This window comes from Fischerella major NIES-592 (genome assembly GCF_001904645.1).
Taxonomy (GTDB): Bacteria; Cyanobacteriota; Cyanobacteriia; order Cyanobacteriales; family Nostocaceae; genus Fischerella; species Fischerella thermalis.
The window spans coordinates 57,672-115,342 of sequence record NZ_MRCA01000015.1 but is presented as its reverse complement, the minus strand read 5'-3'; the positions used below and the strand labels follow the sequence as shown (position 1 = coordinate 115,342).

Genomic DNA, 57,671 nt, shown 5'->3' with positions numbered 1-57,671 from the left:
CGAATAGAGTGTCTCAGCATTTATTCTGACTTAGAATAACAAAAAGTTTTACGATGTAGCCGAGCCAAGTAATGTCTAAAACGACTGTTTTCTCCTTCAACTCGTGTCATATAGGTTTTACTAACAATATGGTCTTCGTCGCTAATAAAACAAGGATAAACGAGGTAGCCATCTGTGACGTAAAAATAAGAGTGCCAACAGCTTATAGCCTGCCACAAAAGCTTAAAAGTGTTGGAACTGCGATCTCCTAAAACCCAAGCTATAACTCCGGGAATATGCTTATTTACTGCTGTCCACAACCAAATTTTGTTTTTTTTTACCAATAAAGGTCTCCAACTCATCAATTTGGGTGATTTCTGGTATTTCATCCTTTTGGGGTGTGTCAGGCAAAGTATTACCAACCTCTTTTACCCAATTGATGACAGTCGTGTGATGCACTTTTTTCACTCGTTCTATTGCCCGAAAGCCACAACCGTTGACATACATTTCTAAACATTCGCGCTTGATTTCTTCTGAGTAACCTTTTGGTTCATAAGAATCAATAAACTGACGGCCACATTTCACACAGATGTAATTTTGCTTACCTCTTTGTTTACCATTCTTGCGAATATGGGTTGATGCACACTTTGGACATTCCATAGCGATCGCACTAATTCATATCTCTATTCTGCAACGCCGCAACTAGAATCTCGATCATCGGGCGACGGGTTGAAGGTCTCAACGAGGTATGTCAACGAATTCAGGAGATTGCACCCCAGACTAAAGTCTTAGCGATCGCTGCCGACCTAGCACAAGCAGAAGAGGTTGAGCGCGTTGTAGCAATGACATCTCAAAATTTTCTTTAGAAATGCTCCTAGCGATTCTCTATTTTGTGCAGGTGGGTGGATACAACAAAGGGGGCAATATGCCCCCCTAAAAATCTCTACACAGTTGCTACCTTGAGTTGAGGTTTAGTGAACAGTTGAGCTAAATGATGTGGTTGGCGATCGCGCCAATTACCCTTACCATAGGCATACCCCGCAATTAATGGTAAAGCCACAGTCGCCTCAGAAAAGACCATCTGTTCAGTACCTTTATCTACTTTGCCCCAAGAATGAGCCTCTTTGAGAGTAGAACCAGATAAAGCCCCATCACGCTCATCAGCAACGGTGACTTGAATTGTATACTTGTGCATACTCGTTTCAAATCCCAGCAATTGCGCAGCTACCACTGTATCCTGGGCGAAGTTTTTGGGTACACCACCACCAATCATTACCAATCCAGTGTAGTTGGAAGCTAGTTTACACTGGGTCAACTCCCGAAAGTCTCGCACTGAGTCAATCGTCACACGAGATTCTGGGGAATTCCATTGATGATGCACTAAACCAAATCCAGCCGAACAGTCACTAAAAGCCGGGACAAAAATTGGTACTTGGTGTTGATAAGCGGCTTGTACCACAGATTGACCATAGTTTCCCCGACGTTCTAAATAAGCCCCCATTTCGTGAATAAATTCCCGTGAAGAATAGGGACGTTTTTCTAAACCTTCGGCGATTTCGGCGGTCGTCATATCACATACCCGCAGTTGATCCTCATCAATATAGGTGTCATATATGCGGTCTATGCGTTGCTGTCTTAGCACCTCATCATCAGCAAAGGGTCGCCGACATAATGACGATAACCCAACGCTTCAAAGAAATCTTGGTCAACAATTTTAGCTCCGGTAGATTGTCCTTTTTATTGAAAATTAAAATCATTGGTCTGCATAGCGTCTAAAAGGCAATTCTTGCCAATGTACTAGGCGCTTCGCAGTGGTCATATTTACTCCTGATAGTTTTGAGAGGTTGAAATCAAACTAGAAAATATCCAAAAGATTACCAGTCGAATAAGACACTCAACAGGTATGAGCAGAAGACAAAATCTGGCTTTGTTCTTCGTTTTATAGTTCCCAATTTCAGGGTGCTATTGATATGAAAGCAAAAACCTTACTCTCAAGATTAGTCAGTCAAGTCAAGGACAAGCAATATTATTCAATACTGTGGATTTTTTCTAAATATCTCAACTAGCCAGTAATTATTGACCAGCTATCTGCCCATCTTCCAGACACGCAACTTGTGTAGCACAGATGACTGCCTACTTTTAGTGAAGAAAACCTGTTGCCCACTCTGTCTGAATGTAAAATTTTACTGGCATAACAACCAAATGTATAAACTGGAAAACTTCTAATGTTGATTATATATTTATCCGCACCTAGCAAATAAAAACAAAAGATAATGAACAGACACTCTCTATTTTAGCTTAGAAACTTTTGTCTGTTTCACATATGCCCTTAAGAGCCGAATTATACGTTTGTTTTTCTTTTAATTTGGGTGAATATATCAATAAGAATTAACGAGATAACTTAGTATATCACTGTTTACTATAATAGTAATTATCAAATCTAATTTTGGTGAAATTTTTTAGACAAACACCTGTTTGTTGCCACCAACTCATCTGGCTGTGTACTTTTCTCTTAGCTTGAGATTATTTACTAGATGGATTTTGTTTATTGATATTTTTAGTAAGTTGTAAAATCCAGCCTGGGGTTTCAGTATTTTCCCAACCAGCAGGGCGTTTAGAAGTATACCAGGCCATTGAACCAACAATTGTGGCTAGCAGGAAGCCACCCAGTGTTATTGCTAACAAAGAAATTTGAAGAGATTTTGTATAAGTAGGATTAGTTGCTATTTCGCTCAAAAGTAACATTTAAGAGTTAATCTGCTTGTCATAGATCGGGTCTTGCATCACGTAAGTTAACACGAAAATCTATACCTTTCAATCCCACATAGGGGCATACGAAAAATCTTGTCCTACAATTGTTTTCTTTACTCGTGTGTGTTTTAGGCTTTACACGAATGGCACGCTCGTTAAACGCAAGCCCCTACTCTAACTCGTTTTTGGGTGTGGGGTGTGGGGAATTGAGAAGATGTTGAACTCCTTGACGCAACTAAAATCTAACTTTGTTAAACACTACACCCTATCCCTAACACCAATTCGCAATACCCTACGGGTACTCTGCGAGTTCTCTTGAGAGTACGCGTAGCGTCTCGTTAGAGAAGCAAGCTACGCAACGCTCAATTCTTCCACACGCTACTTGATTGCAGATGAAAGTATATTTATACTAGTAGCAACTACTATAATAAATTTATATATTTAATTACATCGTACAGTGAATTATAAATATTTACGGTCTGGCTGTTGGTAATTTTCCACATCAATTTTCTTGAATTTGATATTACTTCTATTGAAATTGGTAAATTATTTTCACTTTGAAAAACTTGAAATCCTGCACGTTTCAAAGCACGTATCGTCCACACCGCAGCGATACCCTCACCGATAAAATTAATATTGTCTTTTTGGTATGTATGTAAATGAAACTCCCCAGAAAATATATCAAACTCTACACCTTCACTGTTAAAAGTATCAGCAAATGCACCAGATAAAACCAAATCTTCTGGTGCGCCAACGTGTAAAATTCCCTCAGATGTTAATAACCAAATTTGGTCAGCTAAACGTAAAGCCAAATCCAGATCATGAGTAGAAAGAAGAATTGCTTGCTGATTTTCCCTTGCTAACTGACGCAACAATTGCATAATTTCTACCCGTCGTGGTAAATCTAAAAATGCCGTCGGTTCATCCAATAACATCACCATCGGCGACTGCGCCAAAGCACGCGCAATCATAATTTTTTGACGTTCACCATCACTCAGTTCGCTAACTTGACGCGCAGCTAAATGTAACGCACCCACAGATTTGATCGCCCAATGTATAATTGCTTCATCTTCCGGCGTTAATTTTCCCCACCAGTCGGTGTAGGGATGTCGTCCCAAACTCACCAGAGTATAGGCTGATAACATACCCACATCCACCCTTTCCGTCAACACCAAACTCAACCGCTTCGCTAAATTCTGCGGTGCTAACTTGTAGATATCATCCCCCAACAACCGCACCTCACCCGCAATAGGTGGTTGCATTCCGGCGAGCGATCGCAGTAAGGTAGACTTACCCACACCATTCGGCCCCAATAAACACACCAATTCCCCAGCTTCCAGACAAACAGAAATATCCTTCGCCACACACCGTACATTTTTGCGGGATGTTTGATAACCGATAGTCAAATTTTGAGTTGTTAAAATTGGATTACTCATGACGGGAAAGATTTTCGGGAATTACGCCGCAGAATTACCCAAGTGACAACAGGAGTTCCAATCAAAGCCGTAATTGCATTTAAAGGTAAAACCATCTGACTTACCGCCATTTGGGAAAATAAATCAGCCACCAAAGCCAAGATTCCCCCCATAATCATCACCCCAGGGATTAAAATTCGATGATCAGAACTCATAAACAGACTGCGACACAAATGAGGAATAGCCACACCCAAAAATGCGATCGGCCCGCAAAAAGCCGTGATTCCACCCGCTAAAATAGAAGCACTACTAATAATAGAAAACCTAGCTTTCTTCACCGTCAAACCCAAACTCCGTGCATAAGCTTCCCCCAATAACAGCGCATTCAAAGATTTCGATTGCAACACCGCCACCAATAAACTTAAAACTATCACCGGAATCAACACAATTAACTGTTTCCAAGTCACCCCAGCGAAGCTACCAAAAGTCCACATAATATAACTTTGAATGCGTTCTTTTGAGCTAAATTGCAATAAAATACTCACAATAGCACTCGTGGCATAACCAAACAATAAACCCAAAATTAGCAGCGTCATCGTCTCTTGTACTCGACGCGCCACCACTAACATCAAACCCAGAACCGCAGCCGCACCAAGACTAGCAGCTATCACCAACCCAAAATCAGTAATAATTCCCAAATCACTTAATAAAGTTGGTGTAGTCACACTTGCAGTTAACACCACCAAAGCCACACCCAAACTTGCACCAGAACTAATTCCTAACACAAAAGGCCCCGCCAAGGGATTTTTAAACAGAGTTTGCATTTGCAACCCACTCACACCCAAAGCCGCACCCGCTAAAGTTGCAGTCACAGCTTTCGGAAGCCTAAATTTGAGAATAATATTCGCCCAAGTTGCTTTTTCTGGTTCTTGTCCCAGTAAAATATTGATAACTTCTTGAATCGGAATCGAGACAGAACCTAAAGCCAAATCTAGTAAAAATGCAACAATAAACCCGATAATTAACAGCGAAAATACTAAAGTTCTGATAGAAGTAGATTTAAAAATTATTAATAAGCTAGATGGCAGGTATTTAAGTAACATTATTTGCTAAGTTTACGATAGTAAAACAATTGATGATTCGGTAATATTTCTGGATGCAGGATTTTAATTAAATCTGCAAGCACAATATCAGGGTTACTAATTCCCCCCTCCCAGTAATCATTACCACCATTCGCATTTACACGCCCATTGTTATTATAAAGATTGCCTGTTTTCACAGCTTGAAAATCAGCATAGCGGTTATCATCTGCGATTAAATCCTTGACACTTCGCCAACCTTGGCTAAAATTCAACCAATAATCAGCATTAGCAGCACGTTCTAAAACCACTTCAAAAGAAAGCGGTAAACTACCATTAGATTTATCATCACTCCAAAGATAATTTCCTCCAGCATCAGCCAGATATTTAGCAACATAACTATTACCAGCCGGCATAAACCAAGTACCTTTAAAGTTAAAACCAACAAATACACTCGGACGGTATTTCACAGATTGCGCTTTCTTGGCTATTTGTGTATATCTACTCGCAATTTCATTAAATATCTTTTCTGCTTCGGCTTCTTGGTTAAAAAACAAAGCTGTAAATTTTAACCATTCACTTCTCCCTAGTGGTGTGTCTTCCATATACTCAGCATTTATCCCCACCTTTAAACCCGCCTCTGTGAGTTTACTATAACTATCAGTTTGGTAATTTCCTGTACCGAATGTTGTTACTAAGTCGGGATTTAATGATAATAATTTTTCAATATCTACATTGGAATTATTGCCGACTTGGGTAATCTTGCCGGCTTTAATTCTCTCAACTACTTCAGGTGTATTGACTTGATTAATATTACTCACACCAATTAATTTATCAACTACACCTAATTTAGCTAAGTGGGGTAAATGTGTAGTTGATAGAGAGACTATAGAGTTAATGGGAACTGTAATTACCTGTGCTTGCTTAAATCCTTGGGGTGTGGGTGTTCCGCATTGGACTAAAACATATTGAAACTGGGTTTTAGCATTTTGCCAAGGGTTTTTAATGGTGACTACTTTGTAATTATTATGATATTCTACCGCCAAACCTCTGGCGTGGGTGATTTTGATTTTATTGGGAAAGTAATCTTGATTGGGGTTATAGTTGGTGGTACAGGTGTTAGTTGATGTGTGAATTTTGGTGTGATTACAGGCGATGATGAGGGTGGCTATGAGGCATAATTGGCAGAGGAAAATGATTGGTTTTTGGTGAGGGAGTTTTATCATTTTTATCTCACGCAGAGACGCAGAGAGAGAGTTAGGGGGTTTGGGGTGGGTAGAGGTTTTCGGTGATTTTGTTACCTTTAATGAGGTGTTCGTTGACTATATTTTCGGCAACGTTGGGGTTAACGCGAGTGTACCAAGTTCTATCATTGGAATAAAAAACAACTGGGCCGAGTTGACAGACTTCTAAACAGCCAGATGTTCTGACTTCGATATCTAAACCTGCATTTTCTACTGCTGATTTTAAAGCATCAAATGTAGGTTGCCATTTGCGGGAAGGCAGACAGCGTGTAGAGGTACAAACGGAAATATAGGAATGTTTGAGAGGATTTTTGCTAAAGGGTATGGGTTTTCTACCTAATACATAAATATCTCTTAAATCTTGATAAAGAGCTAACTTATCTAGATTTGGTTTACCCTCCGGTAATAAATTTTCTCCATCTACCAAAGGATTAGGTAATAAAATCGTCATCAATTGTTCATTTGCACCATTCCAAAATTGAATCCCCCAACTTCTAGGATTTCCTTCTGAATTAAACCGCCGATAAAAAGCCGCACGGGAAACTAAACGTTGCTTCCTCACCTCCACAGGAGTTTTACACAAAGGCCCGCCAAAATTAGTATCAATACATAAATGTAAATGCCAACCCTCAGCTGCCACCGTCAAATATCCATCATAGAGAATACAAAGCTTTGGTGGCGCGTTAAATTCCAACTCCAAAACACTACCTTGAACAATATGAGCAATCCCAACTTGTTGCCAATTTTGTTCAAACAAAGTATAAACTAATGATGCTAAAACATCACTTCCACAATCAAAATATTCATACTCAATAAACCCCCCCGTAGCTAAATCTTCCTTAACCACCTCATTAACTGGTGTCACCCAACAATTAAACTCACTCACTTTTAACTTAACTCTCCTCTGCGCCTCTGCGCCTCTGCGTGAAAAAAACTCTTATTCTTAAAACCGAGAACTCAACCCAACCTGAAAAACCCTCCCCCCATCAGGAAACCCAGGAAACAACTGATAACGCTGATCAAACAGATTATCCAAACTCCCAGTTAAAACCAAACTATCACTAATTGGCACACGCATCTTCAAATCAAATGTCGTATACCCCGAAAGAAACTCCGTATTAATATTATTAGTGGGATATCCATTTAAAGAATTCATCAATACACCCAAATACCAACCTTGAGGATTTTCATAAGATACACCCAAATTTAATTTATCCGCACCTGCAAATCTTAACTCTTTATCAACCTCCGCCGGATTAGCACTTGCTAAAATACGCGGATCATTCGCCGTATAATTAACAAAAGCATAGACATTCCTCGCCAATTGTAGATTTAAAGAAGCTTCAATCCCTGTAGTTTGTACTAACCCGATATTTTCCCAAGTCCCTGTATTTCCATTGACAGGCGGCGTGAGTCTTTTAAAGGCAATTGTATCAGAAACACGGTTACTAAAAAATGTCAACCTCAACAAACCAATGTTACCTAATTTTTGATCAATACCCACATCAAAACTATCCCCCTTCTCTGGCTTGAGGTCAGGATTACCAATATTAGTAGGATTATTATTAAATAAATTCGCTATAGTCGGCGCACGGAAGTTTCTGATATAGTTGGCTCGGATTGTAGTTGAATCTGATACCGCTAACTTTGCTCCTACAGATGGCGAAGTAAACGAACCATTCACCAAACTACTAAAATCTTGCCGCACTCCTAAATTCATACTAAAATTAGGAGAAAAATTAATTTCATATCTCCCAAAAATTGCCCCTTGTCCTATAGCATCATCATAATTTTCTCTGGTGATATTTGTCCCATAATTAAATGTTGTGTTGCGTACATTGGTATTACGATAATCAAAGCCATAAACTAAAGTCTGATTCTTCGCAATATTCCAATTATGGGTAACTTGAATACCATAGGAATCCTGTTTAGTATCAAAGCGGTTTTGAGAGGTAATTGCACCGCTACGATTATCAAAACGAGTGTTGAGAAAGTCAGCGTAAACCCTTGCTGTTAATAGGGAATCATCACCGCTTCCTAATTTGGAGTTCCAGGTTAAATCGCTGAGAACTTGGTCTGTGTATTTGCGGTTATTGTCAGTCAGAGAGTTAAAAAATCCCTGTCCAAATTGAGGTACAGGAATGGGTACGCCTCCTGGTACTCCCTGTTCTTTACCTAAATATAAGGTGGAGAGGGTTAAGGTGTTACGTTTTCCTAAATTTGCTTCTAATTTGACATTAAAGTTATTAAAGAGTGCGTCATTATTCGTTCTTGTTCCCTCAAAGTTAGCTTCAGGAATACGAAAGCGATAATTATTTTGTGCTTGAGTCCGGTTGTAACCAACTACCCAAGAAATATCACCAGACTTACCACTATTTTGAATGCTTTGTTGGTTGAGTCCATAGGAACCGAAATTAACTTTGGTTTCTGTGGTGATTTGCTCTGTAGGACGACGAGTAACAATATTAATTACCCCACCTATTGCGTCTGAACCATAAAGTGTTGAACCACCTCCTGGTAAGACTTCAACTCTTTCAATATTATTAGTGGTAAATTCTGACAAATCGAAACCACCACCACCTAAATTATTAATTGGTCTGCCATCCAATAAGATTAATACTTGGCCAGTATTAGAACCGCGAATAAATTGACCACTTAAAGCGTTTACTTCTGTCCCAACAGTACCGTCACCTAAAATACCAGGAAGAAATCGCAGTGCTTCTTTGACGGTTCTTGCACCTTGCGCTTCCATTTCTTCACCGGTAATAACATACACCGGACGGGTGGAATCTTTTACTGTTCCCTCGCGGCGAAAAGGGGAAAATACAGGTTCATTGAGGAGTTTATCGATGACTGTTAGTTCAATGTCGGGTTCGGTTTCTGTTGTATTTTGAGATATTACTTCTGCAAATGGTTGTAAGTCTTTGGTTGAACCTTTCTGTTGTGGAAACTCGGATATTTGTAGAACTTCTGTAGCTTTGGTGCTGGAACTTTCCCACAGCATCCCTGCGGTGATAGTCAAACTAGAAACGATAAATTGAGTTCCCCATCTGGCAATAAACTGAGTACGCATTGGTAATTTAAGCCACCTGTATAACTAAAAATTGATTGTCAGCAAGGATTTGAGCTTTTTTGGTAAAAAACTCTCAGCCAGTAGGAAATCTGCGATATTTATAATAATGATTATTATTATCATAAAAATGGTGTAACTTACAAGCTTGTTTCAAAGGTTCGTAGTTAGGCCTTTAGTCCTGACTACGAACTTGATGTACTACTGGTAATTAATTAACAGCAATCCACGGTTAATTTTGCCCACTTATTTAGGGGTGGTATTTTGGCTAAGATGCCTCTTTTTAAAGCTTCTGGACGTTCTGACCAAGGTAGTAAACCATCTGGTTTGGTGTAGTATTGAGTGGCACATTGCAGGATAGCAGATGCACTATCATCAACTGCTAAGTTGCCAAAAAGATAAGTGAGTTTCGCTTCTGCTTGCAAGGCGACAACGCAAGCATGACTGCAAGCACTCATACATTCAACACCTTGAATGGAGAATTTATGTTGCAATTCCCAAGTTTGTGCAAGTGCTTGGAGTTGTTGCAATAGCTGCTGTCCACCACTTTCACCAACTCGCTTGCCATCTTGCCACACACTAGCGCAGGTTGTGCAGACGAATAAAGTGTGTTGTTTGTTGTTCATTGATTTTCAGGCGTTGCTGATTGATAGCATGAATTAGCCTTACGCATTTACCGCTACGCGTTCCCGTACCCCTACACTGTGGGTTCGTGGTAGTTTCTCTTTTAGAGAAGCTAACGCAACGAGGAAGCTTAGACGCATTCGCTGTTAAGCGTTTGGTGCAGGTAGGCGTAAAGTTACTTTTAGCTTGGATAAAGTAAATATGCAAAGCGAAAGATAAAACACAACTGGGAAACACAGTTGGTATCTATAACTTTCTGTGTAGGTATTGATATCTGTAAGGAAATATCTACAATCTCATAGAAATTTGTAGTGTGTGGCGTATATATGACGCTATGAGACAGTGATCCTCTTTGATGGGGAGAGTATTGATTGCTATATTCATCTGTACCTCGCAGATAAGAATTTGTTGTACTTTCGGCGGGCATTCTGACTTTGAGGCATAAGCCCCATTACAGCTGCGGGACAGTGCCGGATTCACACCGGGCTTTCCCCGTTACCTCTGATGGCTGACCCCCATCAGAACCGAGTTGCTATTGAGAAAATAGTACCACAGCAATGATGCTAAATTTCAGCAGCTACTTAAAACGTAAAGTAATCCCCACTGTACCAGAATCAGCATAAGCTAGGGCGATCGCATAACTAAGAATGAAAGCTAATCGCCAGACATACCCAAATACTAAAAGAAGTCTTGGTTCGGTTTACCAAGACTTCAAGTGAATTTATTCAATTGAACACACTTACACAATTGCTTATCCCAAATTACTGAAGATAGTTGCCCAAAGTGTTCCTGTTACTCCTACAGCAATTAAAAGGTTAGTGAAAAACTTGCCTAATTCAATTTCTGGCATTGCTGAATCAAGANATGAATTTACAATTCACGGATATGTAGAGACGTAGCAATGCTACGTCTCTACACCAGATTCAGCAACGCCCCTTGAATGACTCTATGTTCGTTGCCACTATATTGCCGTTTAGTTATTTCTATTTCTACGGCATATCGTTTATCAATTACTGTGTCATCAAAAACTAAATATGCTTTCTCACTCACTTGGATGAGATCTTTAACATTATCCCAAAGCAAACGTGGTGTTAACTTTTCATTCTTAAGATAGCGGTTGATTTTATCATGACTAATCTGCTCCAAATGCTCTGCCAAATTTGTGAGAGTATAATTAATCTGATTACTTAACAAGTACTGGCAATAGTTAAGTTTAGTAAATTTCATAAAATACAGGATTTATTTTATGCATCCTCAACTAATGTTCTCATGATTTGAAGAATATTTAACACAGCTGATTACTGTTACTAATTTCCGCAATGCCTTCTGAGTACGCCACCCTATATAGTACATAAATACTATTAATTAGCGATCGCCCTGTGCCAATTGCATCATTTTGATAATACAGATGTACTAAAAATTAGCGATCGCTTGTGCCAGTTGCGTAAGTCCTGGCTTTCACCACCCTACCGTTGCGGGAAGTAGAGCCACTGCCTCGTCTATGGGGGTTTCCCCCATGTAGCGTCCAAAGAGAAGTTTTGTAGTTGCGGTTTCCAGCCGTATCTTTTCAGTTGGGAAATTATATAAGTGCGGGTACGCGATCGCTCTGTATTGGTGTAGTGTTTAAAATTCAAGAAATTTGACCGATGATTCCTCAATGGTACAAGCCACTAGATTTATATGTGGAGCCAATCCAAAATCTAAAATAGTTTGACCCCGGACTTTTTCAAAAAAAGCTTGACAATTTCAAACGTATTAGGGATAATTAAAAAGTTGCAAATCAAGGGACTGTAGTTCAATTGGTTAGAGCACCGCCCTGTCACGGCGGAAGTTGCGGGTTCGAGCCCCGTCAGTCCCGTTTAAAGTAAGATGCTAGACGGAATTAGCGTAACAAAAGTAAACAATTGTCATGCACTGTTAGAATTAGATGACAATTGAAAATATCGCTCCCAGCTACTAATAAATTGGGAGCCTTATAGCAAAAATCCTCTAAACAGAGAACTGGATAAGAAATTCAGTCCACTTGAGTGGACTTTTGCTATTAGCCCGGAACTTTAGTTCTGGGCGGGAGATCTTTTGAGGATGAGGTTTTTCATGACAAAGCTCGTGAAAACATTTCATCGGCACTGCCTCCTGCCAACTGAGCCTCCTGGAATAACCTACAATGATCATGCTTTGCCATAATCAATAATTTGCGAATTTGCTGTGACTGTTAGAGTACGTATTGCCCCCAGTCCAACTGGAAACTTACATATTGGTACAGCGAGAACGGCTGTATTTAACTGGTTGTTTGCCCGTCACCATGACGGAAAATTTATATTACGGATTGAAGACACAGATCAAGAGCGATCGCGTCCCGAATATACAGAAAATATTCTCCAGGGTCTGCGCTGGCTAGGATTAAACTGGGATGAAGGGCCTTTCTTCCAAACCCAACGTCTAGAGATTTATAAACAAGCGGTACAAAGTCTCCTAGATCAAGGACTAGCCTATCGCTGCTACACCACTGCTGAAGAACTAGAAGCACTACGAGAAGCCCAAAAAGCTAGAGGTGAGGCTCCTCGTTATGACAATCGTCATCGTCATTTGACACCAGAACAAGAAGCCGCGTATAAAGCCGAAGGGCGTAGCTTTGTAATTCGTTTCAAAATTGATGATGACCGAGAAATTGTTTGGAATGACTTAGTAAGAGACAAGATGGTATGGCGGGGTAGTGATTTGGGTGGTGACATGGTCATTGCTCGCGCCGCAGCCGATGGTATTGGTCAACCTTTGTATAACTTTGCTGTGGTGGTAGATGACATAGATATGCAAATTACCCATGTCATTAGGGGAGAAGACCACATCGCCAACACTGCCAAGCAAATTTTACTTTATGAAGCCTTTGGCGCCAAAGTACCAGAGTTTGCCCATACACCCTTAATTTTAAATCAGGAAGGACGTAAGCTTTCTAAACGAGATGGCGTCACCTCTATTTCTGACTTTAAACAAATGGGCTTCACTGCTGAAGCTTTGGTCAACTACATGACATTGTTGGGTTGGTCGCCTCCTGACTCAACCAAAGAAATTTTTAGTTTGCCAGAAGCAGCCCAACAGTTTAGCTTTGAACGTGTGAATAAAGCCGGTGCAAAGTTTGACTGGGCAAAGTTAGATTGGCTCAACAGTCAGTATATCCACGCAATGCCAGTAGATAAACTGACAGATTTGCTGATTCCTTATTGGGAAGAAGCTGGGTATAAATTGACTGGAGGACGGGAAGAACGTTCTTGGTTAGAAAAACTAGTAGTTTTAATTCAACCTAGTTTGACTCGGCTTGTGGATGCTGTAGCTATGAGCAAACTGTTTTTCACCGATGCAGTGGAATATAGTGAGGAAGCTACCGTGCAACTGAAACAAGAAGGTGTTGCTAGTGCGATAGAGGCGGTGATTGCTGCACTACAGAATCAACAGGAATTCAACGAAGCCAGCGCCCAAGACATTATCAAGCAAGTAGTCAAACAGCAGAACGTCAAAAAAGGTTTGATCATGCGTAGTCTGCGAGCAGCTTTGACCGGAGACATGCATGGCCCTGATTTGATTCAATCGTGGTTGCTACTGCATGAGATTGGGTTAGATCAACCGCGCTTAGTTCAAGCAACAGCAAAATAAAAAATTATGAATTCCAAATGCTCAATAGGATGGATTCTTGACTAACCGAATAAAGTCCTGAGGGGGGGGTGAATAATATTTCCTGATTAGGGAACATATGTAGTAGGGGCGCGACTGTGCGTCCCTACCACTATTTAGTGAAAATACTTTTTATGACAAAACAGAACACAAAGATATTATTTGTCGTCTATATTTTGGATGTTTGAGCAATTTCCCTCATTTTAGGAACTTGGTATGTAAAATAAGTGTCACTAATAACACTGAGAAAATTTTAGACAATCATATAATTAAAATGCCAAGGAAAGTAATAAATCTGGGAATAAAATTGTCGTTGACGATCGCCAGCATCGCGATCGCATCAATAATTAAGACGGTAGCAGTTGCAGACGAAACACCACCACCTATCTTTGGTGATGTCAGCATCAATCCCAAGTTTCTTCCAGATCCTTTTGAGGTTCGTGGAATGAGTGGGGGTTCATTGCCGGGAAATCAAGTTGTTCGTAAGAGCGAAACTTCTACAGGCGCCTGTACAGGATTCGTTGATCAAAAACCAGACCATCGTCTGCAGTTAGGAAAGAAATTCGACTACCTAAAACTACAAGTAGACAGCCCTGAGGACACAACATTGATTATTACTGGGCCTGGTGGCACTTGGTGCAATGACGATTTTGATGGTAAAAATCCTGGGATTGTTGGCGAGTGGCTACCTGGAACTTATCAAATTTGGGTTGGTTCCTACAAAAAAGAAGAGTATTTTCCCTATACTCTCAAAGTCACAGAAGCAAAATGAAAATTGTTAGTAGTTGGTGATTGGTGGTTATTATCCCATTCCCACTTTCTTTTTTAGTGCTTTGTATTAGAATTAAGTTAAATTTAGTTAAGATTCTTTTTGGCGGCATGGTTATGCCATTTAGCTCTCTTAGCTCCATGGCTAACTGCGTCAAAATATTCAGATAAAACAAAATGGATTTATAAATATCCGTTTTCCAGCGATATCGTGATCGAATGACATCGCTGATTGGTTCTATATCGGCATCTAGAGGCAAAACAAGATGAAATTCTCCTGGAGAGTCCTAGTTCTCTGGACATTGCCAGCTCTGGTAATTGGCTTTTTCTTCTGGCAGGGTGCATTTGCTGGTGCTCCTGCGGATATGGGTAGAAATACAGCCAGTACACGTATGACCTATGGTCGCTTTCTGGAATATTTAGATGCTAATCGCGTCACAAATGTAGATTTCTATGAAGGCGGCAGAACAGCAATTGTGGAAGCTGTAGATCCGGATCTCGACAATCGTGTCCAACGAGTGCGGGTGGATCTGCCAATCAATGCTCCTGAGCTAATTACCAAGCTCAAAGACAAGGGAGTGAGTTTTGATGCCCACCCGATGCGAAACGACGGTGCTATCTGGGGACTTATAGGAAATCTAATTTTTCCAATATTATTGATCACTGGATTGTTCTTTTTGTTCCGTCGCTCCAGCAACTTACCTGGCGGTCCCGGTCAAGCCATGAGCTTTGGTAAATCTAGAGCTCGTTTTCAAATGGAGGCTAAGACTGGAGTTAAATTTGATGATGTCGCTGGTATTGAAGAAGCCAAAGAAGAACTGCAAGAAGTTGTTACCTTCCTCAAACAACCAGAAAAATTTACTGCTGTTGGCGCACGTATTCCCAAAGGAGTACTGTTAGTAGGCCCTCCAGGTACTGGTAAAACTCTATTGGCAAAAGCGATCGCCGGGGAAGCGGGGGTTCCATTCTTCAGTATCTCTGGTTCAGAATTTGTAGAAATGTTCGTAGGTGTGGGTGCATCCCGCGTCCGTGACTTGTTTAAAAAAGCCAAAGACAATGCTCCCTGTATCATCTTCATCGATGAAATCGATGCCGTTGGTAGACAACGGGGTGCTGGTATTGGCGGTGGTAACGACGAACGAGAGCAAACCCTCAACCAACTACTGACAGAGATGGACGGTTTTGAAGGTAACACCGGCATCATTATTATTGCTGCCACCAACCGTCCTGACGTATTAGACGCAGCATTGTTGCGTCCCGGACGTTTTGACAGACAAGTAACTGTCGATGCACCGGATATTAAAGGGCGTTTGGAGATTTTAAAAGTTCACGCCCGCAATAAGAAATTAGACCCGAGTGTGTCTTTAGATGCGATCGCTCGTCGGACTCCTGGGTTCACTGGAGCTGATTTAGCCAATTTACTCAATGAAGCTGCCATTCTCACCGCTAGACGCCGTAAAGAAGGCATCACCCTGACAGAAATTGATGATGCTGTGGATCGCGTAGTTGCTGGGATGGAAGGTACACCCCTGGTAGATAGCAAGAGCAAGCGTTTGATTGCCTACCATGAAATTGGCCATGCTCTAGTGGGAACTGTCCTCAAAGACCATGATCCAGTCCAAAAAGTTACTTTGGTTCCACGGGGACAAGCACAGGGTTTGACTTGGTTTACTCCCTCTGAAGAGATGGGTTTGATTACTCGTTCTCAACTCAAAGCCAGAATTACAGGTGCTTTAGGTGGTCGTGCTGCTGAAGACGTGATTTTTGGTAGAGATGAAATAACTACTGGTGCTGGAAACGACCTACAGCAAGTCACTAACATGGCCCGGCAAATGGTAACTCGCTTCGGGATGTCTGACTTAGGCCCTCTTTCGTTAGAAAGCCAGACGGGTGAAGTATTCTTGGGTCGGGACTGGATGACTCGTTCTGAGTATTCAGAAGCGATCGCAGCCCGGATTGATGCACAAGTCCGCAGGATTGTGGAAGAGTGTTATGAGAATGCCAGACGGATTATGCGTGAAAATCGCACTCTCATGGATCGTTTGGTGGACTTGCTGATTGAGAAAGAAACTATTGACGGTGAAGAGTTCCGTCAAATTGTGGCAGAGTACACTGTTGTGCCTGAAAAGCCCCAGTTTACACCAATTCTTTAGGTTGGTTGAGTTTTTAATTTAATAATTTTTAGTTTCCCCGCGTCTTTATTTGTGGACGTGGGGATATTTATTGGAAATTTGCTGTCGGCAGCGACAAGAATTATGTTTTTTATGTATCGAACACCGATGGACACAGATGGACACAGATGGACACTGATAGATTGTTCATGTGTATTTACGGTGTCTTTGGGTGTTTGCTGGTGGTAGAAGCATAAAGTAGTTATCAGAACCAGTGCTAAGAAGCGGAATGTCTGCTTTTTTGGTGTCATGCCATTTCTCTTCTCACTCACAGAATATCTAGTTAACTAACCGCGAAGAGGTGAAGGACACAAGGATTTAAATTAGTGGTTGGTGGTTGGTGGTTGGTGGTTAGTGGTTAGTGGTTGGTGGTTGTAGAGACGTGCCATGGCACGTCTCTATATTGGTTAGTAGTTAATAGTCTTTACTCCACCCTTACGGGAAGCCGCTACGCGTCTACACACTCCCCACTGCCCCTAATCCCCAGAGGGGACCGGTGAGTTCCCCACCTCCTTGATCCCCTACTTCACCGATTTCCCATTTCTATTAATTTCTTGAGTTAAGTGCAATAATGCTTGTTCTATTTCTGGTGAAAGTTTGATAGGTAAGTCGCCAGTACGCATATTTAAGTCTCTTTGGGGGAAGGGAACTTCAATTTTGTGTTTTCGCAAGCAGGCTTCGATGAGAAAATAGATGTCGCTTTTGATCGGTGTTTGTTGGTGGGGTTTGTCAATCCATACTAGGAGTTCAAAGTCTATGGCGCTTTCACCAAATCCTTTGAAGAATACTTGGGGTTGGGGTAGTTTTAAAACTTCAGGATGAGCAACGGCTGCTTCAATGAGTGCCGTTTTTACCAAGTTTACGTCGGAACCGTAAGCAACACCTACTGGTAGATGAATGCGAGAAACAGGGTTGCGATGACTCCAGTTAATGACTTCTGTCTCTAAGAAGCGGGAGTTGGGGACGATAATGGAAATGCGATCTAGGGTGCGAATTACTACACTACGCGCCCCAATATATTCTACTGTTCCCATGTATTCGCCTACTTCGATGAAGTCACCGACTTGGATGGGACGTTCAAATAATAATACAATTCCACTACCGAAGTTTTTAGCAATGTCTTGGAAACCAAATCCAATTCCCACACCCAAGGCACTGGCTACAATGGTGAGAGAACTGAGGTCTAGTCCCCAAATTTGTAGCAAAACAATTGTACCGAAACTAATAAAGGCATATTTGCAAATAATTGCGATCGCTTCTTGCGCTCCCCTACTGATGCGTGTCCGATGTAAAATGCGGGAGCGTAATAAATTTGTTGTTGCGCCTGCAAAGATAATTAGCCCCAAAAGCAAGACAATTAAGATAAAAATGTCTGTGAGTGAATAGGCTTTTTGTCCCAGAGAAAAAATGGGAGAGGTGAGACTGCTGATTATTCTGATGGTAATGTTATAGCTCCACTCACGGGTGAGGGGAAATAGATTCGTAATGTAAAGGGAGACTCCCACCCAAAGTAGTACCCGTGCCGAAATTAATATTGCTTTGAGTAGAAAACGTGATGTATTTTGGACTTGGTTGTCAGTTGAGGAGTTAGCCGAAACAAGCATTTGCGAAAGTCGCTGCTGGGTGAGTTGCCATAAAATTCCCAACAACCGATTTACGCCGACAGCCATTAATACAATCACAACACTCAGTATTGATGTGTTGCGAATAAACTCTGCGCCTCTCTCGTTTTGGGCTTTTTGGATCGCATCTTCAATTTCCTGAACCCAAATCCTAGCTTGTTCTTCAGGACTACTAGCAGAAACTGCATCGTTCTGGGTGACAGTCAACAAATATCGACCGTTAACTATAATAATTGGAGAATCATTACGTTGTTCGATCCTGATATCGGGTGATTCTTGGGATTTAACAACTGCTTGCAATTGGGAACTAATGAAGTTAGCCCGTTCTTGAGCTTTCGATTGTTCGTTACTGCTGACTCGAAATACCAACCGACCATCTACAGCAACTGGTGCATATTTTACAGATGATTGTGCCTGTGCAGATGTTAACAGGAAACTGATCGACAATACCAATACAATCAGAGTTGTCTGAATAAGTTGGGAGTACCGAGTCTGAGGGAACTTACGATTTTTTCTCATTTTTACCGAGAGTTGCTGATGAGTGCGATCGCGTTTGATGGAACATAAGTTCCATCATTCAAAAAGCCTGACAGTTCACTTCCTCAAAAGTTTCTCATTTTTTGCTCCTAATTTGGAAATTAATTCCAGCTGGAGTTAAATTCATATGCTGACAAAAATTTTATTGAGTATTGCTGTATTACTAGCGATCGCATTCTTAATATTGGTAGTTATAAGAATTAAAAATGACAACGAAGTCAGTAAAATCTGGCAAGAACTTGCAGATTTACCCACAGAAAATGTTTTTACAGAAGACATGGTTGCTGGTTTACCCAACCCCGTGCAGCGCTACTTTTTACATGCGATCACCCCAGGAACTCCTTTGGCGTCTTCGGTAACTCTGGAAATGAGTGGTAGTTTTAGGCTGGGAGAAGATAAACCTTCGGTTCCCATGCAAGCCAAACAGAGAATTTCACTGCTAAAGGGTTTTGTTTGGCAAGCTACAGTTGGACGTGGTTTATCTCAATTTGTGGGTGCTGATTACTACATTAAGGGAACGGGTAGAGTGCGGTTTTCTCTTTGGGGACTAGTTCCTTTAGTAAATGCTCACACGCACAATATTGCTCGTTCCAGCCTTGGCAGGCTTGCAGGCGAGTTTGTTTGGTTACCTTCTGCCTTACTACCTCAACAAGGTGTTATTTGGCAAGCTATTGATGAGAGGACTGTGCAAGCAAGTTTTGTGATTGATGATGAACCTGTGACACTAACGCTGATTGTAGACGCCGATGGCAAACTTTTAAAGCTTTTTTTACTACGTTGGGGAGATAATACAGAGGATGGTAGTTGGGACCATATCCCATTTGGCGTAGAATTTCAAGCAGAACAACAGTTTGGTGGCTTTACAATTCCATCCCAGATGAACGCGGGTTGGTGGTTTGGTACAGAACGTTATCTGGAATTCTTTCGCGCCACGATTGCAAAGGCTGAGTTTCAGTGAAACTCACAAGGACAGATCAAATTGCGATCGCTTAATCCATTGATTTGAATGCCAGTTTTCAGCTATAAACATTTATGCTGGAATGCTCGTAAGATGATGAGAGAATCTGGTAACTGCAAGCTGACGATTACTATCGATGGGTTAAAAAATCAGCGCGGTCAAATCTGCCTGAATCTATTCTCTAATAGTGAGGGCTTTCCCACCAGTGGCGATCGCGCTTTGCAATCCGCATCTATGAAGATTACAGACACTGCACCTACTATCACGTTTCAGAATTTGCCAGCAGGCAAGTATGCGGTTGCTGTGATTCATGACGCCAATTGTGACGGTAAACTCAATTGTAATTTTTTAGGCATTCCTACCGAAGGTTTTGGGTTCTCCCGTAACCCCAAAATTCGCATCGGTTCACCGGAATTTTCAGAGGCGGCGATTGTTGTGGAAGGTGTCAATACTCACATTCGGATTCAGATGCGCTATCTGTTGGGCAATTGAGGGGTAATGTAGTACAGCTTTGCGTAAAATCGTAGAGTTTGGAAACGCACCAGGGATGCAGCAGAGTCTTGTCTAAGAGAATTCACTCCGAATAAATGAAATTCTGTACTTAGAAGGTTACTCTTTTGAGAAAGTACTAGTTTTCCAATTACGATTAATACGCTCTATTCTCTCTCTGTGCAAATACTTTTTCTAATCCCAGCAGACTCGCAATATGGACAATGCACAGTAGACCACCTCAATTCATCCCCTTATTATGCAACGCCAGAAAATTTATTGTGTTGTAGAAAGTGCGATCGCTCAATAATAAGTACCTACACATCAATATTTAGTTATTTTGGAAAACGACTGAAATCGCCGTATTTCAGAAATATTACAAGAGTGCCTGTTGCAATAGTGTCTCTGCCAACTAGATAATTTATTTTGCACGACTACTTATATTGAGCTTTTTTACAAAAATCTTAAAAAACTCCTGTGAAAAATGAGTTTTACAGAAATAATTTACTATTTTAAAAAATAATAAATTTATAGTGCATTTAATTTGTAAATATTAAGCAGTCAAGATATTTAATAATTTTGGGTTTTACGATTCTGAAGCTGGAAGATTAATTTGCTTCACCCATATTCATGAAAGCTCTACCAAATATTCAGGAAAGGGCAAGATTAGCAGCCCTGCATCACTACCAAATACTTGATACTGTCAGCGAAACTGCTTTTGATCATCTTGTGCAGTTAGCAGTCCTGATCTGTGGTACGCCGATCGCCTGTATCAATTTCATTGATGAAAATCGGCAGTGGATCAAAGCAAAAGTTGGTTGGGATGTCACTGAACTACCATACCATGTTGGGATGTGTCCTATCTGCATTCAGCAAAGAGATGTTTTCATCGTTTCTGATAGCTTGGCAGATCAAGTATGGGCAGAAAACCCAATTACAGCAACGCCTTACGATGTGAGATTTTACGCCGGTGTACCTTTGGTAACACCTGAAGGATATGCGATCGCTACTCTGTGCGTGATGGATCATCAACCCCGACAACTCAACGCCGAACAGGTAAAAGCTTTGCAAATTTTGGCTCAGCAAGCGATGCTCTTAATACAAAGGCAATCCACCAACACAACATTAAGGGATTGCCAACATGTAGAAGCAGCACTACGGGAAAACGAACAACGCCTCAAGCTGGCATTACAAGCTGGTAAACTAGGTTCTTGGCAGGTAGATTTAAAAACCGGGGAACTGTTTGCATCCAATCAGTGCAAAGCCAACTTTGGTTTACCCCCCAAAATAGATTTTTCCTATAAAATGCTGTTTGACTGCATCCACCCAGATGATCGCAATTATGTAAGGGATTCTGTCAAGCAAGCTCTAGAACAACAAATTGATTATGAAGCAGAGTATCGGTGTATTTGGCCAGATCGCAGCGTTCATTGGATATTAGCACGGGGGCGTGGCATCTATGAAACTGATGGTACACCGATGCGGATGATTGGTGTCACTTTGGACATCACCGAACGCAAGCAAGCAGAAGAAGCCTTGCGCCAAAGTGAACAACGATTACAGTTGGTGATCGATGCGACTAATGATGCTATCTGGGATTGGGATATTATCCAGAACACCTGCTTTTGGTCAAAGCGATTTTATGAGTTCTTGGGTTTACCAAACACAGGCAAAAGACACTTCTATGAATCTCTTTATCAATTAGTACACCCTGAAGATCGAGAGCAATTTGCTGAGTTACTTTGCCAACATCTAGAACTCAATCAGCCTTATCAAATGGAATTGCGATTACGGCGTGTGGATGGTAGTTACAACTGGTTTTTAATCAGAGGTAAAGTCATTCGAGATCACAATGGTCGTTCGCTGCGGATGGTAGGAGTACTCAGTGATATCTCGGAACGCAAACGCACAGAAGAAGAATTAAAACAGCAAAATCAGCGATCGCAACTTTTAGCTGAAATTGCCCTGAAAATTCGCCAGTCTCTACAAACAGAAGAAATTCTGCAAACTACTGTTACAGAAATCCAAAAACTACTGCACACTGACCGAGTCATTATCTTTCAACTGTGGAGTGATGGTTCCGGAACAGTGGTGCAAGAAGCACTCATCAATGGTTGTAGCTCAATTTTAGGGAGAAAACTCTTTGATTCCTGTTTTCTAGAACATTACCAAGAAGCTTATCGCCAAGGTAGGGTTAATGTTATTCCCGATGTCAAAACAGAAAATATCCATCCTTGCCACCGTGAATTCCTAGAAAATATTGGTGTTAAAGGTCACATAATTGTACCAATTATTGTCAGAGAAACACTTTGGGGTTTACTAATTGCTCAGCAATGTATCCGTCCTAGAAATTGGAGTAGTTGGGAAATCGAACTATTACAACAGCTGGCAACTCAGATTGGCATTGCCTTAGCCAAAGCGCAATTATTGGAACAAGAAAGACACCGACGTGAAGAATTGGCTCGTTCCAATGCAGAATTAGAACAGTTTGCCTACGTTGCTTCCCATGATTTACAAGAACCATTGCGGATGGTAACGAGTTATTTGCAACTTTTAGAGAGAAAGTATAAAAGCAAACTTGATAGCAAAGCTGATGAATTTATCACCTATGCTGTAGACGGGGCGAGGCGGATGCAAACCTTAATTAATGATTTGTTGAGCTTCTCCCGTGTCAGCACCCGTGGACAGCCTTTTGGTGTGGTTGATTGTCATACTGTTTTGCGCCAGGCGCTTGCCAACCTCAAAGTCGCCATTACCGAAACCCATGCAGTCATCACCCACGACGAACCTCTACCCCAACTCATCGCAGACAGTACCCAAATGGTACAAGTATTCCAGAACCTGATTAGTAATGCCATCAAATTCCGCAGCGAACAGCCCCCGCAGATTCATATTGGCGTGGCGAAGATAGTAGAGAGAGTAGGGGGAGTAAATTCTCCTCACACCCCTCACACTCCACCCTTACGGGAAGCCGCTACGCGTCTACACACCCCTCACACTTCCCAACCTGAATGGCTCTTCTGGGTGCGTGATAATGGAATTGGTATCGAAGAGCAGTATTGCGATCGCATTTTTATTATTTTTCAACGTTTGCACACCCGTGGCAATTATCCTGGTACTGGTATTGGCTTGGCAATTTGTAAAAAAATTGTGGAACGCCACGGTGGACGTATCTGGGTTGAATCACAGTTAGGTCAAGGCAGCACCTTCTATTTCACAATTCCAGATAGGATAGGTAGGGCATCGTGAATGTAAATACTTTAATAGATGTTATGCCTATTGAGATTTTGTTAATAGAAGACAATCCCGGTGATGTAGAGTTGACCAAAATTGCCTTAGAAGATAGCAAAATCTCTGTAAACTTAAATATAGTTGAAGATGGCGTAGAAGCGATCGCGTTTCTACGTAGAGAAGGCAAATATGCTAATGTTCCTCACCCAGATATTGTTTTGCTAGATTTAAATCTACCGAAAAAAGATGGCAGGGAAGTATTAGCAGAAATTAAAGCAGATGAAAAACTGAAGCGAATTCCCGTAGTCGTGCTAACAACTTCTCAAGCAGAAGAAGATGTTCTCAAGGTCTATAATCTCTCCGCTAACTGCTATATTACAAAGCCAGTTGACTTTGACCAATTTGTCAAAATTGTACAATCTATAGAGAACTTCTGGTTTACTATTGTCAAGCTGCCGCCGGAGTAGGGAGAGGTGGGGAGGTGGATGTGTAGACGCGGTAGCGGTGAGGGGGTCGCAGTCTTGGACGCCAGGTGCTTTATGCCGGGAGACCCTTTCGACAGTCGCTCATGGGGGAAACCCCCAAGACCGCGCTGTCTCACCACCGCACTGGCTCCGCTTTCCGTCACGATTGCGAACCCCCGTAGACGGGCTTCGCCCGGCTTCTCGAAGAGTACCCGGAGGGCTTCCCGTAAGGGTGGAGTGTGAGAGGTGTGTAGACGCGTAGCGGCTTCCCGTAAGGGTGGAGTTAAGTATTAAACAACTAATAACCAACCACTAACCACCAACCACTAACCACTAACAATCAACAAACAACCAATGATAAATGACTAAGAATGCCAGAACAACCAATCAAAGTATTGTTGGTAGAAGACAATCCCGGTGATGTCCGTCTGTTGCAAGAATTTTTGTGGGATGTCACTACTGCACAGTTTGAATTGATGCCTGTTGAGCGATTAGACAGGACACTGAAGTTGCTCAATCAAGAAAGCTTTGATGTCATTTTACTCGATCTTTCTTTGCCAGATAGTCAAGGTTTGGAAACTTTTATTACTTTACACCGCCAAGCACCAGCTATTCCGATCATTGTGCTGACTGGTTTAGATGATGAGAATTTGGCTCTTAGAGCTATGCAGGAGGGAGCGCAGGATTATCTGGTTAAAGGACAGGTAAGTGGTGATTTATTAGTGCGTTGTATGCGCTACGCCATTGAAAGACAAAGAATTGAAGAAGCATTGCGTCAAAGTGAGGAAAGATTTCGAGTCGCACTCAAAAACTCCCCCATTGTTGTTTTCAACCAAGATAAAGAATTACGTTATACCTGGGTTTACAATACTTCACCGGGTTTTATTAACGAAGAAATTTTAGGCAAACGAGATTTAGACCTAACTGCTGCGGCTGATGCCCAACTAGTTTTTGACATTAAACAACGTGTCCTGTCAACGGGAATAGGAATCAGAAAAGAAGTATCAATAACTACTGCACAGGGAATACGATATTTTGATTTGACAGTAGAACCATTGCGAAATGAAGCACAAGAAGTTATTGGGGTAACTTGTGCCAGTATCGACATCAGCGATCGCAAACTTGCGGAAGAAAAAATCCGCGAACAAGCTGCACTGTTGGATGTAACTACAGATGCAATTTTTGTCCGAGATTTAGATAATCGCGTTATTTTGTGGAACAAAGGCGCGGAAAATCTTTACGGCTGGCTGGTACAGGAAGCTTACGGCAAAAAAGTTGTGGAACTTTTATATGATGATGAACCCCCAGAGGAAGTGGAAATAGCACTTTTGACAGTGATTAATCAAGGTAAATGGCAGGGGGAACTACCTAGAGTTACCAAAAGTGGTAAGAAAGTTTTAGTTTCCAGTCGCTGGAGTTTAGTTTGTCAAGAAGACGGTACACCAAAATCTATTCTCACTGTTGATACAGACATTACTGAGAAAAAACAGCTAGAAACACAATTATTTCGTGCCCAACGTCTAGAAAGTATCGGTACTTTGGCCAGTGGTATTGCCCACGATCTCAACAATATTCTCACACCGATTCTGGCTGTATCTCAACTGTTACCACTGAAATTCCCTAATATTTATTCCGAACATGAACATCTGCTAGAAATACTCGAAGACAGTGCTAGACGTGGTGCTGATTTAGTCAAGCAAGTTTTGTCTTTTGCCCGGGGTGTGGAAGGTAAGCGCATGACTCTGCAAGTCAAGCACTTAATCCGGGAAGTTGTCAAGATTATCAAACAAACTTTCCCCAGATCCATTGAAGTGTGTATAGATGTAGCGCCAGATTTATGGACAGTTTATGGAGACAGCACACAACTACATCAAGTGTTGATGAATCTTTGTGTCAACGCCCGTGATGCTATGCCTGATGGTGGGAGTTTGACGATTTCAGCAGAAAATCTCTTGATTGATGAAAACTATGCTCGCATGAACTTGGACGCCAAAGTCGGCCCTTACACTGTGGTTACTGTGGCAGATACTGGTGTTGGTATTCCCAGAGAAATCGTCGAGAGAATTTTTGAACCATTTTTCACGACCAAAGAATTAGGCAAAGGTACGGGTTTGGGACTTTCCACAGTTATTGGTATTGTCAAAAGCCATGGTGGTTTTGTCAATGTCTATAGTGAAGTAGGGCGTGGTACTCAATTTAAGGTTTATTTGCCAGCAGCACAGGGAATACAAATAGAGTCAACACCACAGTTAGAACCGCTAGCAGGTAAAGGAGAATTGATTTTGGTAGTAGATGATGAACCTGCGATTCAAGAGATTACAAGAGCATCACTAGAAACTCATAACTACAAAACCTTAGTGGCTAGTGATGGTATTGAAGCGATCGCATTATATGCCCAGAATCGGGACAAAATTAGTGCTGTTCTCATGGATATCATGCTACCGTCTCTAGACGGTTTAACAGCTATTCGTACCTTACAAAAAATCAATCCGTCAGTCAAAATTGTTGCTACTAGCGGACTAGCCTCTAGCAGTAAGTTAGCGGAAGCATCAACTACCAATATCAGCGGATTTCTATCAAAACCTTACACTGTCAAAGAATTATTACTGACTTTACAAAAGGTTCTGAATGGTTAATTGCAAGGGGTCGGGGATTAGGGACACGGAAGACACGGGAAATATCACACCCCTCACACCCTTCACACCCCTCACACTCCACCCTTACGGGAAGCCGCTACGCGTCTACACACTCCACCCTTACGGGAAGCCGCGCAAAGCGTGTCTACACACTCCCCCACCTCCCCATCCCCAATTCCCCAATAATCCTTGCCTACTGAGCAATTCTACTTAATCCTCTGGCAGTTACAGATCTTTGCAAACTAGCCAGAGCGCGATTGTAAGACAAAATGGCGCTGACAACGTTGCCTTCTGCTTCTGTCAGATCATCCTCAGCTGCAATTACATCTGTTTGAGTTCCCACACCTGCTTGGAATCGTAAACGCGCCAAGCGCAAAGATTCTCTGGCTTGTTCTAAAGCAATATTAGCGGTGTTCACTCGGTCTAAATTGGCTCTTAATTCCGAATAGGCTTGCTCTACCTGGAAGCGGATTTGATTGCGTGTATCGTTAAACTGAGTTTCAGCAATCCTAATATTAGCTCTTTGCTGATCAGCTCTGGCTCTGGCTGCTCCCCCATCGTATAAATTGAGAGTGGCTTGCACTCCTAGCGAATAACCATCGGTAAGGCTAATACTATCATCAAACTGATCTAACAAGTTATAACTAGCAACTAAGCTGATTTGTGGTCCCAAATCTGCCAGTGCTAAACGCCGTCTCTGTTCGCTAAGATTACGTTGTGCTAACTGTTGTTGCAATTCCGGGCGGTTTTGATAAGCTAGTATAATAGTGTCTTCTAGTGGCAAATTCCAAAGACCTGCCAATCTGACAGGGTCTGCGGCATTGACACTCAGGGCATCTGGAATATTTAATGTAGTGGCTAACTGACTGCGGGCGATTCTTTGCTGAGACAATGCTTGACTCAGTTGTTGTTGAGCATTGGCCAAAGTTACCTGCGCTCGCAGTACGTCAAACTGAGTACCTACACCCGCTCTTTCTAGAGCTTGGGCATCACGCAAAGTCACCTCAGCATTTCTCACAGCAGACTGACGAATGCGTACGTTTTCGTCTGCTTCTTGCAGATTGTAGTAATTTTGGGCAACATTGAGGCGAATTTCCTCAGATTGATTTGCCACATTCAATTCTTGGAAGCGTAACTGTTCCTCAGCGGCTCCTATGTTGGCTGAGCGTCTGCCTGATGTATAGATATTATAAATAAGTTGTGCTTGACCACTAAAGGATGTACTCGGTTCATCGGTGGATTCACTACGAAGTTCTGGTGGTAAACCCTCTTCTTGTTGTTGTCGTATTTCTGAGGAGAGTTGACTTTGAGCAGATTGCTGACGGGTAATACCAGCACTCAAGTCAACAGTGGGAAATAAAGCTGCTTGAGCCTCTCGCAAAGCAGCTTTAGCTCTTTCTAGTTCTAGTAAAGCTATTTGTAGTTGTGTATTATTGCGTTGTGCTAGCTCTACAGCTTGTTCTAGGGTAATTGGCTGGGTTCCCCTTTGTCTGACTTCCTCTGGTCTGGTAGGAAAGAGCAAGGGGTTGCTTTTGTCGGGGTTGAGGTAATCAGGTGGAGGTGTTGTTTGTTTTTGTTGGTTGTTGATTGTTGGTGCTGTCGGTGTCGGAGAAACTGCTTGCGATACTAGTTGCTGAGGATAATTTTGTGGAGAACAACTAGTCGTATCTGGTGAACAATTCTTGGTTTCCAATAGCTTTGCCGAACCTGAACCTCTAGCGACATTTTTTAAAAAAGCTGAGGCTTGTAAATCAGGATTTTGTTTTAATGGTACTGGTGTGACTGAAGACTTAGGTGATTGCTGAGTCGCGATCGCATCAGTTGTCTCTATTGGCAATGTTTCTAGAGTTGAGTTTCTCCTAATCATGACTTCACGCAGCTTTTGCCTGACTTGAGAAGATGATGTAGTCTGCTGCACAGAGTTTTTCTCTAAGCCAACTTCAGTTTTAGTAGGACTTTGCCATCCATACTGAGTACCATCTTCAAAGGAAGCGACTTGCATAATTTCTGGCTGCAAGTTGCTATCAAAGATCGTAGAAGCAAGTTGATTGCTATCTATTGGCTGGGTTTGGTACGGATTTGCTGCTAAGCTGAAAACACTTGGCACGTCCTGAAAAGAAATTTTTCCTATTGGTAGAGCAACTGTTTTAGTAGCTATTTTGTTAACATCTTGAGTTGCAAACCGTTGCGTGTTAAGTGTCTTCAGTTCCCCTAGTGCTACTGGTTTGATGGTGGTCGGCAAATTAGTTACAGAATTAGTATTTTCTGCTACTAAATCTCCACCCTCTACAGGAGTAGAAATACTGGGGTTAACAACCTGCTGCGCCCAAGTTGGTTGAGTGGTTAATACTGCTGCTGTTACACCAGGTAAGAAACTATAGAATATAATCTGTCCTTTCACCGCATCCCCTCACACAAAAATAAGGCGGCTTCATACCGTTTTTTCACACAGAATATAACACGAGGCTAACTGGAAGCATCACTGCTGTCTTTGTCTTGAAAACTCTTGACAATGCGAGACAGTTCAGCTTTTTCATCGATACTAACGCGAGTCGGCGCTCCGCTGACAATTCTTTCATAATTGCGGAAAGAATCTTTAATTTCCGGCCCATCTGCTGTGATATTGTATTCACGAATACCCTTATCGTGCCAAGAACCGCGCATTTTAAATACATTGATTGCCCGTGCCATTTCTCCACGAATTTCTACATACTGCAACATCAAGATGGTGTCAGTAATTGTGGAAATATGGGAGTCGGTAATCGAATGCGAACCCATAAATTGATCGGTTGTATTAGTAAAAAAGCCTGTGATTTCTTCTTGCTTGGCGTAACCCGTGACACCAATTACAAATTGTCGAAATGCATTATTACTTACACCCCGCGCCAATGCTGAGAGCGAATCAATGGCAATTCGAGAAGGTTTAAAATCAGCAATTTCTGACTTAATAATTTGTAAGTGGTCTTCTAAGCCAGTTGATTCAGGATAGGTACAAATTATTTTTAGCAAACCTTGACGTTCTAAATCCTCAAACTCTATGCCCCAAGATGAGGCGTTACGTGAGAGTTGAGCGCGCGATTCTTCATAGGCAAATAATATTGCCCGTTCGCCATTTTGGCAGCCATTTTGAATAAATTTGCTGACTAATAATGTCTTACCTGTTCCTGTTGCTCCTGTTGCTAAGATGATTGAATCTTTAAAGAAACCACCGCCACACATATCATCTAAGGTTTTAACCCCAGAAGATACCCGTACGTTGGAAGACCTTTGAGTTAAACGCATTGCCCCAAGTGGGAAAATATTGACTCCTTCATTCGTAATTGTGAAAGGATATTCGCCTTTCATGTGTGTTGTACCACGCAATTTCAAAATTTCGACGGTACGACGACGACGTTCCCCTTCCAAGACGTTGCGGACAATTACTACGTTGTCGGAAACAAATTCTTCTACCCCAAAACAAGCAACTGGTCCATATTCCTCTGTACGTTCTGTGGTGATGATAGTGGTAACATTAAGTTGTTTGAGTCGGGCGACCAAACGGAAAATTTCACGCCTTATGACTCCAACAGCCTCATATTGCTGAAATACGGCTGTGATGGAGTCGATCACTACTCTTTTGGCTTTATATTTGCGGATGGCATATTGCAAGCGTTCGATCAATGCTGAAAGGTCAAAGTTACCAACAATATCTTGTCCTTCTGGGTCAGGAGAAGCATCCAAGATAAATAACTTCCCATCGTTGATTAAGCCTTGCAAATCCCAACCAAAAATATGTGCGTTTTTTATGATATCATAGGGCGATTCTTCAAAAGTGACGAACACCCCTGGTTCTTCAAAATAGCTAATACCGTTGACAAGAAACTGGAGAGAAAATAAAGTTTTGCCAGTTCCAGAGGTACCGCTGACCAGAGTAGTTCTCCCTACAGGTAATCCACCATGACTAATGTCGTCAAACCCCTCTATCATCGTACGAATTTTTTCTACACCACCAAATAGAGGTGCATTGTTTTTCTCTGGTTGGTCTTTTTCTCTCATCTTTTTTTATACTTAACAAATGGGAAATCAACCCAGTTATTATATTAATAAATGTTGAGACTTAGTTTTATCTATTTATATATCTATTCTGTTTGGAATTGTTCGTCTTCTGTTAACTCTTCATAAAGTAAGTCTAAACCAATCAATACTCTTTCTCTGTCTGATAAATCACCAATAATTTTCCGAACTGGTGGGGGCAATATTTTAGATAATGTTGGTGTGGCTAATATTTTATCTTCTTCTGCCAATTGTGGGTTTTTGAGTACGTCTATGACTTTGAGAGTATAAACTCCTTTAAATTCTTGTTCTAATATATTTTTAAGTGTTCTTAGTGCCATGACTGAATTGGCCGTATTCCCTGCCACGTACAACTTGAGAACATAAGTCTTTTTTATTTTATTCATAAGGCTAGAGTCAGGGATAATAAAGTAAAGACAGCTGCTATGTGTGCTAGCTGATCACGACGGTGAACCTACGGCTCAAAGACAACAAGCTTAACTTTGACTTAATTTGGGCTTTGTGCCTTCTGCTTCCCTATACTAGTACAACGCAATGGAGATGGAGATCTCATCCCAAACTTGGTTGTTTTAATTTTTTACTTTTAATTCTGTGTAGCGTTACTGGTCGACTCTGCGCTTCAACTGTAATTATGCCAGCCATCTGCAAGCCTTCTCTCAATTTTAAGCAGGTAGACATAATTATAGGACTTACGCAAAAGTTGCCAAAAAGCTTAATTGATCGAACCGCCAAGACGCCAAGAACGCCAATAATTCGTAGAGTGTGCGTAAGTCCTGAATTAAACGCAAAATGCTTATGCTCATAAACTAGATAGGTTCAGTTTTTCTCCATCCACCATCTGCCATATACTTACTTATTTGAGAAGCGATCGCCGATAAAGTTCACACAAGTGAGCAAGGATATCAATCAACGTCAAGCGATAGTCTAGTAACGTTTCGTCACTCCGTCCTTCTAATTTTAGCTGTTTGGAAAATTCATCAATGAGTTCCATATGAATTTCTATAATTTGCGGCACAGGAATATTAGCACAAAATACTGCATTGATAAATTTATCAATTTTTTCCTTCAGTGTTTTGTCTGTGGTAAAGTAATCTATAAGAATCTGGCGGTAGTCTGATTTGAGTTCCTGTAAAAACGCCTGTTGTTCGGCTTTTGTCATTTGCTGAAAAAAACTTTGCTGTTCTGGCTGCTGACATCTATTCACATGTGAAATATTCCTTTGATTTTTGATTTTTACTTTTGAACGCAACTACTTCTTCAGTCAAGGATGAGATTTTTCAAGATTTTTTAGTGGTAGTTGTTTGATAACAATATTTATTATTTGTCAAGTCACCAGTGTTACATATTCCCATTGAGCTAATTGTGATTACAATATAAATTGACCTTAAAGCTGAATTTATAGTTCAAAACCATAGGCATAAATATGCTTTTTAAGTTGATCAATGTTTAACTTTCCTTATAACGTTGCTAACTTCTGTTTAAAGAAAAATGACGGTGAACAAAGAGCATACTAAGTAAATAAGTAGAACTTGTAATTTGGCGAACAATATTACAGTCACATCAGCTGCATGGTTATTTTGTAAAGTTACCTAAATTTTGGTTCTTAACAAATTGTACAGTCTTATTAACAACTGTTACAAATGCTATTTCAAGCAGGCACTTGAACTGTATTTGAGGAGGGGATGAGTGAAGAGGAAATAAGTCGTCAATGCTTGCGATTAGACATTTTTATTTATGGGCGCAGCAGACATAAATTGGCACAGATTTAGTCTCATGCTAACTCGGCTGATGTTCGCCTCTTGTCCTTCATCTCTAACCAAATACAGATTCTCTAGTTTTACTCCTTAGATAAGATACTTAAACTAAGTTCAATGTTCGTCGCATTCTAAATCATTATAATTCCTAAAGGTTCTAAAGCGAATCTTTAGAGCCATAATTGTTTTAGTTGTTGCTATCTAAAGAGGCTTTTTAACACTAGCAGCACAACTGGCAACAGGAGGCTAAATTCTGAGCGGTGGTTATCGCTAATACAAACTGCTGAGGAGGAAAAGGTAGATATGTGGTCGGCAACTAGGCTATAAGAAATAACACTAATGCCAGAAGCTTTTGTATTATTTCTCACCCTGCTGCACTGCATTTCACTAAATTCCTTATTTTAAAACCCCTGTAAATGTACTTGGCTTACAGGTTAGTAGGCTAGGTTAGTATCAAACCGAAAAAGAGCAAAGTCAAACGCCATCGCCCACCCAAACTCTTGGAGGGTTGAATTTCTGGTTTCCAAAGCTCTTTGAGAAGCAGGTGTAAGGGTGAGTTTTTCAACCCGTAACCTGAATCGCCTGATAACCGCGAATGGCAAAGTGAGATATGGCTGGGAGCGCAAACAGCACCAGGTTAGCTACTTGGTGATGCTAGATGTTTCCGCACCGAGAGGATTATACTCGAAAGCTTATGTCAATGTTAAAGTACCCGCTCTACGAATTCATCAGCACTGTACCCATCTGCTCAAGAACAGCAACTCTCAAGGTTGTGTTGGCAAGTTTTGAGACAGAGCAGTGCGATCGCCTAGTAGTTTTGAATGAGCAGCAAAACCCTGTTGGGGTAATTTATTCTGCCCATTTGCTACCAGAAATTTTGGTAGCAAATCAAGTAAATAGTAATCAAGCAGGGTCTTTTGATTTAGAACAAACATTGACAAGCTGGGGAGCAAGTTTGATACAACCAATACAAAATTTACCCTCAGACTGGGGTGTCGAGGAATTTAGTTATTTGTTGCGATCGCAACAGAATAAAAATAATATTAACCGAGATTGGGCATTAATTGACTCTGAAGGCAAATTTTTAGGGTTAATAGATAGCTCAAGGTTACTGCAATTTGTGGTTCGGCAAAGAACGCAAACTCAACCACAAATCGAAAATACTACCAAAAAAGCCAAATCTCGTCGCCGCAAAACACCCGTGGTTGCTAAGCCTACAAAAGAAGAAAAACAGGCAACACTCGGAGCTTCACCATCGCCCAATCATCCTTTAATTCAACTGTTAGAAAGACTACCCTGGCCTTTAATGCTGCAAACTAACACAGGCAAAATTGTAACCCAAAACCCAGCATGGTGGCAGCAATTAGGAGTTTTAAAAGATCCAGAAGGAGTTAGACAACAAGTAGAAGCAATCCTGAATCCCGCAACACTCAAAAACCTGGAAAATCGTACTCACCAAGGCTTATCTAATAGCAGCATTACTAATCATACTCATCATTATCAACCTCAGCCCGTAGCCGCGAAAACTCTAATTCAAGACGATATGTCAACTAGCAGTGAAGTACTGCTACCAACGGCTACAAGCCAGTATTCAGAATTACCCACATCATTAGAACAACCGACACAACTATCTTCTAAGGTCAATCACTGTTTTTTAGATAGCCGACATGGAACTTGTACCTGCGTTGTAGAAGTACAAAATGGTCAAGAAAGAGTCTGGCAATTTGCCAAAATTCCTTTAGATAGTCCAGAACTAAAAGTTAAAAATCCCGGTTCAGATACAGCAGTTAACTCAGATTTGTGGTTGATGTTAGCCACAGATGTCACTGAACAACAGCAACTTTGTAAAGAGCTAGCAGCAAAAAATGCCGATCTAATGCAACTAAATCGGTTAAAAGATGAATTTTTAGCCTGTATTAGTCATGAGTTAAAAACTCCCCTAACCGCGGTTTTGGGATTATCGCGATTGTTGGTAGATCAACAATTAGGAGAACTCAACGAGCGGCAAGCGCGTTATGCTGGACTAATTCATCAAAGTGGACGGCATTTGATGAGTGTAGTCAATAATATTTTGGATTTGACCCGCATGGAAACGGGGCAAATGGAACTGATGCTAGCAATTGTTAATATTCGTACAGTGTGCGATCGCGCTATCAGTGAAGCAAAAGCTATCCACGCCCAAAGTCGTAAAACCATGGTCTCTTCTCATCCTCAGACTGGTGGAGAAGAACACAAATTCAGTCTTTTTATAGAACCAGGTTTAGAAGAAATTGTCGCAGATGAGTTTCGCCTGCGTCAAATGTTAGTACACCTGCTATCCAATGCCTTCAAATTCACCGAAACAGGAGGAGAAATCGGACTGCGAGTCAGTCGTTGGGAAGGTTGGATCACATTTACGGTATGGGATACAGGAATTGGCATTCCCGAACATCAACAGCATCTGATCTTTCAGAAATTCCAACAATTAGAACATCCCCTTACCCGCCAATTTGAAGGTACAGGACTAGGTTTAGTCTTAACCAGAGCCCTTGCTCGTCTCCACGGTGGTGATGTTAGCTTTTTATCTCGTGAAGGTAAAGGCAGTCAGTTTACTTTGTTATTACCACCGAGTCCCCCGAAAGAAGTGGGAAGATTAGGAAACGAGGAAATGGGGAAAAAGATGATGGGGAGAAAGATTTCACCCTACCCCATCACCGTACCACCTTACTACAACCTCACCCCGAACCTGCAAGAACCACAAAGGCAAAAACAGACATCTACAGTTCATCACTCCAGTTCTTCCCAACAACTAGTATTGGTAGTAGAAGCAGTTGCTCGGTATATTGAAGATTTAACCGAACAACTTACAGGCTTAGGTTATCGAGTAGTAATTGCGCGTTCAGGATGTGAAGCTGTAGAAAAAGCCCGGCGTTTGCAACCCAAAGCTGTATTTCTCAATCCCTTACTACCTCTGCTTTCCGGTTGGGATGTGCTAACTTTACTCAAATCCGATGCTACAACTCGCCATATCCCTGTAATTGTGACAGCAACGGCGGCGGAGAAAGAACAAGCATTTGCCAATCGTGCTGATGGTTTTTTGAGTTTACCAGTGGAACCTCAATTTTTAGCACCGCTATTGGAAAGTTTGTATACAATTTCCCAGAAAAAACCGCACAACAAAGAAGCTAAAGCAACTCAAGTTCATACCCCACTGCGAATTCTCAGATTAGTCCATCCTGAAAGAGACACTCTTGATTTGTATCCCCTCCTACTCCAACATCGGATCATTGAAGTAGATGATATTGAACAGGCAGAATTGCTAGCGAGAGTGTGGCAGTTTGATGTGGTTTTATTGGATGCAGAAGTACCAGCAGCAGCAGCTTATCTACAAAAACTGAGTAAGTTTCCTCGCTTGGCAACTCTACCCTTGGTTACTTGTGATGTGAAAACCACACAGATAGCTTCTCAAATACCTGGTTTGTCCGTGTTTCCTTGTTTAATGCGATCGCCCACAAACAACAGCGATAATAGTAAAAAAATAGATGCTTTATTATCAGTTTTGCAAATAGCAGTTGGTATATCCTGTCCTCCCTGTATCTTAGTAGTGGAATTGGCAGGATTACCAGATTTGCCAGATGCAAAACGCAAGCATTCTAGTAGGAAAAGTTTAGACAAAGACTCTCAAGCCCCAGATTTTCCCCAGCAAGGCTTGAAACCTCTAACTATCTCTCGTGGTTCCGAGTGGTTCCAAGCATTAATTCAGTATTTGCATACAGCCGGACTGAAAGCGACAATCGGTAGATCCTGGGAAGAATTGCTACAACAACTCCGCCACGAAAGCGTTGATTTGTTGCTAATTTGCTTAGAAGAATCTAGTCTAAAAAAAGAAGTATACTCAGCCCTGAAAGTACTAGGGGAGTTACCTGTAAAATTGCCGCCCGTTTTGGTACTAGATCAGCAATTAAATCCTGATCTTGCTCAGGAACATTCCTTAGACAATGCTGTGGGTGCGATCGCCACCCAAGTTTTGCCTCGATCAATATCAATGGAAGATTTGCTTAATCATATTAATCAAGCTTTAGCAACAAATGAATAGAGTAATTAGGGATCGGGGAGATGAGGTGATGGGGAGGTTCTGACTACTAACTACTAACCACTGTACAGACGTGCCATGGCACGTCTCTACAACCACTAACTACTAACCAATAACAAATGACAAATGGACTAACTCAAGATTTTACCAAAACTGTGATCGGAGTTAATTTCAATTACTAAATCAACTAGTGTTGAAGATTCAATTAAGGGTTTGATAAATAATTCTGGGTGAAGAGAACACCAAAAGTACTTGACAAATTGCTCAATTTCTGATTCTGTCATGCCCGGCTTGCCAAGAGCAATCATTTGCCTTTCAGCTTGTTGACGCCATTCCAACGAAAATCGATAATCTGTAGGATACAGCACAATTAAGCTATCTAATCTTTCCCACAGTGGCAGATAATCACGCAGTTTATCATTGATATCACGGGCAAAAGCTTGATCTTCGGGAGTCAAAATCGGCGACGGTGGGTGATCAAATGCACTGGGATCAATTGGACGTACACCAACAAACCAACCCTCAAATAATACAATGTCTGCATTTGTGACAATTTCTGGAGTAGTTCTATCACCAGCACCATTGTATGCTGACTTATCAAAGCGAGGCACTGACACTGGCAATTCACAGCTACGAATTTTGTCTAGTACAGTTAAGCCTAACTCAACATCATGAGTTCCTGGTGGACCACGCCAAATTAATCGGGGATCATGCTGTTTCAGAATTTGGCGATCGCGATAGGTTTTGTATAGGTCATCCAGAGATAAACTTAGGGTATTATATCCCAAATACCCAATAATCAAAGCCAATACCCGACACAAAGTAGTCTTACCTGTCCCTTGTCCTCCCAAAATACCTTGAATCAGCGGACGATTTAGTTGCTGTCGATGGGATACCAGCCTTTTAGCTAGAGGTAGCCACACATTGTACAAAACCTCCGACACAGCTTGCGGCTGCATCTGGAGATGAGTTTGGCAAAATTCCAGCACATCAAGATAGATAGATTTGAACAAGTCATTTGTCATTGGTCATTTGTTAGTGGTTAGTGGTTAGTAGTTAGTAGTTAGTGGTTAGTAGTTAGTGGGTAGAGACGCGATGTTCCTCGCGTCTGTACAATAGTAGTTAGTAGTTTGTGGTTAATAATAATTCCTCTACCCCTCACACTCCACCCTTACTGGAAGCCTATGAGCGCGTCTACACACTCTCCCCATCACCCCATCACCCCATCTCTCCACACTCCTCAAGATCCCAGCTTAAATGCTTCCAAAAATAAGCTATAGGTGAGACCAACTTTCAGGTAGTTGATTGCTTGCACCCAAAAGACTTGTCGTGCCAAAACACTGCGATTGTAAAATATCCTATTGGCAATTTCTGTTGCCAACACTAAAGTTCCAGCTACTACAATATCCCATTCTGCTGTTTGTCCAGCGGTAGTTGCTACTGCGCTTCCAAGAAAAAAACCGAGTAAAAAACTGATTATTAATATAGATATGCGTCGCCAAGGGTTGAGAATCCATTCTGCTAAACGCCTAGTAAGTACATTGAATAAGTTATTGAGACGAGTATTTTGCATGATAGAGATAGTACTTAAAACAGTAAAAATACTCAGTGTTTAAGAGGGTAGGAATGTAAGAAAAGTGTTTTTGTTTGATATTTACACTGCTATACTCTTATACTCCCATACCTAGCCTGAGAAAGACTTTGAGCAAAATTTGATGAGATATTTCCATCTTGAAGATATTAGGTTTAGCATAAAGTTGTGTGGATATTATTTGAAGTTGTTTTGGGTTTAGGGTGAATACAAAAATTAATACATAATATCATCATCTTGAGCTACGGCGAAGAAATGAAGCGTCAAGGAATTTTTTCCTAACTTCCTTCGATATTGATGCTCATGATGACATAAATTATACATCTTGCCCCCGAATTCTCAAAAAGCCAGTGTCGGCAATTGCACCAGTTACTAGTTATTTGTGATCGGTGACATAGTTTTGATGTTCACTGAATCAATTATCACTGTTGACAGTGGGCTAGTATCTTAAACGAGCCTAGAAAAAAATACTTATTTGTAATAATTATCAATATGAAATCGCCAATCTACCGTAATGCTGTTCTCACAGCTGCCTGCTTGGGATTGCTGTTGTTGCCTGTAGGGTGCTATGAAGTTAAAGTATCCTTTGAGGCAGATCAACCCTCTGAATCTCCTGCAAATACTAACTCAGAAAGTGCGATCGCTTCTACTTTAAATACTTCCGTAGCGACACCTACAAAATCTTTATTTACATATCATCAAGGCTCGACGGTCAAAGCAACAGGCCAGGGAATTTTACGCATGAGTAATCAAACCGAACAGCCAGTCCGCCTTGCTTTACTAGCACGCAAAGCGGGAGTTAAAAGTAAGTCTGAACAAAGCTATGCAGTTCCAGCGCATTGGGATTTTGCCCCAGGAGAAGGTAGTGAAAAGGGCCTGATTTTATCCCTACCCAACGGTACTATCAAAATTGAAAAGGGAGATATTTTAGTTGCCTTTGCACAGGATGGATCCCGTCGCTACTGGGGACCTTACGTGGTTGGCGAAACTCCCACTCCTGTGTGGAACCCACAAAAGCAAGAATGGGAGTTGATTCTTGATTAGTAGTTAATTGTTAGTAGTTAGTGATTAGTGGTTAATATTTGTTTTGAGAACAAAGAACAAAAAATCACAGTTAAACGACTATTGACTAGTGACACTATACCATTGACTATTGACTATTGACTATTGACTTGTGACTCAATGACAATTCGCGCACTTGACCAGTTGTTAACTAGGATTGGCAAACGTCCAGCCTTTGTGATCGCACTGTCAACTTTGTGGTTGATTTTGGTTGGTGGGATCGCATTTTTTTGGCATTTGGGCAGTATTGGGCTGATAGATGAAACCGAGCCTTTGTTTGCTGAAGCTTCCCGCCAAATGTACACAACAGGTGATTGGATCACGCCGTTTTTCAACGGCAAAACTCGCTTTGATAAACCTGCTTTGATTTACTGGTGTCAAGCGATCGCATACAGTATTTTTGGTGTGAATGAGTGGGCTGTACGTCTGCCAAGTGCGATCGCGGCAATGGCTGTCATTAGCTTGGGTTTTTATACTGTGCAATGGCAACTGGCAAAACAAGATGCTTTGGAACAAGTTTTTCGCCCTTCTAGGCGCTGGTTAACTGCTGGCGTAGTAGCAGCTGTAATGGCACTAAATCCCGAAATGATTGTTTGGGGAAGAACAGGTGTCTCGGATATGCTGCTCACTGGCTGCATAGGATCAGCATTGTTGTGCTTTTTTTTGGGATACGCAAGTCAGGAGGGATCACAGATCGGGGACAGAGAACAAGGAGGACACGGAGAATATCACACTCCCCATACTCCCCCCACTGTCCCTAATCCCCACCTCCCCAAGAAATGGTATCTCGCCTGCTACGTACTAATTGCTGGTGCAATTTTGACTAAAGGACCGGTGGGTATTGTTTTACCAGGGCTAATTATCAGCGCGTTTTTGCTTTATCTGGGCAAATTCCGAGAGGTGATGCGAGAAATGCGCCTCTTGCTAGGTATGCTAATTATTTTGGTCTTATCACTGCCTTGGTACGTGCTGGTGACTTGGCGCAATGGCTGGAATTACATTAACTCGTTTTTTGGCTACCACAATATTGAGCGCTTCACAGAAGTAGTCAATGGTCATACAGCTCCCTGGTATTTTTACTTTCTGGTAGTATTACTGGGTTTTGCTCCATACTCAGTGTACTTGCCGCTATCAATGGCAAGGCTGAAATTTTGGCAGCGCAACTATTGGTGTTCTCAAGAGCGATCGCAACAACTTGGTTTATTTGCCTTTTTCTGGTTTGTGAGCATCTTCGGCTTTTTTACCATTGCCGTTACCAAACTTCCTAGCTATGTCCTACCCTTAATGCCAGCAGCAGCAATCCTAGTAGGACTTTTGTGGAGTGATTTACTCAAAGAGCATAGGTTAAGCAAACAAACAGATATCCTTACTTCTCACACTCCCAGACGCGCCATGGCGCGTCTCTACATTACTTCCCCCACTCCCCCTCTCCCTTCCTCCCTCCTCTGGACTGGCTGGGTCAACGTAATATTTGTATCAGCGATCGCAGTAGCACTATTTTACGTACCCCGGTTGTTAGGTGCTGATCCGGCTGCACCACAATTTCGCCAAATGCTGCAACAGTCAGGTTTGACAAAGTTGGGAAGCGCAATCTGGTTAGTGTGTGCAGTGGTATTGGCAGTGGTAATGCTGCGTCGCCGTTGGCGTCTGTTGATTGGTGTGAATTTGTTGGCATTTACGCTGTCTTTAATTTTTGTCCTGACTCCAGCCTTATTTTTGATAGATCAAGAACGTCAGTTACCTTTAAGAGAATTGTCAGCGATCGCAGTCCAAGTCCAAAAACCAGGTGAAGAATTAGTCATGGTTGGCTTCCAAAAACCCACTGTTGTTTTTTATAGCCAACGTCCTGTAAACTATATAAAAATGAGTGCAGCCGCGGGCGATTATGTGAGAAAGGAGGCTGTGAATAAAACACAATCTGATTCAATTTTAGTTTTAGCTCAACCGAAAAAGTTTCCAGAAATGGGTTTACAATCAAATAGCTATCAAACTTTAGGAAAAAGTGGCGCTTATCAATTAATTAGAGTGTTTTTGAATAAGTAAATTGTTGCTCTTGATAAAGGTATTTCCAGTACTCCTACTAGAGAGTCTTTATGGGGTTTGACCCTAATTCAGCCATTTTTCCTGCGAGAATGAAACAGTCCTGCCGTTATAGGGGGATTGAAGGGTAATAACAAGCATACGTAACTTGAAGCGATCACTAAAATATATAAAATTACTGAGCCAGTAATCTTTCAGTAGAGGATATATTCAAATTTAAATACATCCGCTGCTGCTCATGAATAACTCTGCAAAAATATCCTGGAATGACGTTTTGGTTGCATTTCAAGAAATTTGGGGTTACAAAGATTTTCGTTCGCCACAGGGAGAAATTATTCGCAGTTTATTGGCAAAAAATGATGCACTAATTATCATGCCTACTGGTGGCGGAAAATCTATTTGCTTTCAGTTGCCAGCCTTGTTACAAACAGGGTTAACATTGGTAGTTTCACCTCTAGTAGCGCTGATGGAAAATCAAGTTCAAGAACTACGCCAACACAAGTTAAGCGCTGCACTTTTACATAGCGAATTGCCATCTTGGCAACGACGAAAAATTCTGCAAGCTTTAGAACAACAAAAGTTGAGATTATTATATCTATCGCCAGAAACTTTATTTAGCCCCCCAGTATGGCAAATATTATGCCAGCCACAACTTACAATTAACGGCTTGATATTAGATGAGGCACATTGTTTAGTGCAATGGGGAGACACTTTTAGACCCGCCTATCGAAGAATTGGGGCAGTGCGGCCAGCATTGTTGAAATCAAAACCAGTAGGAACAAAAATAACGCTAGCCGCTTTCACTGCCACTGCCGATCCTCTAGCCCAAAAAATCATCCAAGAAACTTTACAACTAAACCAACCAGCAGTCTTTCTTTTAGACCCCTATCGCCCTAATCTTAACCCAAGAGTCCAATTAGTTTGGACTCCAAGGGACAGAAAGCAACAATTATTCAAATTTATCAGAGAAAAACAACAAACAGCGGGATTAGTCTATGTTCGCAGCAGGCGAGATAGCGAGAATATAGCTGCATGGCTGCAACAGATGGGTTATGTGACAGCCAGTTACCATGCAGGACTGAGTGCAGAAGAACGCCGCATAATTGAAACTGCTTGGATACAAGGGAAAATACCATTTGTTGTCTGTACTTCTGCTTTTGGTATGGGGATAAACAAATCAGATGTCCGTTGGGTGGTTCACTTTCACGCACCTTTGTTTTTATCAGAGTATGTACAGGAAATTGGACGCGCCGGACGAGATGGTAAACCAGCACAGACATTAACTTTGGTAAGTGAACCTACGGGTTGGTTAGATCCAGAAGACAAGCAAAGGCAGAAGTTTTTTGAGGATAAAATGCGATCGCAACAGCAACAAGCACAGCAATTAATCAAAAAACTACCAAAAACAGGGGAAATAAACGCAGTTACACGACAATCTCCTGATGCTGCTATTGCTCTTTCTCTGTTGCACAGTACTGGTCAACTCAACTGGCTTGACCCTTTTCACTACACCATTGTGTCTAGTAAGAAAAGTCAGCCTGTAAGTCAATTGCACGCCGCCAAGCAGATGAATAAATATCTTACTACCAAGCAGTGCCGTTGGCAGTTTTTGTTAAACGCCTTTGGTTTTCATCAAAAGGGTGAAAATTGGCGTTGTGGTCATTGTGATAATTGTCGTAGGGGCAAAGCATTTGATGAGTAATCTTTCCACAAAACCAATCAATTATCACCTAAAGGCTTCGCCCGTACATTTGATCATTACTTAAACAAATGACCAATGACAAATGACCAATGACAAATAACGATTTTAAAACTGCTGCAAAAAGCGCAAATCGCTAGTATACACACGACGAATATCATCCAGTTGATGCAGCACCATAGCAAAGCGTTCTACACCAAAACCAGCAGCAAAACCAGTATAAACTTCTGGGTCGTATCCTACCGCTTTCAACACATTTGGATCGACCATACCGCAGCCCATCACTTCTAACCAGCGTCCATTCCACTGTAAGTCAACTTCCGCAGATGGTTCTGTAAATGGGAAATAACTGGCACGGAAGCGGATAGGCAAATCTCCAAACATCTGATTTAAAAATACTTTGATTGTGCCTTTGAGATCGGTGAAAGTTAGTCCCTCATCAATTGCCAAAAGTTCAATTTGATGAAACACTGCCGCGTGAGTAGCATCCACGTTATCTCTTCGATAGACCCTTCCTGGTGCAACAATGCGGATAGGGGGTTCCTCGGCTTCCATGTAACGAATTTGTACCGATGAGGTATGAGTCCGTAGCAAGTTACCATCTGGCAAGTAGAAAGTATCCTGCATATCGCGGGCCGGGTGGTCAGGCGGGGTATTTAGGGCCTGGAAGTTGTAGTAGTCTGTTTCCATTTCTGGACCAGAAGCCACCGTGTAGCCCATACCAACAAAAATATCCAGCGCCCGATCAATCATACCGTTGATCGGATGGACTCGACCTTGAGGGCGGTAAATTCCCGGCATTGTGACGTCTAAAGTTTCCGCCTCCAGCTGTGCTTGAATTTGAGCTGCTTCCAGGGCCGTGCGTTGCTGGTCAAGGCTTGTTTGCAGTGCTTCTTTAACTGTATTAGCGATCGCACCAATTTTTGGTCGTTCCTCTGTTGGGAGTTTACCCATACCGCCCAGAAGCACTGATAAACTACCTTTTTTGCCCAGGTACTTGACTCTTAATTCCTCAAGAGTTTCCAAGGTAGTGGCAGCTGCGATCGCTTTTTCTCCTTCCTCTTGCAGTGCCAAAAGTTGAGTCTCTAAATTACTTGTCATTAGTTAATAATCAACAGTCATTGGTCATCTAAAGTATGACGTGTGAAGTATGAAGGATGAAAATTTTTTATACTTAATCCTTTATCCTTCAGCCTTCATCCTTTCTTTGGTCATTGGTCATTAACTTGGGACTAATGACAAATGACAAAAGACTAATCAAATTAATTAATAAGTCAATTGTGCATCAAAGGCAACGGTTATAACGCAACCTGCTACTACCAGTTTAGAAGCGATATTAGGAAACGGGGAGTTGGGGACAAAGGAGAAATTCTTCCTTGTCCCTCTTGTCTCCCCAATTCCCGATCCCGATTCCCAATCCCTTTTTTCACATCTTGTGACTTATGACATTGACAATTAACCAAAGACTATTGACTAATGACTTAATGAATGACAAATGACACATGCGCTGTAATCAACAAATGAAATTACTAATCAGTAACGATGATGGGATTTATGCCCTGGGTATTCGCACCCTTGCTAATACATTGGCAGAAGCAGGACATGAAGTAACTGTAGTTTGTCCGGATCGAGAACGTTCGGCCACTGGACATGGGCTGACCTTACATCAACCAATTCGTGCTGAAATTGTCGAGTCTATTTTTCATCCTGCCGTCAAAGCTTGGGCTTGTGATGGTACTCCCTCTGACTGTGTAAAATTAGCACTATGGGCCTTGCTTGATTCTCCCCCCGACTTGGTTATTTCTGGTATTAATCAAGGTGCGAATTTGGGAACAGAAATTCTTTATTCTGGTACTGTTTCTGCGGCAATGGAGGGCTTAATTGAAGGTATTCCCAGTGTGGCACTTAGTCTTACTAGTTTCTCTTATAGAGATTTTCAACCCGCAGCGAAATTTGCCAAAATCTTAGTGGAATATCTAGCAGCAAAACCTTTGGTGGATTTGATGTTGCTTAACATTAACATTCCTGCTGTGACGTGGGAAGAAATCTCCGGAGTTCTCATCACTCGCCAAGGAGTGCGACGCTACGTTGATGTTTTTGATAAAAGAATTGATCCGCGTGGTAAAACTTACTACTGGTTAACCGGAGAGGTTTTAGAAGATATAGAACCACCAGTAGGTTTGAATTTGCCTCAAGATATACCTATGGACGTGCATGTCGTCCGTGATAACTACATTAGTGTGACGCCATTACAATATAACCTGACCTATGGCACAGGGTTGCATCAATTATCCCAGTGGAACTTCAAACTAAAGTAGGTTTTAGGAGCACCTCGCCCTGAGTACCCCTTGAAGTGAAGTTCAACCCTCATAGCCCAAGTCAGTTAAAACGGACTCAAATGTATATCCAGTGAGCTTTAGCTTACTTGAGCTAAAGACTAGTAAAATTTATTTCTTGGCGGACGAAAAAGTAAGTGCAAGATCTAAGTGATGGTTAAATGCATCACGATTAAATATAGGCTATAAAGTAGGAGCGCACTTGCAGACAACCCTTATAAAAACTCGAAAAACTTGAGATTGACTTAGAGTTTACCTGATTCACCTTGAGTAAAATCAACCTGGGTCAAGGTATGCTGTGTTACCAATAAATTCCATATCTATCAAAACAAGTGAAACGGCATAAACTTAGCACAATAAGTAACATTTTTTGATTGACCGATAATTCTTTGATGGTACAAGCCCCCAGATTAATCTCTGGAGTCAATCCAAAATCTAAAATCTAAAATCCAGAATCCAAAATCTAAAATCGGATGACCGCCCGCTCAGTCCAGCAAGCAACACCCATGTCAAGGATAGAGAACCAATTTACCGTGCATTTTTGGGGCGTTCGTGGCAGTATCCCCTGTCCGGGACCAAACACTGTCCATTACGGAGGTAATACCCCTTGCGTTGAAATGCAAGTGGATGGCAAACGCTTAATATTTGATGGTGGCACGGGACTGCATGTTCTAGGGCAATCTTTGTTGCCCAAAATGCCTGTAGAAGCTCACATATTCTTCACTCACTCCCATTGGGATCACATGCAAGGTTTTCCCTTCTTTACACCAGGCTTTGTGAAGGGAAATACCTTTCATATTTATGGGGCGATCGCCCCTGATGGTTCAACCATAGAACAGCGTCTCAATGACCAGATGCTGCATCCGAATTTTCCTGTTCCCTTGCAAATTATGCAGGCAAACTTAGATTTCTACGATGTTATACCAGGACAAGCCATACGTATTGATGATATTACCGTAGAAACGGCTCCACTTAATCATCCAGGTGAAGCAGTTGGATACCGAGTCAATTGGCGTGGTGGTGCTGCTGTTTACATCACAGATACCGAACATTTTGCAGATAGGCTGGATGAAAATGTCTTGTGGCTAGCCCGTGACGCCAACATCCTGATTTACGATTCCACATATACCGATGAAGAATATCATTCACCGAGCAATCCTAAAATTGGTTGGGGACATTCTACATGGCAAGAAGCTGTGAAGGTAGCCAAAGCCGCCAATGTTAAGACACTAGTAATTTTTCACCACGATCCTGCCCATGATGATGAATTCTTAGATCGTGTAGGGGAACAAGCACGCCAGAAATTTCCTGGTGCAGTTATGGCACGGGAAGGAATGGTGCTTCAGGTTCCTGTTTCAGTTCCTTTATCAGAATCTTTTCCTATTAGTAAGTTTTCTGTGTAGATATTGCCAAGGAAGTAATTCTAGATTTTAGATTAGATTGGTGATCAAGAGCTTATTCTACAGGTAAGCGCCCTTTGGGTGTCTGTGGTATGAGTTAGTCACAAGACAAAAGCTGATAGCGCTAAATGTCTTGAAAGCGCCTACCACAGGCTAACAACGCCCACAAAGGCAATTCCCTGAGGGTTAGCAAACAAGCTGAACAAACCTAAAATCCCAGAATCGACGTGCCAAATTTGTCTCAAAATGGGTGTTCTGTGTGGGTAACATCTTCACCTGAATTGGCTCTCACGCCAACTGCTGTCGCACTTGGCAAGTTTGACGGTGTACATCGTGGTCATCAACGAGTGATCCAACCAATTCTGCCGCCGTTTAGGAAAGATGGGGAGATTGAGAGATGGAAAGAACCGGAGATGGGGAGAACCGGAGATGGGGAGAAAGTTACCCCACCACCCCACAACGGTTCCATCTACTCGACCGTCGTCACCTTCAATCCTCATCCCCAAGAGTTTTTTACAGGTAAACCCAGGAGTTTGCTCACACCATTGGATGAAAAAGTCCACCAGTTGCGATCGCTTGGAGTACAACAACTAGTACTATTACCCTTCGATAAAGAACTATGTGCTTTGACTCCAGAAGAATTTGTAGAAAAAATTCTCGTTCAACAATTACAAGCAGTAAAAATTAGCGTCGGGCAAGATTTTCGTTTTGGCTCTAAACGTAGTGGTACTGCTGATGATCTACAAATCATTGCTGCTAAATACAACATTCCTGTTACTATCACCTCTCTAGAAACTTGTGCAGAATCTCAAGAAAATAAAACCCAGGTGTACCAACAGACTCGGATTAGCAGTTCACTGATTCGCGAAATTCTTGCTAGTGGCAATATCGAACGAGCAAACCAATTGTTGGGACGACCTTACACCCTCATCGGTACTGTGATTCAAGGTCAACAAGTTGGCAGAACTATTGGATTTCCCACCGCTAACCTGGAATTACCCAAAGATAAGTTTCTGCCTCACCACGGTGTTTATGCAGTCCGTGTTTTTACCGTGAATGAAATATTAGATGTTACAGGAAATGGCTATTTTGGTGTCATGAATATAGGTAATCGCCCTACAGTCAATGGTATTCATCTTTCAGTAGAAGTCCATCTGTTTGATTGGTCTGGTGATTTATATGGTAAAAAGCTGGCGGTGCATCTCGAAAAGTTTTTACGACCAGAACAAAAATTTCCTCATCTAGAAGCACTAAAAACACAAATTCAACTAGACTGTAGTGCCGCTAGAGCTTTTTTTAAGTGTTGAGTGTTAATTTTGTCTCGCTAAGGGAACACTAATGAAGGAAAGGGGACAAGGAAGACAAGGAAGACAAGGGGGACAAAGGGAATTAGTTACTATATTATTCTCTCCACACTCCACCCTTACGGGAAGCCGCGCAAAGCGCGTCCACACACTCCCAGACGCTTCAAACAGCGCGTCTCTACATTACTCCCCACACTCCCCATCTCTCCACTGCCCCTAATCCCCACCAGGGGCCGGTGAGTTCCCCATTGCCCGCTACCCAATCCCCAATTATTATGAGAGACAAAATTGACGCCCTCACACAAAATTTGGCTTACACTATTGTTGGCAAAAAAGAGGCAATACGCTTAGTTCTGGTTGCTTTACTAGCTGGTGGTCATGCTTTACTTGAAGATGTGCCGGGAGTCGGTAAAACTCTCTTAGCAAAAGCACTCGCCCGATCGATTGATGGCAAGTTTCAAAGACTACAATGCACTCCTGATTTACTACCAACCGATATCACCGGCACTAACATTTGGAATCCCAAAAGCGGCGAATTTCACTTTCTTCCCGGTCCAGTATTTGCCAATGTTTTGTTAACTGATGAAATCAACCGCGCTACACCCCGCACTCAATCGGCTTTACTAGAAGTTATGGAAGAACAACAGGTAACAGCCGATGGGGTCTCCCGTGCTGTTCCCACACCATTTTTTGTGATTGCTACTCAAAACCCGATTGAATACCAAGGTACTTTTCCTCTGCCAGAAGCACAGATGGACAGATTTATGCTGTCCTTGAGTTTGGGTTATCCTTCCCAAGCAGAAGAACTACAAATGCTGCAACGCCTGCACAAAGGAGTTAATGTTGCCGATTTACAGCCTTGTATTAGCTTGGCAGAAGTCCAAGAATTGCGGCAAATCGTAGCTCAAATCAAGGTAGATATTTCCTTGCAACAGTATATCCTTGACTTAGTGCGGGCAACGAGATGCGATGAGGAAATTACCTTAGGAGTAAGTCCCCGTGGTACGATAGCGTTACATCGAGCTACTCAAGCACTGGCTTTTTTATTGGGGCGTGATTATGCTATTCCCGATGACGTGAAATTTCTTGCTCCTCATGTTCTTTGTCATCGTCTCATCCCCACAGGTGGACGCAGTGCTAAAACTGTGATGGAAAGATTATTGCGAGTAGTTCCTATTCCTTAAATTCATTATTATCTGTCTTCTTAAAAATTTAAAATCTAATGAGTGTGAGGAATGACTAATCTAACTAAGTATCGCAAGCATCGCCAACTTCAGAGAAAATCTTTAGGTTTACTGTTAGTAGCTATAACTTGGAGTTTGGCTATGGGTTGGCTCATTTCCTTCGCAACAAATGCCCAAAGTGCAACTCCTACCTCTGAAATCGGCACTGTAGATGTAGTAGCTGCTCAGTACCAACTCGGACAAGAACTTTACTTAGAAAATTGCTCTAGTTGTCACATTGCCCTACCACCACAAGTTTTACCCACCCAGACTTGGAAAAATATTCTGCAAGACTCGCAACATTACGGTGGTCAAATTCAGCCTCTTGTCGATCCACCACGCCTTTTGGTTTGGAGATATCTTTCCACTTTTTCCCGTCCGATTCTAGAAGACGAACAAATTCCCTATCGAGTCAACAGTTCTCGTTTTTTCAAAGCTTTGCATCCCCAAGTTAAATTGCCACGTCCTGTGGAGATCAATAGCTGTGTCTCCTGTCATCCTAGTGCCAATGAGTATAATTTCCGCAGTCTAACTCCGGAGTGGGAGAATTCTAATTAAGTGGGGAAGTGTGAGGAGTGGGGAAAGTGTGAGGAGTAAAAGAAATATTTATCCTTGTACTCCTCACACCCCTCACACCCCTCACACCCCTCATACCCCTCTACCCCTCATACCCCTCACACCCATCACACCCATCACTCTACAAAGAACGGCGATCGCTACTTGAGCATGGTCGAGCTTCACTGCCTCATCTGGAAGCGAAATGATACTATTAATAAAGTTTCAAATATAAACTTCTAATTGAAAGCCATCATTTAGTAACTAGATTTAGTTTGTCTTGTTGCTGCTTTGGTTGAAATTGTCCACTGCCAACCAATTTATAGAGTATTAAATTCAGTGAACAGTGAACAGTTACCAGTTATCAATTGTATCGTCGGGTATTTTACCCGCAACGAACAACTAGCTACGACTTACCACCAATTGGTGGGAAACTTTGATCCAAAGAACAAAACTGATAACTGATAACTGACAACTGAATAACTGATAAAACTCAGTTGGGTCAAATCCATATAATCAATAACCCAAATCTAAAATTCCCGTCCCCGTTGATTTTGTTAAATAATCTGCCATGCTAAAAACTTTGTTGGGCGACCCCAACGCTCGTAAGCTTAAAAAATACCAACCTTACATCACTGAAATTAACCTCTTAGAGGAAGATATCAAAGCCCTTTCTGATGAAGAACTTAAGGGCAAAACAGCAGAGTTTAAGCAGCGTCTGGCAAAAGGCGAAACTCTTGATGACATTCTCAGCGAAGCTTTTGCTGTAGTCAGGGAAGCCGCACGGCGAGTCTTAGGGCTACGGCACTTTGATGTGCAGTTGCTGGGTGGTGTGATTTTGCACACAGGCCAAATTGCCGAAATGAAAACTGGTGAAGGTAAAACCCTGGTAGCAACTTTACCTAGCTATTTAAATGCTCTCACGGGCAAAGGTGTACACGTAGTTACTGTTAACGATTACCTGGCTCGTCGGGACGCGGAATGGATGGGGCAGGTGCATCGCTTCTTGGGTTTGAGTGTAGGTCTGATTCAGGCTAGTATGACCCCCCAAGAGCGCAAAAAAAACTACGACTGTGATATTACTTATGTAACCAACAGTGAGGTAGGATTTGATTACCTACGGGATAACATGGCAACATCAATCACGGATGTAGTGCAGCGCCCATTTAACTACTGTGTGATTGACGAGGTAGATTCAATTTTAATTGACGAAGCGCGGACACCGTTGATTATTTCTGGGCAAGTCGAACGCCCCACAGAAAAATATATAGAAGCAGCCCGGATCGCCGCCGCTTTACAAAAAGATGAGCATTATGAGGTAGATGAAAAAGCCCGTAACGTCCTGCTAACGGATGAAGGCTTTGCGGAAGCAGAACAACTGTTGGGAGTAAAAGATTTATTTGACCCTGAAGATCCTTGGGCGCACTTTGTTTTCAACGCGATTAAAGCCAAAGAACTGTTTTTGAAGGACGTTAACTATATTGTCCGCAATGGAGAAGTAGTCATCGTTGATGAATTTACCGGACGGGTTCTACCGGGACGGCGTTGGAGTGATGGTCTGCACCAAGCCATTGAAGCCAAAGAACACGTAGAGATTCAACCAGAAACCCAAACTTTGGCGACCATTACTTATCAAAACCTGTTTTTGCTTTATCCAAAATTAGGTGGGATGACAGGAACGGCAAAAACGGAAGAAGCCGAATTTGAAAAAATTTACAAACTGGAAGTAACCGTCATTCCTACCAACCGCGTTAGAAGACGGGAAGACTTGTCCGACATGGTGTTTAAGAATGAGGCGGGCAAGTGGCGAGCGATCGCCAAAGAATGTGCCGAAATGCACCAACTTGGTAGACCCGTATTGGTGGGAACTACAAGTGTGGAAAAATCTGAGTATCTCAGCCAGTTGTTGAAGCAAATGAACATTCCCCACGAATTGCTCAACGCCCGACCAGAAAACGTGGAGCGAGAAGCGGAGATTGTCGCTCAAGCAGGACGCAAAGGTGCTGTGACTATCGCCACTAACATGGCTGGTAGAGGTACGGATATTATCTTGGGTGGTAACGCTGAATATATGGCTCGTTTGAAGATGCGGGAATACTTTATGCCCCGGATCGTCAAGCCAGAAAATGAAGATATGTTTAGTGTCCACAGGGCAGCTGGTTTGCCTCCCGCTTCTGGTGGTGGACAAGGCTTTGCCCCTGGCAAGAAAGTCAAAACTTGGAAAGCTTCCCCCCAGGTTTTCCCAACTCAGCTTTCTAAAGAAGCAGAACAACTACTCAAGCAAGCAGTAGAAATGGCAGTCAAAGCCTATGGTGAACGTAGTCTGCCAGAATTGGAAGCAGAAGAAAAAGTTGCTATCGCCGCCGAAAAAGCTCCCACTGAAGACCCTGTAATTCAGAAATTACGGGAAGCTTACAACCGCATCAAGCAGGAGTATGAAGTGTTCACCAGCCGGGAACACCAAGAAGTAGTAGAACTGGGAGGCTTACACGTAATTGGTACAGAACGTCACGAGTCACGGCGGATTGACAACCAGTTGCGGGGACGCGCCGGACGTCAAGGCGATCCTGGTTCCACCAGATTTTTCCTCAGTTTAGAAGATAACTTGATGCGGATCTTTGGTGGCGATCGCGTTGCTAAATTAATGGAAGCCTTCCGTGTAGAGGAAGACATGCCAATTGAATCTGGGATGCTGACTCGTAGCTTAGAAGGCGCTCAGAAAAAAGTTGAAACCTACTACTACGATATCCGTAAGCAGGTATTTGAGTACGACGAGGTAATGAACAACCAACGCCGTGCTATTTACGCTGAACGCCGCCGGGTTTTGGAAGGACAAGACCTCAAAGAACAAGTGATCGAGTACGCTGAAAGAACGATGGACGACATCGTTAACTACTACATTAATCCAGACTTACCTTCAGAAGAGTGGGAACTAGACAAGTTAGTTGAAAAAGTCAAAGAATTTGTTTATCTACTAGCAGACTTACAATCATCTCAACTAGTAGATATGTCAATGAGTGAGATTAAAGCTTTCATGCACGAACAAGTGCGGATCGCCTACGACATGAAGGAAGCGCAAATAGACCAAATTCAACCCGGATTGATGCGCCAAGCTGAACGCTTCTTTATCTTGCAGCGAATTGACACCCTCTGGCGAGAACACCTGCAACAAATGGATGCTTTGCGTGAGTCCGTAGGATTACGGGGTTACGGTCAAAAAGATCCATTGATTGAATACAAGACCGAGGGTTACGAACTCTTCTTGGATATGATGACCAATATTCGTCGAGATGTGGTCTACTCCTTGTTTATGTTCCAACCACAACCCCAAGCAGTAGTGCAGACATCCTCCGAGATGGTATAGGGTAAAACAGCCAAATTTATTTCATGCAAAGACGCTAAGAATCACTTGGCGTCTTTATGTTTGGCAAAGATTTGGAAATACTTCCACCCTAACAATTTTGCGTAAAAGCGTAGTGATTTAAAACGCAGAGGGACGCAAAGGTAAACCCTGAGGGACGCGGAGTGTTGGTGCCAAAATTTCGCTATGAATTTATGCAATTTTGTGCTTAAGTTATATAACAGCAACCAAAGTGATGTGGTGTCGCATCTTTCATCCAGTGACACTGTGATTGATAACTCCCACCCATTAGCGCAAATTAAGCTACAATTCAAGCAGTGCAAGGACTTTCCATTTATCTAGCCCATGCTTGAAAACCTGCAAACCCAGTTTTACGAACTAGAACAATTCGCCAACTCCCTTGTCTCTAATCAGTTGACGCACCTGAGTTTACTAAGCATAGGTGTTATTTTTATTGCTGGGCTACTCACCAGTCTCACACCTTGTATGCTGTCTATGTTGCCTATCACTATCGGCTACATCGGCGGTTACGAAGCGAAAAGCCGCCTACAAGCTGCTGCCCAGTCTACTTGGTTTGCTTTTGGATTAGCAACTACGCTTGCAAGTTTAGGAATCGTAGCAGCTTTGGTTGGAAAAGTCTACGGTCAAATCGGTTTTGGTTTACCAATTATTGTTAGCGTTATAGCTATCCTGATGGGGCTGAATTTGCTAGAAGCTTTACCCTTACAAATGCCCTCTTTTGGTGGTACAGAGTGGATTTCTCAAGAATTACCCCAAGGTGTGCGTGCCTATGCGATCGGTCTGAGTTTTGGTTTAGTTGCTTCTCCTTGCAGTACTCCTGTTTTGGCAAGTTTATTAGGTTGGGTTGCTAATACACAAGACTTAATTTTAGGTGCGGTTTTGCTCATTTCCTACACCGCAGGTTATGTAGCACCATTAATTTTGGCAGGTACCTTTACTGCTTCGATTAAAAAGATACTAGAATTACGCCGTTGGTCTGGTTGGATTAACCCAATTAGCGGGGCGTTGTTAGTAGGATTTGGTGTTTTTTCTCTCGTTTCTCGGATTCCTTTTTAATAGTTAGTGGTTAGTGGTCAGCAACTAACAACTAACTACTAACTACTAACAATTATATATTTATTAATTCAAATGACTTTAGACAATACAAATAATACAGTTACTGAAAAATCTACAGAACAATCAAATGGGTGGTCGATCGCGCGGATATTACGACAGGATTTTTTACCTGTATTAACAGATTTACGTTTAGCGATCGCACTCTTACTAATTATTGCTCTGTTTAGTATCACCGGTACAGTCATTGAACAAGGTCAATCACTGGATTTTTACCAAGCTAATTATCCAGAACACCCAGCTTTATTTGGTTTTCTATCTTGGAAAGTTATTTTAACTTTGGGGTTAGATCATGTTTATCGTACCTGGTGGTTCTTAGCTTTACTGATATTTTTTGGTACTAGCTTGACCGCTTGTACTTTTACCCGTCAGTTACCTGCTTTCAAAGCAGCCCGTCGTTGGAAATTTTATGATCAACCCCGACAATTTACGAAGTTAGCATTGAGTGCAGAACTAGATAATGGTTCTGTTGATTCCCTTAAGCAAATATTAAAGAACCGCAGCTATAAAATTTTTCAAGAAACAGATAAAACTAATATTCTTTATGCTCGCAAAGGCATAATTGGACGCATCGGCCCCATCATTGTACATATTGGTATAGTTGTGATTCTTTTGGGGTCAATTTGGGGGGCGATGACTGGATTTATGGCCCAGGAAATGGTTGCTAGTGGTAATACATTCCAAGTTAAAAATATTATTGATGCAGGTCCTTGGGCCGCCACACGCATACCTAAAGATTGGTCTGTACGTGTGAATCGTTTTTGGATTGATTATACTCCTAGTGGCAGTATTGACCAGTTTTACTCAGATTTATCCGTTTTAAATAACCAAAACCAAGAAGTTGATCACAAGAAAATTTTTGTTAATCAACCTCTGCGTTATCGGGGTGTGACTTTTTACCAAACAGACTGGGGAATTGCTGCTGTGCGAGTGCGGGTGAACCAAAGCCCCGTTTTTCAGATACCAATGGCTCTATTAAATACCAATGGTAATGGCCGTATTTGGGGAACCTGGATTCCCACTAAACCAGATTTAAGTGAGGGTGTCTCGTTACTAGCCAAAGATTTACAAGGAACAGTGTTAATTTATGACGCCGCAGGTCAACTATTCAACACTTTGCGGACAGGTATGTCCACCCAAATCAATGGTGTGAAACTGACTGTTTTGGATGTGGTTGGTAGTACCGGTTTACAAATTAAAGCTGATCCAGGAATTCCTATTGTTTATACTGGGTTTGCCTTGTTGATGTTGGGTGTGGTGATGAGTTATTTTTCCCACTCCCAAATTTGGGCTTTGCAGATAGATGGACGTCTGTATGTGGGTGGCAAAACTAATCGCGCCCAGGTAGCATTTGAGCAGGAAATGTTGGGAATTTTGGATTCCCTAAGTCAAGAACAAACAAATGAGGAGAAGGCGATCGCTACTCTCTAGCACACCATTCAACCAACAAGTTACACCTACTACGACGCCTCCTCTCAAACAAGAGTCCTTGTCAATCCCTGCAAATAAACCTACAGCACCATCATCAAAAATCAAAAATGATGACGGTGTTAGAGATCAAGATGATGACGATGATTAAACAGCAGTGCTATTGTTTTTTGTGATGAACTTCAATCACTGTATGCACGTTACCACGTGGGGCGAAATCAGCTTTGAGAGTGATTTCTAAAGGATCACAAGCGGCGACAAAATCATCCAAGATTTGGTTAGCAGATTCTTCATGAGAGATGTAGCGATCGCGGTAACTGTTAATATAAAGCTTGAGTGCCTTTAATTCTACGACCTGTTGATCGGGTATGTAGGTAATATGAATAGTGGCGAAGTCTGGATAGCCGGAAAAGGGGCATTTACATGTAAATTCCGGCAATGTGATATCTATGTTATAGCGTCGTCCTACACGCGGATTCGGAAAGGTAATGAGTTTTCCTTCTGCAATTTCGCGTTCGCCATACTTCATTTCTTGACTTGGCTGTGACACACTTTCCGATAAAGAATTACTCATAAAATTTAAAACTAGTAACTGGTCAATAGTCAATTGTCAGTGGACTGTTGGTTTTTAACTTATGATTCTTCTGATTGCCAATCTGGGCAATTCTCACCATCCCATCCGTAGGGATGCATACCACAGACTAACAAATTACCACCATAAGCTTGACCGTGATAGTGGCAACAACCAATGCAAGCGGGATTTTTTTCTGCTGAGGGTTCAACTGGGTAAGGAAAGGCAGGATCTAAATCATCACCTACTATATCTTCCAATTCCCAGTACATTTCTAAAAATGGTTCAGTCAATTCCTGAAAATACTGATCTATTTCTACAACAATTGTATTGTGCAATTGTTCAGTAACTTCTTCGGTCACTTCAAAAAAAGTGTCTACCATGTCACTCATTCCCAGGAAAAAGCGTTCTACTTCATCGCTTACTGTTTGTACCATTTCCCAAAAATCCTTTTGCCAATTGTCCATAAAACTAACGCCCTTACTGGCTAGATTCAAAAATATAAGTTCTGAGGGGTTGTGAGGGGACATATCCCCGATTTTTAAAAAGGTCGGGGATTTGTCTAACAGCCCATCAAAATCAATGTCGTCGATACTAGTGTAATGTAGACATCCTTAACGCTATTTTCTGAAAAGCTGTATATTACAGAAACTAAATATTCACGGACGTTAAATGCCACCTAACTGCCAGCAATGAACAACACCCTGAGGAATAGGTTTTAACTAAATTCTACGTCATATAGGAATGGGTTGATATCAGCAAGACAAGGCTAACATCAACCCAGCATAAATTTATTATTACTTATCACGTTGCAGACGCTTTAATTCGTTTTCTAATTCCAGAACTTGCTGACGTAATTGATCTACATTATCATCACTATTCTTGGTTTGGGAATCTTTTGCCGTTGGCTGGTCGTCTTCTTCTATAATTTCTATGCGGCGCGGTTCAGAAGGAGTAGTCGGTTCTTCTGTTGTGGTAGTTGCTGATTGCTGCTGGGCTTGCTTCATCATATCTTCAACGAAGCGACGCGCCTCTTCTGTAGTCATTTCACCCCGCGCCACCATTTCGTCTGCCAGCTTTTGGATTTGCGATCGCACTTCAGACAGCGTTCCGCCTGCTTTTTCGCCCGCGTAAGAAGCTAATCCAACACCAAGGTAAAAAGCTTTTTTAACAATATCTCCAAAACCAGCCATTACAGCCTTTACGCTCCTAGAAATAGGGCGACCCGGAGACTACGCCTACCATAAGCATCCCGTGTTGCTGCTACCTTCCGGTCCTGACAAGGTTTGGGCGTTACAGTCGCATAGATCCAGGTCTACAAATTAGCATAGCATTAAATATTGCATGTGTGTGTTATTCGACGACAATTTTCCATTCATATAGT

The 57,671-nt window shown here is 41.9% G+C and carries 40 protein-coding genes, 1 tRNA gene, 1 other RNA gene, 4 pseudogenes and 1 riboswitch (2 of these 47 cut by a window edge); of the genes and pseudogenes, 22 read left to right on the top strand and 24 right to left on the bottom strand.

Going from position 1 to position 57,671, the window contains the following annotated elements:
• The 11 genes and pseudogenes from NIES592_RS20560 to NIES592_RS26030 form a co-directional block, all read right to left on the bottom strand.
• Positions 1–639: pseudogene (locus tag NIES592_RS20560) on the bottom strand (IS1 family transposase) (it extends 49 nt beyond the left edge of the window).
• A gap of 283 nt (positions 640–922) precedes the next feature.
• Positions 923–1,621, bottom strand: a complete 699-nt coding sequence (locus tag NIES592_RS20550) for a deoxyhypusine synthase family protein (protein ID WP_256678189.1) — start codon at positions 1,619–1,621, stop codon at positions 923–925.
• An 881-nt stretch (positions 1,622–2,502) separates the two neighbouring features.
• On the bottom strand, positions 2,503–2,724 hold the full coding sequence (gene psb35 / locus NIES592_RS20545; protein WP_073556748.1) for a photosystem II assembly protein Psb35: 222 nt from the start codon (positions 2,722–2,724) through the stop codon (positions 2,503–2,505).
• Between the two features lie 428 nt (positions 2,725–3,152).
• Entirely contained in the window at positions 3,153–4,166 is a 1,014-nt protein-coding gene (locus tag NIES592_RS20540) for an ABC transporter ATP-binding protein (protein WP_073556747.1), read from the bottom strand.
• Entirely contained in the window at positions 4,163–5,248 is a 1,086-nt protein-coding gene (locus NIES592_RS20535; RefSeq protein WP_102207113.1) for an iron ABC transporter permease, read from the bottom strand. Before NIES592_RS20535 ends, NIES592_RS20540 begins: the two co-directional genes overlap by 4 nt.
• Positions 5,248–6,450: an ABC transporter substrate-binding protein gene (locus NIES592_RS20530; protein WP_143168391.1), complete on the bottom strand. Its 1,203-nt coding sequence runs from the start codon at positions 6,448–6,450 to the stop codon at positions 5,248–5,250. Before NIES592_RS20530 ends, NIES592_RS20535 begins: the two co-directional genes overlap by 1 nt.
• Positions 6,451–6,481: 31 nt before the next feature.
• Entirely contained in the window at positions 6,482–7,354 is an 873-nt protein-coding gene (locus NIES592_RS20525) for a (2Fe-2S) ferredoxin domain-containing protein (protein ID WP_073556745.1), read from the bottom strand.
• Between the two features lie 57 nt (positions 7,355–7,411).
• Entirely contained in the window at positions 7,412–9,541 is a 2,130-nt protein-coding gene (locus NIES592_RS20520; RefSeq protein ID WP_073556744.1) for a TonB-dependent receptor plug domain-containing protein, read from the bottom strand.
• Positions 9,542–9,753: 212 nt separating this feature from the next.
• Positions 9,754–10,164, bottom strand: coding sequence for a DUF1636 family protein (locus NIES592_RS20515; RefSeq protein WP_073556743.1), 411 nt, complete (start codon positions 10,162–10,164; stop codon positions 9,754–9,756).
• Between the two features lie 399 nt (positions 10,165–10,563).
• A riboswitch (cobalamin riboswitch) is annotated at positions 10,564–10,706 on the bottom strand.
• A gap of 389 nt (positions 10,707–11,095) precedes the next feature.
• Positions 11,096–11,389 (bottom strand): annotated as a pseudogene (locus tag NIES592_RS20510) (IS701 family transposase); the annotation flags it as partial.
• 302 nt (positions 11,390–11,691) lie between these two features.
• Positions 11,692–11,796: pseudogene (locus NIES592_RS26030) on the bottom strand (peptidase M28); the annotation flags it as partial.
• 150 nt (positions 11,797–11,946) lie between these two features.
• Between NIES592_RS26030 and NIES592_RS20505 the strand changes: the two are divergent.
• From NIES592_RS20505 to ftsH2, 4 genes are all read left to right on the top strand, one after another.
• Positions 11,947–12,020 (top strand) — tRNA-Asp (locus NIES592_RS20505).
• Between the two features lie 347 nt (positions 12,021–12,367).
• Positions 12,368–13,810: a glutamate--tRNA ligase gene (gene gltX / locus NIES592_RS20500; RefSeq protein ID WP_073556742.1), complete on the top strand. Its 1,443-nt coding sequence runs from the start codon at positions 12,368–12,370 to the stop codon at positions 13,808–13,810.
• 292 nt (positions 13,811–14,102) lie between these two features.
• The gene (locus NIES592_RS20495) at positions 14,103–14,600 is read left to right on the top strand and encodes a hypothetical protein (protein ID WP_073556741.1); all 498 of its coding nucleotides are present in this window, start codon (positions 14,103–14,105) and stop codon (positions 14,598–14,600) included.
• 262 nt (positions 14,601–14,862) lie between these two features.
• On the top strand, positions 14,863–16,749 hold the full coding sequence (ftsH2, locus tag NIES592_RS20485; RefSeq protein WP_009459923.1) for an ATP-dependent zinc metalloprotease FtsH2: 1,887 nt from the start codon (positions 14,863–14,865) through the stop codon (positions 16,747–16,749).
• 539 nt (positions 16,750–17,288) lie between these two features.
• Here ftsH2 and NIES592_RS20475 read toward each other — a convergent pair.
• Entirely contained in the window at positions 17,289–18,908 is a 1,620-nt protein-coding gene (locus NIES592_RS20475) for a mechanosensitive ion channel family protein (protein ID WP_073556738.1), read from the bottom strand.
• A gap of 145 nt (positions 18,909–19,053) precedes the next feature.
• Between NIES592_RS20475 and NIES592_RS20470 the strand changes: the two genes are divergently transcribed.
• From NIES592_RS20470 to NIES592_RS20450, 5 genes are all read left to right on the top strand, one after another.
• Positions 19,054–19,884: a DUF6920 family protein gene (locus tag NIES592_RS20470; protein WP_073556737.1), complete on the top strand. Its 831-nt coding sequence runs from the start codon at positions 19,054–19,056 to the stop codon at positions 19,882–19,884.
• A gap of 93 nt (positions 19,885–19,977) precedes the next feature.
• A complete protein-coding gene (locus tag NIES592_RS20465) occupies positions 19,978–20,376 on the top strand; it encodes a DUF2141 domain-containing protein (RefSeq protein ID WP_256678187.1) in 399 nt (132 codons plus the stop codon).
• Between the two features lie 627 nt (positions 20,377–21,003).
• Positions 21,004–23,622 (top strand): PAS domain-containing protein, encoded by a 2,619-nt coding sequence (locus NIES592_RS20460; protein WP_073556736.1) that lies wholly within the window; start codon positions 21,004–21,006, stop codon positions 23,620–23,622.
• A gap of 23 nt (positions 23,623–23,645) precedes the next feature.
• A complete protein-coding gene (locus NIES592_RS20455; protein ID WP_039990977.1) occupies positions 23,646–24,071 on the top strand; it encodes a response regulator in 426 nt (141 codons plus the stop codon).
• A 368-nt stretch (positions 24,072–24,439) separates the two neighbouring features.
• Complete coding sequence (locus tag NIES592_RS20450; protein WP_073556735.1) at positions 24,440–26,704, top strand: hybrid sensor histidine kinase/response regulator; 2,265 nt, start codon at positions 24,440–24,442, stop codon at positions 26,702–26,704.
• Positions 26,705–26,897: 193 nt separating this feature from the next.
• Here NIES592_RS20450 and NIES592_RS20445 read toward each other — a convergent pair whose 3' ends face one another.
• The 4 genes and pseudogenes from NIES592_RS20445 to NIES592_RS20430 form a co-directional block, all read right to left on the bottom strand.
• Complete coding sequence (locus NIES592_RS20445) at positions 26,898–29,105, bottom strand: TolC family protein (protein WP_073556734.1); 2,208 nt, start codon at positions 29,103–29,105, stop codon at positions 26,898–26,900.
• Between the two features lie 65 nt (positions 29,106–29,170).
• Positions 29,171–30,739, bottom strand: a complete 1,569-nt coding sequence (gene kaiC / locus NIES592_RS20440) for a circadian clock protein KaiC (protein WP_062249961.1) — start codon at positions 30,737–30,739, stop codon at positions 29,171–29,173.
• Positions 30,740–30,822: 83 nt separating this feature from the next.
• Entirely contained in the window at positions 30,823–31,143 is a 321-nt protein-coding gene (gene kaiB, locus NIES592_RS20435) for a circadian clock protein KaiB (protein ID WP_009459932.1), read from the bottom strand.
• 467 nt (positions 31,144–31,610) lie between these two features.
• Positions 31,611–31,934 (bottom strand): annotated as a pseudogene (locus NIES592_RS20430) (circadian clock protein KaiA); the annotation flags it as partial.
• A 1,277-nt stretch (positions 31,935–33,211) separates the two neighbouring features.
• On the opposite strand from NIES592_RS20430, the gene NIES592_RS20425 reads away from it, so the two are divergent.
• On the top strand, positions 33,212–36,586 hold the full coding sequence (locus NIES592_RS20425; protein ID WP_073556732.1) for an ATP-binding response regulator: 3,375 nt from the start codon (positions 33,212–33,214) through the stop codon (positions 36,584–36,586).
• A gap of 128 nt (positions 36,587–36,714) precedes the next feature.
• Here NIES592_RS20425 and NIES592_RS20420 read toward each other — a convergent pair whose 3' ends face one another.
• The gene (locus NIES592_RS20420; RefSeq protein ID WP_073556731.1) at positions 36,715–37,608 is read right to left on the bottom strand and encodes a glycerate kinase; all 894 of its coding nucleotides are present in this window, start codon (positions 37,606–37,608) and stop codon (positions 36,715–36,717) included.
• Between the two features lie 215 nt (positions 37,609–37,823).
• Positions 37,824–38,156, bottom strand: coding sequence for a DUF565 domain-containing protein (locus NIES592_RS20415; RefSeq protein WP_062249955.1), 333 nt, complete (start codon positions 38,154–38,156; stop codon positions 37,824–37,826).
• Between the two features lie 510 nt (positions 38,157–38,666).
• Here NIES592_RS20415 and NIES592_RS20410 point away from each other — a divergent pair.
• From NIES592_RS20410 to NIES592_RS20400, 3 genes are all read left to right on the top strand, one after another.
• Positions 38,667–39,218 (top strand): hypothetical protein, encoded by a 552-nt coding sequence (locus NIES592_RS20410; RefSeq protein WP_062249953.1) that lies wholly within the window; start codon positions 38,667–38,669, stop codon positions 39,216–39,218.
• Between the two features lie 138 nt (positions 39,219–39,356).
• The gene (locus tag NIES592_RS20405) at positions 39,357–41,279 is read left to right on the top strand and encodes an ArnT family glycosyltransferase (RefSeq protein ID WP_073556730.1); all 1,923 of its coding nucleotides are present in this window, start codon (positions 39,357–39,359) and stop codon (positions 41,277–41,279) included.
• A 235-nt stretch (positions 41,280–41,514) separates the two neighbouring features.
• Positions 41,515–42,978, top strand: a complete 1,464-nt coding sequence (locus NIES592_RS20400) for a RecQ family ATP-dependent DNA helicase (RefSeq protein WP_073556729.1) — start codon at positions 41,515–41,517, stop codon at positions 42,976–42,978.
• 105 nt (positions 42,979–43,083) lie between these two features.
• Here NIES592_RS20400 and pheS read toward each other — a convergent pair whose 3' ends face one another.
• The gene (pheS, locus tag NIES592_RS20395) at positions 43,084–44,076 is read right to left on the bottom strand and encodes a phenylalanine--tRNA ligase subunit alpha (RefSeq protein WP_009459940.1); all 993 of its coding nucleotides are present in this window, start codon (positions 44,074–44,076) and stop codon (positions 43,084–43,086) included.
• Between the two features lie 419 nt (positions 44,077–44,495).
• On the opposite strand from pheS, the gene surE reads away from it, so the two are divergent.
• The 9 genes from surE to NIES592_RS20355 all read left to right on the top strand — a co-directional run bounded on the left by surE (position 44,496) and on the right by NIES592_RS20355 (position 55,719).
• Entirely contained in the window at positions 44,496–45,293 is a 798-nt protein-coding gene (gene surE, locus NIES592_RS20390) for a 5'/3'-nucleotidase SurE (protein WP_062250854.1), read from the top strand.
• Between the two features lie 524 nt (positions 45,294–45,817).
• Positions 45,818–46,714: an MBL fold metallo-hydrolase gene (locus tag NIES592_RS20385; protein ID WP_062250850.1), complete on the top strand. Its 897-nt coding sequence runs from the start codon at positions 45,818–45,820 to the stop codon at positions 46,712–46,714.
• 224 nt (positions 46,715–46,938) lie between these two features.
• On the top strand, positions 46,939–48,018 hold the full coding sequence (locus NIES592_RS20380) for a bifunctional riboflavin kinase/FAD synthetase (protein ID WP_062249947.1): 1,080 nt from the start codon (positions 46,939–46,941) through the stop codon (positions 48,016–48,018).
• A 272-nt stretch (positions 48,019–48,290) separates the two neighbouring features.
• Positions 48,291–49,199 (top strand): AAA family ATPase, encoded by a 909-nt coding sequence (locus NIES592_RS20375; protein ID WP_009459944.1) that lies wholly within the window; start codon positions 48,291–48,293, stop codon positions 49,197–49,199.
• Between the two features lie 51 nt (positions 49,200–49,250).
• Positions 49,251–49,796, top strand: coding sequence for a cytochrome C (locus NIES592_RS20370; protein ID WP_062249945.1), 546 nt, complete (start codon positions 49,251–49,253; stop codon positions 49,794–49,796).
• 28 nt (positions 49,797–49,824) lie between these two features.
• Positions 49,825–49,962 (top strand): hypothetical protein, encoded by a 138-nt coding sequence (locus NIES592_RS25410; RefSeq protein ID WP_178379596.1) that lies wholly within the window; start codon positions 49,825–49,827, stop codon positions 49,960–49,962.
• A gap of 402 nt (positions 49,963–50,364) precedes the next feature.
• A complete protein-coding gene (gene secA, locus NIES592_RS20365; protein ID WP_062249943.1) occupies positions 50,365–53,157 on the top strand; it encodes a preprotein translocase subunit SecA in 2,793 nt (930 codons plus the stop codon).
• A 342-nt stretch (positions 53,158–53,499) separates the two neighbouring features.
• Positions 53,500–54,231 carry a cytochrome c biogenesis protein CcdA gene (locus NIES592_RS20360; RefSeq protein WP_062249941.1) on the top strand — a complete coding sequence of 244 codons (732 nt, stop codon included), beginning with the start codon at positions 53,500–53,502 and terminating at the stop codon, positions 54,229–54,231.
• 72 nt (positions 54,232–54,303) lie between these two features.
• Positions 54,304–55,719 (top strand): cytochrome c biogenesis protein, encoded by a 1,416-nt coding sequence (locus NIES592_RS20355; RefSeq protein ID WP_073556728.1) that lies wholly within the window; start codon positions 54,304–54,306, stop codon positions 55,717–55,719.
• 157 nt (positions 55,720–55,876) lie between these two features.
• Here NIES592_RS20355 and queF read toward each other — a convergent pair whose 3' ends face one another.
• The 5 genes from queF to NIES592_RS20330 form a co-directional block, all read right to left on the bottom strand.
• Positions 55,877–56,290: a preQ(1) synthase gene (queF, locus tag NIES592_RS20350; RefSeq protein WP_009459949.1), complete on the bottom strand. Its 414-nt coding sequence runs from the start codon at positions 56,288–56,290 to the stop codon at positions 55,877–55,879.
• 59 nt (positions 56,291–56,349) lie between these two features.
• On the bottom strand, positions 56,350–56,754 hold the full coding sequence (locus NIES592_RS20345; protein WP_026086426.1) for a hypothetical protein: 405 nt from the start codon (positions 56,752–56,754) through the stop codon (positions 56,350–56,352).
• Between the two features lie 330 nt (positions 56,755–57,084).
• A complete protein-coding gene (locus NIES592_RS20340) occupies positions 57,085–57,480 on the bottom strand; it encodes a phasin family protein (protein WP_062249937.1) in 396 nt (131 codons plus the stop codon).
• 26 nt (positions 57,481–57,506) lie between these two features.
• Positions 57,507–57,603: signal recognition particle sRNA small type (gene ffs / locus NIES592_RS20335), an RNA gene on the bottom strand.
• Between the two features lie 37 nt (positions 57,604–57,640).
• Positions 57,641–57,671 carry the 3' portion of a YciI family protein gene (locus tag NIES592_RS20330; protein ID WP_062249936.1) on the bottom strand. The gene runs 236 nt beyond the window's last position, so only the last 31 of its 267 coding nucleotides appear in the window; the start codon falls outside the window, past its right edge; its stop codon occupies positions 57,641–57,643.

Coding starts and splice junctions, on each gene's coding strand:
- ftsH2 (WP_009459923.1), top strand. CDS start 14,863: ATGAAATTCTCCTGGAGAGTCCTAGTTCTCTGGACATTGCCAGCTCTG.
- NIES592_RS20405 (WP_073556730.1), top strand. CDS start 39,357: ATGACAATTCGCGCACTTGACCAGTTGTTAACTAGGATTGGCAAACGT.
- NIES592_RS20530 (WP_143168391.1), bottom strand. CDS start 6,450: ATGATAAAACTCCCTCACCAAAAACCAATCATTTTCCTCTGCCAATTA.
- secA (WP_062249943.1), top strand. CDS start 50,365: ATGCTAAAAACTTTGTTGGGCGACCCCAACGCTCGTAAGCTTAAAAAA.
- NIES592_RS20515 (WP_073556743.1), bottom strand. CDS start 10,164: ATGAACAACAAACAACACACTTTATTCGTCTGCACAACCTGCGCTAGT.
- NIES592_RS20420 (WP_073556731.1), bottom strand. CDS start 37,608: ATGACAAATGACTTGTTCAAATCTATCTATCTTGATGTGCTGGAATTT.
- kaiB (WP_009459932.1), bottom strand. CDS start 31,143: ATGAATAAAATAAAAAAGACTTATGTTCTCAAGTTGTACGTGGCAGGG.
- NIES592_RS20415 (WP_062249955.1), bottom strand. CDS start 38,156: ATGCAAAATACTCGTCTCAATAACTTATTCAATGTACTTACTAGGCGT.
- NIES592_RS20400 (WP_073556729.1), top strand. CDS start 41,515: ATGAATAACTCTGCAAAAATATCCTGGAATGACGTTTTGGTTGCATTT.
- NIES592_RS20455 (WP_039990977.1), top strand. CDS start 23,646: ATGCCTATTGAGATTTTGTTAATAGAAGACAATCCCGGTGATGTAGAG.
- NIES592_RS20355 (WP_073556728.1), top strand. CDS start 54,304: ATGACTTTAGACAATACAAATAATACAGTTACTGAAAAATCTACAGAA.
- NIES592_RS20410 (WP_062249953.1), top strand. CDS start 38,667: ATGAAATCGCCAATCTACCGTAATGCTGTTCTCACAGCTGCCTGCTTG.
- kaiC (WP_062249961.1), bottom strand. CDS start 30,739: ATGAGAGAAAAAGACCAACCAGAGAAAAACAATGCACCTCTATTTGGT.
- psb35 (WP_073556748.1), bottom strand. CDS start 2,724: ATGTTACTTTTGAGCGAAATAGCAACTAATCCTACTTATACAAAATCT.
- NIES592_RS20425 (WP_073556732.1), top strand. CDS start 33,212: ATGTTAAAGTACCCGCTCTACGAATTCATCAGCACTGTACCCATCTGC.
- NIES592_RS20340 (WP_062249937.1), bottom strand. CDS start 57,480: ATGGCTGGTTTTGGAGATATTGTTAAAAAAGCTTTTTACCTTGGTGTT.
- NIES592_RS20520 (WP_073556744.1), bottom strand. CDS start 9,541: ATGCGTACTCAGTTTATTGCCAGATGGGGAACTCAATTTATCGTTTCT.
- NIES592_RS20450 (WP_073556735.1), top strand. CDS start 24,440: ATGCCAGAACAACCAATCAAAGTATTGTTGGTAGAAGACAATCCCGGT.
- NIES592_RS20345 (WP_026086426.1), bottom strand. CDS start 56,754: ATGGACAATTGGCAAAAGGATTTTTGGGAAATGGTACAAACAGTAAGC.
- NIES592_RS20535 (WP_102207113.1), bottom strand. CDS start 5,248: ATGTTACTTAAATACCTGCCATCTAGCTTATTAATAATTTTTAAATCT.
- NIES592_RS20495 (WP_073556741.1), top strand. CDS start 14,103: ATGCCAAGGAAAGTAATAAATCTGGGAATAAAATTGTCGTTGACGATC.
- NIES592_RS20470 (WP_073556737.1), top strand. CDS start 19,054: ATGCTGACAAAAATTTTATTGAGTATTGCTGTATTACTAGCGATCGCA.
- NIES592_RS20540 (WP_073556747.1), bottom strand. CDS start 4,166: ATGAGTAATCCAATTTTAACAACTCAAAATTTGACTATCGGTTATCAA.
- NIES592_RS20370 (WP_062249945.1), top strand. CDS start 49,251: ATGACTAATCTAACTAAGTATCGCAAGCATCGCCAACTTCAGAGAAAA.
- NIES592_RS20475 (WP_073556738.1), bottom strand. CDS start 18,908: ATGAGAAAAAATCGTAAGTTCCCTCAGACTCGGTACTCCCAACTTATT.
- queF (WP_009459949.1), bottom strand. CDS start 56,290: ATGAGTAATTCTTTATCGGAAAGTGTGTCACAGCCAAGTCAAGAAATG.
- NIES592_RS20465 (WP_256678187.1), top strand. CDS start 19,978: ATGATGAGAGAATCTGGTAACTGCAAGCTGACGATTACTATCGATGGG.
- surE (WP_062250854.1), top strand. CDS start 44,496: ATGAAATTACTAATCAGTAACGATGATGGGATTTATGCCCTGGGTATT.
- NIES592_RS20460 (WP_073556736.1), top strand. CDS start 21,004: ATGAAAGCTCTACCAAATATTCAGGAAAGGGCAAGATTAGCAGCCCTG.
- NIES592_RS20385 (WP_062250850.1), top strand. CDS start 45,818: ATGTCAAGGATAGAGAACCAATTTACCGTGCATTTTTGGGGCGTTCGT.
- NIES592_RS20375 (WP_009459944.1), top strand. CDS start 48,291: ATGAGAGACAAAATTGACGCCCTCACACAAAATTTGGCTTACACTATT.
- NIES592_RS20360 (WP_062249941.1), top strand. CDS start 53,500: ATGCTTGAAAACCTGCAAACCCAGTTTTACGAACTAGAACAATTCGCC.
- pheS (WP_009459940.1), bottom strand. CDS start 44,076: ATGACAAGTAATTTAGAGACTCAACTTTTGGCACTGCAAGAGGAAGGA.